Below are 54,030 nucleotides of genomic sequence, written 5' to 3'. Positions count from 1 at the left end.
CCGAGGGGGCTGAGCGCGTCGAGCCGCTCCACCGAGCCGACGGGCAGGAAGGTGAAGCTCGGCCCCGCGCCGTGCCGGCTCGGTCGGTGCCGGCCGAAGCCGATCTCGTTGGCGGCGAGGCCGAGCGAGGCTCCGAGGGCTTCGGCCTCCTCCGGCTCGCCCAGATAGGTCGGCAGGACCGGCAGCTTGAAGCGCGCCCGCCCCCGCCCGGCGCCCGCCTCGACCACGCAGGGCACCACGCCGATCGCCTCCTCCAGGCCGAAGGCGACCGCGTCGGCGACCTCGGCCCTGGCGTCCCGCAGGGCCAGCAGCACGGCGGTGCCGACCGTCGGATGCCCGGCGAAGGGGAGTTCCCGCGCCGGCGTGAAGATGCGCAGCCGCGCCCGGTGGCGAGGCTCGGCGGGGGGTGAGACGAAGACCGTCTCCGACAGGTTGAACTCGCGGGCGATCGCCTGCATCGCCGCCGTGTCGAGCCCCTCCGCGTCGAGCACCACGGCGAGCGGGTTGCCCGCGAGCGGCGTCTCGGTGAACACGTCGAGGGTGGCGAAGCGGCGCGGCATGGGCGGCATCCTTAGATCGTGTGGCGGGGGCGGTCGATAGCGGGACGCAAGGCAGGGACCGTGCCCTGCCGACGCGCTGTTCGACGATACCTCTCCCCCGTCATACCCGGGGTTGTGGAGCGGGATCCGGGATCCAAGCCCACCGACGGATCAGGGCGATGAGCCGCGGTGTTCATGGATGACCGGGCTCGCCTTCGGTGCCCCGGAACGACGGCGGTGAGAACGTGCGGCCGGTGTGCTCTGCGAACCGACTCAGACGGGCGCCACGGGAAACGTCTCGCTCGGGGCGACGAACTCCTCCTGCGCGGCGACCGTGAGGATCTCGCGGGAGCCCGCTTCCGCCGTGCGCTTCAGGAGACCGTAGACGGAGGCGCCGGCCATGCCGAGGGCGAGGGCCGCCGAGCCGGTGCGGGCGTAGTGCACGAAGAACAGCGCGGCGATGCAGTCGCCCGCGCCGTTGACGTCGAGCGTGAGGCGCGGCGTGCGCAGGCACCAGAACTGCCCACCCTCGCCGGCCAGCAGGTCGATGGCGTCGGCCGGGGTCGCCTCGGTCATCAGCGAGGTGACCAGCACCACCCGCGGCCCCTGCGCCTGGAGGGCCCGGACGGCGGCCTTGGCGCCGTCGAGCGTGGCCGTCGCGAGGCCGGTCAGCGCCTCCAGCTCGAACTGGTTCGGCGTCACGATGTCGGCGGCAGGAACGGCCTGCTCGCGCATGAACTCGGGGATGCCGGGCCGGACGTAGACGCCCCGGCCGGTGTCGCCCATCACCGGGTCGCAGCAGTAGAGCGCCGCCGGGTTGGCGGCCCGCGCCGCCTCGACCGCGCGCAGGATCGCCGTGCCGATATCGGCCGAGCCCATGTAGCCCGAGAGCACCCCGTCGCAGGTCCCGAGCACGCCCCGCTCGCCGATGCCCGCCACCAGCTCCTCGATCGCCGGCCCGTCGAAGACGCGGCCGCGCCACGCGCCGTAGCCGGTGTGGTTGGAGAACTGCACGGTGTGGATCGGCCAGACCTCGACGCCGAGGCGCTGCATCGGGAACACCGCCGAGGCGTTGCCGACATGGCCGTAGGCGACGTGGGACTGGATCGACAGGACCTTCACGGGCCGCACACCTCTCTCGCGACGGGACCTGCCTGTTAGCGCCTTTGGGCCGGCGCCGCACCCGCGCGCGGCAGATCTCGAACCGCCGAGCTCGAACCGCGGAGCTTGCGCGGCGGCGATGTCCGCCCCAGATCGCGGCTCACCTTCCCCGCAACGGATGCCCGATGGATCTCGAAGCCCTGCGGACCACGGCCCTCGGCTTCGTGGAGACCCACAAGGCGTGGGCGCCGCTCTTCGCCGGTGTCTGCGCCTTCTGCGAGTCGATCGCGTTCCTGTCGCTGCTCGTGCCGGCCACCGTGATCCTCATCGGTATCGGGGCGATCGTGGGTGCGGCCGACATCCCGCTCTGGCCGGTGGTGCTGGCGGCCGGCACGGGCGCGGGGCTCGGCGACTGGCTCTCCTACGCCTTCGGCCGCCACTACGGCGAGAGCGTGCGCCGGATGTGGCCGATGCGCAACCATCCGGAGATGGTGGCCCGCGGCGAGGCCTTCCTGGCGCGCTGGGGGGCGCTCTCGGTCGCGCTCGGGCGCTTCGTCGGCCCGGCCCGCGCGGTGGTCCCCTTGATCGCCGGGATGTTCGGCGTGCGCCCCCTGCCCTTCCAGGTCGCCAACTGGACCTCCGGCTACATCTGGGCCTTCGTGCTGCTCGCGCCGGGCGCGGGGCTGCTGACGTGGTTCCGGAGCTGAGGCGTCCGCGCGCCGCAGGTGACAGACCGGGCTCCGTCTTGGCAGAGTGTGCCGAAACGGAACAGTGCCGATGCCCGCCCTCGCCGCCCGCAATCCCGACCCTCTCTCCGACCTCGTCCTGCCCGCCGACGGGCGCCAATCGCCGACCGCGCTCCGTCTCCAGCGCGGCGTGCGCCGCCTGTTCTCGGAGATGGGCTGCGTGACGCTCCCAGAGTTCTCGCTGGTCAACGGCCGCCGGGCCGACGTGATCGCGCTGTGCGGGGCGGGCAAGCTCACGATCGTGGAGATCAAGTCGAGCGTGGCCGATTTCCGGGCCGACCGAAAATGGCCGGACTACCGCGATTTCTGCGACCGCTTCTTCTTCGCGATCCCTGACACCGTGCCGGAAGCCCTGATCCCCGAGGAATGCGGCCTCATCGTCGCCGACGCCTTCGGGGCCGGCATCGTGCGCGCGGCGCCGGAGCACGCGCTCAGCGGTGCGCGGCGCAAGGCAGTGACCCTGCGCTTCGCCCATAGCGCCGCCCGCCTGCTGCACGCGCTCGCCGATCCGGGCGCGGTGCGCGAGGGGGCTCTCTAGGACTTCAGGCGCCCGCTGCGCCGGGCAGAGACCCGCGCGAGCGCCGACCAGTCCTTGTCGCCGTCGCCCTGGGCGATCGCCTCGATCAGGCCGTCGCGGACGGCGCTCGCGAAGGGCATCGGCACGCCCGCGGCCTCCGCGGCCTGAAGCGCGAGGCGCACGTCCTTGGCGCCGAGCTTGAGCGCGAAGCCCGCCGGCTCGAAGCGCTGCGCGGCGATCATCGCGCCGTAGTTCTTGTAGGCGGGCGCCGCGAACAGGGTGTTGGTCAGCAGGTCCAGCAGGTCCGCGCCCGCGACGCCGTGCGCCTCCGTGAAGGCGCAGGCCTCGCCCATCGCCTCGATCGCCGAGATCAGCATGAAGTTGCCGGCGAGCTTCACGGCGTTCGCCCGTGCCGGCTCGCTGCCGAAGCGCCAGGTCTTCGCGCCCATCGCGTCGAGGAGCGGCGCGGCGCGCGCGATCTCGGCCTCGGGCCCGGCGGCCACGATGTTGAGCGCGCCCCGCTCGGCCGCGTCCGGCCGGCCGAAGACCGGCGCGGCGATGTAGGGCACGCCCGCCCGCTCGTGGATCGCGGCGAGGTCCCGGGCCAGGGCCACCGAGATCGTGCTCATGCTGAGATGCAGGTCGGGCCGCTCCGGCGCATCGAGCAGGCCGCCCTCCACGATCACGGCGCGCAGGGCCGCATCGTCGGCGAGCATCGTGATCGCGGCGTCCCCCCGGAAGGCCTCGGCCGCGCTCGTCACCGGGGTCGCTCCGTCCAGCCCCTCGGCAGCGCCGGGCGAGCGGTTCCAGACCCGGACATTGTGGCCCGCGGCTACGAGCCTGCCCACCATCGCGCGGCCCATGCGCCCGAGCCCGATGAAGCCGACATCCATGCGGCGGTCCTCCGTGTGTTCGACGCCCCGACAACGCGGGACGGCGGGAAAAGCTCAGGCGGCGCGGCTGATGGGCTCCGGTGCCGGCACGGGCTCGGGCGGCTGCCGTCCGGCGAGCGGCAGCTCGATCGCCGCCGCGAGTCCGCCCTCCGGCCGGTTCTCCAGCACGAGCCGGCCCGCATGCGCCTCCACGATCGCCTGCACGATCGAGAGGCCGAGGCCGAACCCCGTCGCGTCGTTGAGATTGCGGGCTCGATCGCCGCGCACGAAGGGCTGCAGCATGGCCTCGCGCTCGGCTTCGGCGATGCCGGGGCCGGAGTCGCGCACCTCCACCCGCACCCCGCGGGGCGTCGCCTCCATCAGGACGCGGGCCTCGCCCCCGTACTTCACGGCGTTGTCGACGAGGTTGGTGAGGGCGCGCTGGAGGTCGTCGGTGCGGCCCTGGACCAGCACGTGGCGGCTGCGCTCCACCGCCACGCGGGCGCCGATATCCGCGAACCCGTCGCAGACCGTCTGCACCACGGAGGCGAGGTCGACCAGGGTGTGGCTGCCGGTGTCGCGCGCCTGCCCGTCGCGCACGAAGGAGAGCGCCGCCTCCACGAGGCCGTTCATCTGGTCGAGGTCGCGAAGCGTCGCGGCGCGGGCGTGCTCGTCCTCGATGAACTCGGCGCGCAGGCGCAGGCGGGTGATCGGCGTGCGCAGGTCGTGGCTGATCGCGGCGAGCATCTGGGTGCGGTCGTCGATCAGCCGGCGCACGCGGGCGCGCATCCGGTCCAGCGCCCGCGACATCGCCAGCACCTCGCGCGGGCCCGCCTGCGGCAGGGCGGCGTGGTCGTCGCGGGTGCCGAAGGCCTCCGCCGCGGCCTCGAGGCGCGCGAGCGGCGCGGTGAGCGCCCGCGTCGCCCAGACCGAGAGCAGCGCCAGCGTCAGGCCAAGGAACACGAAGGTGAAGATGATGGCGCCCTGGCGCGGCGGAGCGAGCGGATCGTCCGGCACGACGACCTGGAAGCGGGCGCCGGCGGGCGTCTCGATGCCGAGGCGCAGCATGGGCTCGCCGCGGCGGGTCTCGGTGCCGAGATCGGTGATGGTCAGCGCCCGGCCGAAACCGTCGCGGAGCCGACGGATCACCGCGTGGTCGGGCTCAGCCTGGCCGCCCTGTCCGTCCCAGGGCGCGATCTCCAGGGTGGGCAGGCTCCGGGCCGAGGCAGCGACGAGGGCGTCGCGGCTCGCGGGCTCGGAAGCGTCGAGCAGGCGCGCCACGGTGGCGGCGCGCCCCACCATCACGCCGGGCCGGTCGTCCGGCCGCCAGGGCTCGCGCAGGATGACGAAGGCCAGCGTCGCCACGACATGCGCCACCGCGATCGCCGCGACGATCAGCAGGGCGATCTGTCCGGCGATGCTGCGCGGGCGCAGCCGCTTGCGGAGCGCCGAGACTCTCCCTGCGTGCGTCATGACCGGGTGACCTCCGGCGTGAACAGGTAGCCCCCCGAGCGGATGGTGCGGATGATCTCGGGGTTGCGCGTGTCGCGCTCGATCTTCTGGCGGATCCGGCTGATCAGCACGTCGATGCTGCGCTCGAACGGCCCGGCGGCGCGCCCCTGCGTCAGGTCGAGGAGCTGGTCGCGGGAGAGGACGCGGCCGGGGCGCAAGCAGAGGGCGTGGAGCAGGTCGAACTCCGCGCCCGTCACGGCGACGCGCGCGCCCTCGGGGCTCAGCACCTGCCGGAGCGCGACGTCCAGCGTCCAGCCGGCGAAGTGGAGCTTGCGCACGCCGTCGTCGTCCGGCGCGCTCGCCGCACTGCGCCGCAGGATCGCGCGGATCCGGGCGAGGAGCTCTCTCGGGTTGAAGGGCTTGGCGAGGTAGTCGTCGGCGCCGAGTTCGAGGCCGATGATGCGGTCGATCTCCTCGGTCTTGGCGGTGAGCATCAGGATCGGGATCGCCGAGGTGGCGCGCAGGCGTCGGCACAAGGTGAGCCCGTCCTCGCCCGGCAGCATGATGTCGAGCACGATCAGGTCGACCCGGGCATCGCCCAGCGCCCGGTCCATCTCGCGCCCGTCCCCGGCGATCGTCACGCGGCACTCGTTGCCGCGCAGGTAGCGCGCCACGAGGGCGGAGATCTCCCGGTCGTCCTCGACAACGAGGATGTGGGGCGTGGCGGCTGCGGACATGGTCGGGCGTTCGACGGCGAGCATGCCGCTGTTATGCCTGGAGTTTTTTGGATATCGAAGCCGGAGGACGGGTGCAAATTTGTAACCGCGCGTTTCCCCGGGGCCGGCGGATACGTTCGGCAACGCTTCGGAAGCGATTTCTTTAGTCACGACGCCCTCTCTCCCTCGGCGGGGGAGGGAGAATTGCGCGTGTCCTACCCGTTCACCCGCTCCACGCGGCTCACCGCCCGCTTGCCGCGCAGCTCGGCCACGATCGCGTTGAGGTGCTGCAGGTCCCAGACCGAGAGGTCGATGGTGATGTCGGTGAAATCCTGCGTGCGCCGCTTCATCGAGATGTTGTCGATGTTGCCGTCGTGGTCGGCGATGACCTGGGCGATCTGCGCGAAGGTGCCGGGTTCGTTGATCGACTGCAGGGCGATCCGGGCCGGGAAGCGCTCGGTCGCCGGGCCCTCGATGTCCCAGCGCACGTCGATCCAGCGGTCGGGCTCGTTGTCGAAGGCGGCGAGCGCGGCCGACTGGATCGGGTAGATCGTCACCCCCTGCCCCGGCGTCAGGATGCCGACGATGCGGTCGCCCGGCACCGCGCCGCCGTTCGGCGCGAAGCTCACCGGGAGGTCGCCGTCGAGGCCGCGGATCGGAATGGCGTTCGGATCGGCGGCCCCGCCCCCTTCCGGCAGGGTCAGCCGGATGGTCTGGTCCTTCGAGCGGGTGAGCCGGCCCGCCCCGTTCACCGGAAGCTGGGGGGCGCTCGACGCGGCGGCGCGGCGCTCGTCCTTGTAGTCCGGATAGACCGCCCGCACGACGTCGCCCGAGAACATCTCGCCCCGGCCCACCGCCGCGAACACATCCTCGGTCGAGGCGCGGGCGAGTCGCGGCAGCGCTCCGCGCAGCTTGTCCTCGGAGAAACTCTTGCCGGCCCGCTCGAAGGCCCGGTCGAGGATCTGTCGGCCGAGCCCCGCATATTGCCGCCGTACCGCCGAGCGCGTCGCCCGGCGGATCGCCGCCCGCGCCTTGCCGGTGACGACGAGCGATTCCCAGGCGGCCGGCGGCGCCGCCCCGTCCGAGCGGGCGATCTCGACCTCGTCGCCGTTGGTCAGCTCGTGCAGGAGCGGCACGATCCGGCCGTTGATCTTGGCCCCCACGGCCGTGTTGCCGACGTCGGTGTGCACCGCGTAGGCGAAATCGATCGGCGTGGCGCCGCGCGGCAGGGCGATCAGCCGGCCCTTCGGGGTGAAGCAGAAGACCTGGTCCTGGAACAGCTCGAGCTTAGTGTGCTCCAGGAACTCCTCGGGCGAGTCACCTTCCGCGAGCAGCTCGATCGTGCGGCGCAGCCACTGGTAGGCGCCGCTCTCGGTGGCGAGGCGCGGGTGCATCCCGCCCTCCTGCCGCCCGCCCGCCTCCTTGTAGTGCGCGTGCGCGGCGATGCCGTACTCGGCGATCTCGTCCATCGCCTGGGTGCGGATCTGAAGCTCGACGCGCTGTGAGCGCGGACCGATCACCGTGGTGTGGATCGAGCGGTAATCGTTCTGCTTCGGGGTGGAGATGTAGTCCTTGTAGCGCCCCGGCACCATCGGCCAGGCCGTGTGCACCACGCCGAGCGCGGCGTAGCACTCGGGCAGCGTGTCCACGACCACCCGGAAGCCGAAGATGTCCGAGAGCTGCTCGAAGGCGACGGATTTGCGCTCCATCTTCGACCAGATCGAGAACGGCTTCTTCAGCCGTCCGCTGACCGAGGCTTGGATGCCCTGGGCGGCGAGCTTGGCGGTCAGGTCCTGCTCGATCGTCTCGACCATCCGCTCGGATTTCTGCGAGAGCGCGGTCAGCCGCTGGGTGATCGTCTCGTAGACGTCGGGCTTGAGGTTGCGCAGCGAGAGGTCTTCCAGCTCGTCGCGCAGCTCCTGCATGCCCATGCGGCCGGCGAGCGGCGCGTAGATGTCCAGGGTCTCCTGGGCGATGCGGGCGCGCTTCTCGGCCGGCATGTGGCCGAGCGTGCGCATGTTGTGCAGCCGGTCGGCGAGCTTCACGAGGAGCACCCGCACGTCCGCCGCGACCGCCAGCAGCAGCTTGCGGAAGTTCTCGCCCTGCGCCGCCTGCTTCGAGACGAGGTCGAGCCGCTTCAGCTTGGTCAGGCCGTCGACGAGCGCCCCGATCTCCGGCGAGAACAGCTCGCGGATCTCGTCGAGCGTGGCCGCCGTGTCCTCCACGGTGTCGTGGAGGACCGCCGCCACGATGGTGGCGTCGTCGAGCCGCAGGTCGGTGAGGATCGCCGCCACCTCCAGCGGGTGGGCGAAGAACGGGTCCCCGGAGGCGCGCTTCTGCGTGCCGTGGGCGCGCATCGCGTAGACGTAGGCACGGTTGAGCAGGGCTTCGTTCGCGGCCGGGTTGTAGCGCTTCACCCGCTCCACGAGTTCGTACTGGCGCATCATAATGCGGTGAAAGCCCTCGACCCGCGTCCCGGACGGCCGATCCCGTCCCCTGCCCGTCCGGCGAATGTCGTGCATTGCGGCGCGGCGCGCCAGATACCCCGCGTCGCAGCAGGGATGATTCCGGCGTCGCGGCAAAGAAAAAGCCCGGCGTCGCCGCCGGGCCCTGGCATCATCGCGGTGGCGCGGGGCTCACTCGCCGGTGTCTTCCTCGGTCTCGACCGGGGGCGCAAGGTTCTCGAGGCCGCGCAGCAGGTCGTCCTCGCTCATGCGGTCGAACTGCACGGCGCTGTCGTCGGACGAGGACTGGGGCGCCACCGCGGCAGCCGCCGGCGAGCTGGAGAGCAGCGGCACCGTCTCGGCCTCGGGCTCGTCCACCTCGACGTATTTCTGCAGCGAGTGGATCAGCTGCTCCTTCAGGTCGTCGGCGGTGATCGTCTCGTCGCCGATCTCGCGCAGCGCGACGACCGGGTTCTTGTCGCGGTCGCGGTCGATGGTCAGCGGGGCGCCGGCGGCGATCAGGCGGGCCCGGTGGCTCGCCAGCAGAACCAGCTCGAAGCGGTTCTCGACCTTCTCGATGCAGTCTTCAACGGTGACGCGAGCCATGCGGGGCGGCTCCTTTATATGCGTGCGGGATGTCGGATTGTGGGGGGCCTCTTACACCCGATGCGCTCTGCCAACAAGCGCAACGGCTTGGCCGGGGCTTGACGGGCGCGGGTTTTCCCGCCCGGGCCCTGACAGAGGCTCCGGCGTCGCGCCGATTTGCGCACCGCACGATTGACTTGGAGCAGGCGCGGTGCGACTGCGCCGCCCCACCCAAGGCGTTGATTCGACAAGCGGAGCCGCAATCTCAACCATGGCGCGCGCACTCATCTTTCCCGGACAGGGCAGCCAGGCGGTCGGCATGGGCAAGGCGCTGGCCGACGCCTTTCCGCAGGCCCGCGCGGTCTTCGATGAGGTCGACGACGCCTTGGGGCAGAAGCTCTCCGTCCTGATGTTCGAGGGCCCGGCCGACGAACTGACGCTGACCGCCAACGCCCAGCCCGCCCTGATGGCCGCGAGCCTCGCAGGCTTCCGCGTGCTCGAGGCCGAGCGCGACCTCGACCTCGCCCGGGACGTCGCCTGCGTGGCCGGCCACTCGCTCGGCGAGTACGCGGCGCTCGCGGCCGCCGGCAGCCTGACGATCGCGGACGCCGCCCGCCTCCTGCGCATCCGCGGCGAGGCGATGCAGCGCGCGGTCGCCCCGGGCGCGGGCGCCATGGCGGCGCTGATCGGCACCGATCCGGAGACAGCCCAGGCCATCGCCGCGGAGGCCGCGGGCGACGAGGCCTGCGACGTCGCCAACGACAACGGCGGCGGGCAGGTGGTGCTCTCCGGCCACCGGGCCGCGGTGGAGCGCGCGGTGGCTCTGGCGCAATCGCGCGGCATCAAGCGGGCGGTGCTGCTCAACGTCTCGGCACCCTTCCACTGCCGGCTGATGGCGCCCGCCGCCGAGGCCATGCGGACGGCTTTGGCCGAGGTCGCGCTCGACGCGCCCAAGGTGCCGCTCTACGCCAACGTGACGGCCGCGCCCGAATCCGACCCGGACGCGATCCGCCGCAATCTCGTCGCCCAGGTCACCGGCACGGTGCGCTGGCGCGAGAGCGTCGCGGCGATGGCGGCATCCGGCGTCACCCAGTTCCACGAGGTCGGCTCCGGCAAGGTGCTCTCCGGCCTCGTCAAGCGCATCGCGGCGGGGGCTACGGCCTCCGCCATCGGCACGCCCGACGACGTCGCCGCCTTCAGCCTCTAGGGAACCCGAGCATGTTCGATCTCACCGGCCGCAAGGCTCTCGTCACCGGCGCCACGGGCGGCCTCGGTAACGCCATCGCGCGGGCGCTCCACGCGCAAGGAGCGCACGTCGCGCTCTCGGGCACCCGGGCGGAGGCGCTGGAGGCGCTGGCGGGCGAGCTCGGCGAGCGCGCCCACATCGTCCCGGCGAACCTCGCGGATCAGGCCTCCGTCGAGGCGCTGGTGCCGGCGGCGGAAGCCGCGCTCGGCGGGCTCGACATCCTGGTGAACAATGCCGGCATCACCCGCGACAACCTCTCGATGCGGATGAAGGACGAGGAGTGGGATCAGGTCGTCAGCGTGAACCTGACGGCCGCCTTCCGCCTCTCGCGCGCGGCCCTGAAGGGCATGATGCGCCGCCGCGCCGGGCGCATCGTCAACATCGGCTCGGTGGTCGGCACCACGGGCAATCCGGGCCAGGCCAACTACGCGGCGGCCAAGGCCGGCCTCGTCGGCCTCACCAAGGCGCTCGCCGCCGAGGTGGCCTCCCGCAACGTCACGGTGAACTGCGTCAGCCCCGGCTTCATCACCTCGCCGATGACCGACGTGCTCAACGACAAGCAGCGCGAGGGCATCCTCGGCCGCGTGCCCGCGGGCCGGCTCGGCACCGGCCAGGAGATCGGCGCGGCGGTGGTCTACCTCGCCTCCGACGAGGCGGCCTACGTCACGGGGCACAATCTCCACGTCAACGGCGGCATGGCGATGGTGTAAGCGAAGCGCCCCCTCCCCCGCAGAGGGGGGAGGGAGGATCGCGGTGGGTGTGATGCACCCGCGCAACGCCTTGTACCCCTTGTGGATATTGCGGGGATGAACGCCTGCTGAACCGCCCCTCGCCAGGGGGGAAACGCTGTGTTAACACCCCGTCCGCCGGGCATGGGGGGTTGACGGCTCCGCGGGTTAACAGTCCAAGACAGACCCCGTGAGCGACGGGACGGCGCGCGACCGGCTTGGGGCGGTGGCGCAACGCTCGACCGGTTCGGTAGGGTCGGTTACGGCCCGAAACGCCTTCACCAGCAACACGACGATCAGATCAAGAAGACGAGGACCGGAAACGATGAGCGATATCGCTGAGCGCGTGAAGAAGATCGTCGTCGAGCACCTGGGCGTCGAGCCCGAGAAGGTGGTCGAGGGTGCCAACTTCATCGACGACCTCGGCGCCGACAGCCTCGACACCGTCGAGCTGGTCATGGCCTTCGAGGAAGAGTTCAACGTCGAGATCCCGGACGACGCCGCCGAGACCATCCAGACGGTCGGCGACGCGGTGAAGTTCCTGGAGAAGAACTCGGCCGCCTGAGGCGCCGGGCTCGACCCAAAAAACGCGGCGCGGACGGGGCCAAATGCCCCGCGCGCCGTTATTCGTTTCTGAGACTGGCAAACGGGATAGTGCGATGCGGCGGGTGGTCGTCACGGGTCTGGGCATGGTCACGCCGCTGGGCAGCGGTGTCGAGCACGTCTGGAGCCGTCTGATCGCGGGCGACAGCGGGGCGGCCAAGGTCACCTCCTTCGAGACCGAGGATCTCGCCTGCAAGATCGCCTGCCAGATCCCGCTCGGCGACGGCAGCGACGGCACCTTCAACCCCGACGCCTACATGGAGGTGAAGGAGCAGCGGAAGGTCGACCCGTTCATCGTCTACGCGATCGCCGCCGCCCATCAGGCGCTCGACGACGCCGACTGGCACCCGACCTCCCACGAGGACCAGTGCGCCACGGGCGTGCTCGTCGGCTCCGGCATCGGCGGCATCGGCGGCATCTACGACGCCTCGATCACGCTCCACGAGAAGGGCCCGCGCCGGGTCTCCCCCTTCTTCATCCCGGGGCGCATCATCAACCTGGCCTCGGGCCAGATCTCGATCGCCCACGGCCTCAAGGGGCCGAACCACGCGGTCGTCACCGCCTGCTCCACGGGCGCGCACGCCATCGGCGACGCGGCCCGGCTGATCGCCTTCGGCGACGCCGACGTGATGGTGGCGGGCGGTGCCGAATCGCCGGTCAACCGCCTCTCGCTCGCGGGCTTCGCCGCCTGCCGGGCGCTCTCCACCGGCTACAACGACCAGCCCACCAAGGCGTCCCGCCCCTACGACAGCGGCCGCGACGGCTTCGTCATGGGCGAGGGCGCGGGCGTGCTGGTGCTGGAGGAGTACGAGCACGCGCGTGCGCGCGGCGCCAAGATCTACGCCGAGATCATCGGCTACGGCCTCTCGGGCGACGCCTACCACATCACCTCGCCCTCCCCGGACGGCGACGGCGCCTTCCGCTGCATGACCGCCGCGGTGAAGCGGGCCGGCATCGACCCGGCCCAGATCGACTACATCAACGCCCACGGCACCTCGACGCCGATGGGCGACGAGCTGGAGCTGAAGGCCGTCGAGCGCCTGCTGGGCGAGGCGGCCCCCAAGGCCTCGATGTCCTCCACCAAGTCGGCCATCGGCCACCTGCTCGGCGCCGCGGGCGCGGTCGAGGCGATCTTCTCGATCCTCACCATCCGCGACGGCGTGCTCCCGCCGACCCTCAATCTCGACAACCCGAGCGTCGAGACGCAGATCGACCTCGTGCCGCACGAGGCCAAGCGCAAACGAGTGGACGTGGCGCTGTCGAACTCGTTCGGGTTCGGTGGGACGAATGCATCGCTGGTGATGCGGCGTGTGAGCTAAGACCCTTCCTTTTTTGTCTGAGGACTTGCCGTAAAACCGCACTTTCGTTAGATATTCGCTGGTTCGACATGCTGATTGGCCTGTCGCTCAGTTCTTTGACAAAATCTTTGTCAAAGACATGGTGGACGGGATGGTTTCCCATCCCGCCCGGTCCCCCCACGGGGCTGCGAATCGTAACAGGTGTTCGGACCTGAGTACGACCCGGAAGTGAGTCATGGCGGTTTCATTTTCGTCACCTCGCTTTCAACTCATATCACCCGGCGGAACCATTCAATTGGTATCCGCCGGGAACTCATTGTGATCCTCTAGATCTGAACCTTGAGAATCATCTTCAGAATGACGGTCTACGTCAGCGTAGGTGACGTCCTTTAAGCCCCACATAGGGCGCCCGGCAATCCTTAGAGAAATGAATCTTCCATCTCTTGAAAGAGAAGAAGATAAGTTCAGTTCCGGGTTATTCCCGCCAACGATTGCTCCTCGCGCACGCGCCAGAGGAACAAGCTCACTAATCGATAGTACTTCGCCTTTTTCTTTTAATATCGCAAACGCAGCATCGGCTTGGCTAGGCGATCCACCTGATGGCGTCTGTGCTTGGCGAAGACGTGCCCGAACGTTAGAGAAAGAAACATTACTCGCGGTTGACGGACTCGAAGGCATGTCCGCTACCATACCCGCATTGACGATATCGCGAATAGCTCGTTTTACCGCCTGCAATGCGACAAAGTCTGAGTTTAGTTTGAGGCGTTGCTCTATGGCGTCCTCAAGTTTTCGAAGCTCATCAACCGGATCCATAGCCACACCTCATAGTGGCAGCAGGATACGTCAGTCAAGAAACTTGTCAATGTCCCTTTGACGGTGAACATCAGAACAAAAATAGAACATACGAAATTTTTGCTAACTTTGCGCACACATACCAATCAGTCTCGCGTTCTTTGAACGTTCCTATATCGATTGACGAGCATCACCACCCCCGCCGCTCCCCCTCCCCCGGCACCCGCCCCTGAGGCGTGAGGCCGTTGATCACCTCCGGGAGGACCTGGGCGAGTTGGGTGAGCAGCGTGTCTCGGCTCATCCCCGTGGCGCGCTCCAGGGTGCCGACCGTGTCGGGGCCGAGCGCTTCGGCGAGCTGGTTGGGCTGGACGGGGCGGTTCTGGCCGTGGCCGATCCACGATTCGATCACGTCGCCGAGGCCGCCGCGGCGGAACCCGTCGATCAGGCCGTCGAGGCCGCCGAGATCGGGCCTGTCACCGGGCTCGCGGTCGAGATGGGCGTAGGGGCCGGCGCCGGGATCGCGGCCGAGGCCTTCGGCGCCTTGGCCGGGGCCGTCCAGCATGCCGGAGAGGTCGCTGAAATCGCCGGGCGGCAGCGGCGCGTCGCGGCGTCCGCCCTCCTGGTCCCAGCCGCCGGAGCCGCCGGCGCCCTCATCCCGGCCGTAGGGCCCGGCGCCGCCGCTGCGGTCGGCCTCCGGCCCCGGCTCACCCTGATGGCCGCGCCCAAAGATGTCGCCGAAGCCGCCGCTCGCGCCCTTGGCCAGCAGCAGCATCAAGAGCGCCTTCACGATCGGCGACATGGCCGAGCCCATGCCGCCGCCCTGCGGCCCGCCGGATGGCCCGCCCCGGCCGCCGCCGAGCACCTGGCCCAGCACCCCGCCGATCACCGTGTCGAGCAGACCCATGGCGTTCTCCTGTCCGCGTCCGCGTGGCCGCCGCATCCGGGGCTCAGCGCCGCCGGGCTTCGGGCGGGTTAACGGCGCGGTCGGCCGCGCGGTTGCGTGCGGGGCCCGCTCGCGCGGTTTCCCTTCATACTCTCGCTGATCGCACGGGAAGCAGGATCGGCGCGCGACCCCGCGCCGATACGGCGCAGTCTGGAGCGGATCCAACCTGCAAACCCCGCGTTCCCAGCTCGCACGGATTGCAGCGCGCGGGCCCTCACACGCTCCGCGCCGGGACCGGCCCCCGGGGCCGGCGCGGGATGAGTCGCATGACCGACACGAACGAGCACGGCGCGTCCAGGCTGACGCGGCGCACGGCGATGCAGGGCTGCGCGGCGGCCTTCGGCGCGGCGGGTTTCGGGTGGCCGGGCCGCCCGGTGGCGGCGGAGGCGGCGGGCGATCCCGACCCGCAGATGCTGCCGGTGCGCCTCTCGATCAACGGCACGGCGCGCGACCTCACGCTCGACAGCCGCACGACCCTTCTCGACGCGCTGCGCGAGCATCTCGACCTCACCGGCACGAAGAAGGGCTGCGACCACGGCCAGTGCGGCGCCTGCACGGTGCTGGTGAACGGCACGCGCATCAATGCCTGCCTCACCCTCGCGGCGATGCACGAGGGCGATGCCGTCACCACCATCGAGGGGCTGGCGGACGGCGACACGCTCCACCCGCTCCAGGCCGCCTTCCTGGAGCATGACGGCTTCCAGTGCGGCTACTGCACGCCCGGGCAGATCTGCTCGGCGGCGGGCATGCTCGCCGAGGTCAAGGCCGGCTGGCCGAGCCACGCCAGCGCCGACATCACCGCGGCGGCCGAACTCACCGAGGACGAGATCCGCGAGCGGATGAGCGGCAATCTCTGCCGCTGCAGCGCCTATCCGAACATCGTCGCGGCGATCAAGGACGCCGCCGGCCGCAAAGCCTGAGGGGCGCGCCATGAAAGCCTTTTCGTACGAGCGGCCGAAAACGGTGCAGGAGGCCGCCCAACTCGTGGCCGAGCGTCCGGGCGCGAAGTTCATCGCGGGCGGCACCAACCTCCTCGACCTGATGAAGCTGCAGATCGAGACGCCGCGCACGCTCATCGACGTGAACCGCCTGCCCCTCGATCAGGTCGCGGAGACGGAGGGCGGGGGCCTGCGCGTCGGCGCGCTGGTGCGCAACGCCGAGCTCGCGGCCCATCCGCGGGTGCGCCGGGATTACGGCGTGCTGGCCAAGGCCCTGCTGGCGGGCGCCTCGGGCCAGCTGCGCAACAAGGCCACCACCGCAGGCAACCTGCTTCAGCGCACGCGCTGCTACTATTTCTACGACACGACGAAACCCTGCAACAAGCGCGAGCCCGGCTCCGGCTGCTCGGCGATCGGCGGGTTCAACCGGATCATGGCGGTGCTGGGCACCTCCGAATCCTGCATCGCCACCAACCCCTCGGACATGAACGTCGCGCTGCGGGCGCTCGACGCCACCGTCGAGACCCTGGATGCGGGGGGCGCGGCGCGAACCATCCCGATCGCGGAGTTCCACCGGCTGCCCGGCGACCGCCCCGAGATCGAGACCGCGTTGAAGCCCGGCGAGATCATCACCGCGGTGAGCCTGCCGAAGCCCGTCGCCGGGACCCACGTCTACCGCAAGGTGCGCGACCGGGCCTCCTACGCCTTCGCCACCGTGTCGGTCGCCGCCATCATCGCGCGGGGCGAGGACGGCAAGCCGAGAGCCGCGCGCCTCGCCTTCGGGGGCCTCGCCCACAAGCCGTGGCGGGTCGAGGCGGCCGAGACCGCGCTCGTCGAGACCGGCTCGGCGGACGCCTCCGCCGACCGGGTGCTGGAGGGCGCGCGGGGCTACGGCTCCAACGACTTCAAGATCCCGCTGACGCGCCGGACGCTGCGCGCCGTGTTGACCGAGATGGCCTGAGGCTTCCCCATGGAGATGAACCAGCCGGTCGGCACCACGCCGCTCGACGCACGCCCCGACGGGCTCGTCGGCAAGCCCATCGACCGCTACGAGGGCCGCCTCAAGGTCACGGGCCGGGCGCCCTACGCCTACGAGGTGCGCGAGCCGAAGGATCCGGCCTACGGCTTCATCCTGGGCGCGGGCATCGCGAGCGGGCGGATCCGCGCCATGCAGGTCGGCGCGGCCCGGCGCGCGCCGGGCGTCCTCTACGTGATGACGCACGAGACCGTACCGCCCCAGGGTGAGAAGAAGGAGCAGGTCTCGCCCCAGCTTCAGGGCACCGAGATCCGCCATTTCGACCAGCCGATCGCCTTCGTGGTGGCCGAGACCTTCGAGCAGGCCCGCGCCGCGGCGGCGCTGATCACCGTGCAGTACGACACCGCGACCCCGAAGGCCTCGCTGCGCGACGCGCTCCCCGAGACCTTCAAGCCCAAGCCCGCCCAGACCGACCCCGACAGCGCACTCGGCGATTTCGAGGGCGCGTTCGCCGCGGCGCCGGTGAAGCTCGACGTGGAGTACACCACGCCGCCCCAGATCCACGCTCAGATGGAGCCTCATGCCACCATCGCCGAGTGGCGCGGCGACCGGCTCGTGCTCCACACCGCGAACCAGATGCTGAACCGCGGCCAGAAGTCCATCGCCGCCGTGCTGGCGGTCCCCGAGGACAAGGTGCGGCTTGTGAGCCGCTACATCGGCGGCGGCTTCGGCTCGAAGCTCCAGCCGCAGCCCGAGGCGATCCTCGCCGCGCTCGCCGCCCGGGTGGTCAACCGCCCGGTGAAGGTGGCGATGACGCGCCAGCAGGAATTCCACGTCGCCACCCACCGCACCGGCACGATCCAGCGCGTGCGCCTCGGCGCCGACGAGACCGGCCGCCTGACCGCGATCGCGCACGAATCGTGGTCGGACGCGACGCCCGGCGACCAGTTCTTCGAGACCTCGGCCAACGTCACCCGCTCGCTCTACGCGGCCCCGAACCGTATCACCCGCCACCGCATCGCGAACCTCAACGTGCCGGTGACCTCCGCGATGCGCGCGCCCGGCGAGGCGGTGGGCCAGCTCGCCTTCGAGTGCGCGATGGACGAACTCGCCGAGCGGCTGAACCTCGATCCGATCGAGCTGCGCGTGCGCAACGAGCCCGAGCAGGACCCCGAGAAGCAGGTGCCCTTCACGGTGCGCCAGCTCGTGCCCTGCATGCGCGAGGGCGCGCGCCTGTTCGGCTGGGAGAAGCGGCGGGCGGCGGGCACCCGGCGCGAGGGGCGCTGGATGGTCGGGCTCGGCATGTCGGCCGCCGCCCGGCTCAACCCGCTGATGCCCTCGTCCGCGCTGGTGCGGCTGAACCCGGACGGCACGCTCACCGTCCGCATGGCGATGACCGATATCGGCACCGGGACCTACACGATCCTCGCCCAGATCGCGGGCGAGATGATGGGGCTGCCCGTCGAGAAGATCCGCGTCGAGATCGGCGACACGGCCTACCCGGCGGCCGCGGGCTCGGGCGGATCGTGGGGTGCGGGCTCGGCGGGCTCGGCGCTCTACGTCGCCTGCGACAACCTCCGGCAGGCGCTCCTGCAGAAGGCCGGCATGAACCCGGAAGGGGCGGCGTTCCGCGAGGGCCGCGCCGCCTCGGGCAACCGCTCCGAGACGCTGGCCGATCTCGCGGGGCCCGACGGGCTCGAGGCCAAGGGCGAGATCAAGCCGGGCCGCCTGAAGGAGGCCTTCTCGCACTACTCGTTCGGCGCGCATTTCGCCGAGGTCGGCGTCGACCGCGACACCGGCGAGATCCGGCTGCGGCGGATGCTCGGCGTATTCACGGGCGGGCGCATCCTCAACGCCAAGACCGCCCGCTCCCAGGCCATCGGCGGCATGACCTTCGGGGTCGGCGCCGCGCTGATGGAGGACGCGGTGATGGATCCGCGCTCCGGTACCTTCATGAACCGGGATCTCGCCGAGTACCACGTGCCGGTCCACGCCGACATTCCGGCAATCGACGCGGTCTTCCTGCCCGAGCTCGACGACAAGGCGAACCCGCTGAAGAGCAAGGGGCTCGGCGAGCTCGGCATCTGCGGCGCGGGCGCGGCGCTCGCCAACGCGATCCACAACGCCACGGGCCTGCGGATCCGCGATTATCCGATGACCCTCGACAAGGTGCTCAAGGGCCTGGAGGAGCAGGAGCGCGGAATGCGGCGGAGCTGATCCGCCGCGCTTTTAGATTTCAGGCCGCCCGGATCGCGCCGAGGAAGCCGTCGACTTCGTGCTTGACCGCGAGCGACTGGCGCGCGAGTTCCGTGGCCGCGGTCTGGACCTGCGCGGCGGCGCCACCGGTCTCGTCCGCGGAGGCCAGCACGCGGGCGACGTTCTCCGAGACGTCCTGCGTGCCGCGGGCGGCCTCGGCGGCGTTGCGCGAGATCTCGCTGGTGGCGGCCGTCTGCTCAACCACCGTGGCGGCGATCATGCCGCTGATCTCGTTCATCCTCGCGATCGTCTGCCCGATCTGCCGGATGGCGAGGCCCGCACGCTTGGTGCCGGTCTGGATCGCGGCGATCTGGCCGCCGATCTCCTCGGTCGCGCGCCCGGTCTGGGAGGCGAGCTCCTTCACCTCGCTGGCCACAACCGCGAAGCCGCGGCCGGCTTCCCCCGCGCGGGCCGCCTCGATCGTGGCGTTCAGGGCCAGCAGGTTCGTCTGGCTGGCGATGGCCGAGATCGTCGTCACCGCCGCGCCGATCTGGCTCGCGGCGGCGCCCAGGCTCGCCATGGCGCCGTTCGTGGCCTCCGCCTCCCGCACGGCGTGGGCGGCGACCTCCCGCGAGTGGACGACCTGACGCTCGATCTCCTGCAGCGAGGAGACCATCTCCTCCGCGGCCGCCGCGACGGTCTGGACGTTGGCGGAGGTCTGCTCCGCGGCCGCACTCGAGGCGACCGCCTGGCCGTTGGTGGTGCCCGCGACCGCGTTCATCGCGCGGGCCGTGGCATCGAGTTCGGTGGAGGCCGCGGTGACGATCTCGAGCGAGCCCGCCACCCGTTGCTGGAAGCCCCGCACGAGTTCGTCGACCCGGTCGGCGCGGCGCTGCCGGGCGCCCTGCTCGGCCACCTGCTCGGCCTCAAGCTGCTGACGGGTGATCGCGTTCTGCCGGAACACCTCCACGGCCTGCGCCATCCGGCCGATCTCGTCAGTCGCGTCCCGCGACGGGATCGCCACAGCGGTCTCGCCCGCGGCGAGGCGGCTCATCGCCCCGGTCATGCCCGAGATCGGCCGAATGATGCTGCGGGCGATCAGGACGGCCAGCGCCGCGCCGAGGACGAGGATCAGGCCGAGCAGCCCGAATTGGACGTTGCGCGCGGTCCGCATCGTATCGGTGCTGCGGGCGACGATCTCCGCCAGGGATGTCTCGAGGTTCGCACGAGCGACCAGACCCGTCTGGCTGATCGCGGCAGCCTTGACCTTGATGCTGTCCTCGAAGACCGCCTCGCTCTCCACCATCGCGGCCGATGTCGCCTTGAAGCTCGCATTGAGGGTGACCAGGGCCTCCTCGACGGCCCTCACCCCCTGCCGCTGGGCCGTGCTCAGGGGCAGGGCCCGGAGCTTGGCCGCAGCGGCCTCCGCGTTCGTGAAGGCCGTGGCGGAGAGCGCCCGGCCCTTCGGATCCCTGGTGGCGAGGAAGCGCCAGTTCATCACACGGAACAGCAGCACGGTGCGCTCGACCTCAGCCGCGGGGCCGAGAACCGCCTCGTCGCCCCCCGTGCGCAGCTGCGCCGCGAGGGCCGCCGCCGCCCGGGTCAGTTCCTCACCCCCCGTGTAGACGCTCATCCGGTTCTCGCGGATCTGGGTGCCGAGTTCGACGAGCTTCGGCAATTGCCCCGCCAGCTCGTCGGCGTGCGCGCGGATCTGACCGTAGAGCACCCGGCGCTCAGCACTCACCGCCTGCTCGTACAGCCCGTCCGCCAGCGCGCGCATCTCGGAGATACTCACCCGCATGACCGCGGCGGCCTCCTCCCGCGCGCTCACGCGGTACTCGCCGCTCTGCGCGATGAACTGATCGATCAGACCGTTGACGGTGTAGAGCTGGCGCGCGATCCGCTCGATCCGGTCCTTCCCGGTGAACTGCTCGTCCAGGCGGCCGAGTTGTACGTAGGAGAACGCCCCCATGCCGCCGGCCAGAAGCACAAGGGCGGCAAACCCGCCGTAAAGGCGCGCCTTGATTCCAAACTGCATGGATCTCCGCCCTAGGTGCATCGTCTACGTTCTTACCTGAATGCGCAGAGGAAAAATAAGATTCCCTTACGTCTCCGCTATTTCGACACTATACAACTTGCAGTTTTAGTCACGGTACTTCAGTTTTTCTGATTGAAATCAGACTTAATCCGTAGACTGACGAGATCTATGTCCAGAGCAAAGAATCTTCGCACCGCTCCTGGCACGCGGTGCATCGGACGAGGGTTGCGGGCCGGTCGTCAGGATTCGACCGCGCCGTCTTGCCCGAGGGCGATCAGCCAGGCGTGTCGGGCATCCGCGGCAGGGCTTGGCCGTCGCAATCGGCGAGGGCGCCGGACCGGGGCATCGGCGAGCCCGCGTCGCCGCGCGACGAGGCGCTGGAGGATTGCGACGGATCAGGAGAGGCGCGGACCGCGGCGGGATCCCTCGGCTCCGGCGATCGAGGCCAGCCGTCATCGGAGATCGGCCTCGGTCGCGGCGCTGTCCGACCCGACGCCGTGATGATCGGCGGCGGCGCCAAACACCCGTGCGCGGGATCCCCGCATCTGCGCGTCGACGTGTGACGCGCGCCCTGCCAGAGGCCCGCGGGCGCCGAGGTGTCACGGAGCCCGCGACCGGGCCGGACCCAACCTATTGCGTGAGACGCAGTGTGCCGATGCTGCTCGCGATCTGATTGAAGGCGCTGATCAGGCCGCTCGCATCGTTGGCGATGAAGAACTGGTTCGAGGCGGTGGCGCAGCCGCTGAGCAGGTTGAGCCCCTGCTGGTCGATCGGATCCGAGGACACGCTGAAGCCGATCGTGTAGACCGAGACACCCGCGGCCTTGGCGTTGCCGCACGCCTGCGCGGTCAAGGCGTCCAGGGCGTTGCGGGCGCTCGCTCCGCTGGCGATGTTCCGATTCCCCGGAGGCAGCCGTGCGTTCGGCCCGGAGCCGTCCGCGTTCTTGATGTAGCCGGCCGGGAAGTACATGGATTGATTGTAGGGCGAATTGCCGTTCATCGGCCAGCTGTTGGCGCCGTCCGTCATCAGAATGATGATCTTGTTGACTGCACTCGACGTATATGCGGCGGGAGGGTTCGCACCGCTGGCGAAGACGCTCACAGGAGAGAGCGTCCGCCACCCCCACATGAAACCTTCGTAGATGTTGGTGGAGCCCAGGGGCGCCATGGTGCCGATCAGGGACTTCAAGGCCGAAGTGTCGCTGGTCAGCGTCTGGAGCGGCTGCGTCGTGCAACCGAAGTTCGGGCCGTTCGGCACCCCGGTCCAGGCGTTGGCGCTGGTCGGCGCGGCACCGCTCGGTGCGACATACTTGCAGGCTCGGCCCTCGAGCTGTGCGAAACTCATGTTGTTCGTCGAATCGCAGCTCGGCGCCCCAGTCTTGTCGCTGATGTAGCTGTTGAAGCTGCAATTCCCATCGGCACAGGCATAGGTCGAGCTGCCGTCGCCGGGCTCGTCGGGAGCGAACATCGGTACAAAGTAGGAATCGCTCGATGTGGGCGTCATGTCCTGCACGTTGAGCGGGTACGGCAAGGTCTCGAGGCAGCCGGCCCAGCCCCAGCCCGCATAGGCGCTCTGCAGTTTCGCGAAGATCTGGAGGCGGTTGGTGAAGCCGGACGCGCCCGGCGACAGGACGTTGGTCCAGTGATAGGGCGAGTTGCCGGCCAGATCGATCCAGGACGCGGCCCGGTAGCTTGCCGGCATAGCGACGGAGGACGCGAAGGGCACGACGGAGATCCGGGTGCCCGACGAGAACGATTCGTTGCCGTATACGTAGTCGACGAAGTTCGCGGCGGCCGTTTTCAGGGCCTGCATCTTCGTCTGCCCACCGCCCGAGGCGCTCATCGAGCCGGTATTGTCGAGGACGAGCGCGATCTCGAACGTCTTCGGCAACGGGGTCGCGCAGCGCGCGACCGCGCGCGGTCGGATTGTCGCGGTGCCGGTGATCTTGCTGAAGAAGACCGGCGAGGGCGCGTGCGTGGTCAGGGTGATCTGCCGCGGATTGCTCGTCACGGCCAGGCTGTCCACAATCACCGTCGCGCCCATGTAGCCCGCCATCATCGTGCCGGCCTGCACCTGCAGCGCGGGCGTCGTGGTCGTGAGGGGCGTCTGACAGAGAGCGAGGGCCGTCGCGTCGGTGGCGGCCTGCAGCTTCACTTCGAGACGGGTGGCGAGCCCGTAGTCGATCGCCGCCCCGGTGAACCCGAGGAGCGGCAGGCTGAGGAAGGCGAACAGGATCGCCACGTTGCCGCCCTCGCCCCTGCAGAAGCGCGAGAGCGCCGCGCGCGCCATCACTTGCATTCCGCGCCTCCCGGAAGGACCACTTCGGTATAGGGGTTGGCGCCGTACTTCTTCCCGCCTCGGGCCGGCCACGGCATGCTGACCTTGAAGGTGAAGGTCCCTTGCGAATTGCCAAGGAGCTTGACGAGCGCGCTGCCGAGCACCGGCCGGTAATCCATGCTGGCCTCCGTCAGGATGTAGCGCACGCCCGTCGTCTGGAACCCGACCGGCACGGTCAGGTCGTTGGCCGCGCCGAGGCCGCGGGCGGTCGCGTTGGCGCCCGCGATGCTGGAGCAGACTTTCGGGATCAGGTTGAGCTTCGTCAGGTCCACGCCCAGCGCGCTCACGACGATCCTGGCTCCCGCACTGTCGAATGGGCGCAGCACCGCGTTCGAGGAGGCGAGAATGTCGTCCATCAGGGGGCTGCCGATCGGGTTCTGCACGTCGCCCTGGGCGGTCAGATCCGATACAGTGCGGGCGAGCAGCGTCAACTTGCGCCAGTGATCGATCGCGTGCGCGTATTCCGTAACGCCTGCAAAGATCAGCAGCAGAACCGGCAGGATCAGCGCGAACTCGGTGATGGCGCTGCCCGAGCAGCGGCGTGTCGGATCCGACAACAGGGCAGCGGTCAGCTTCAGCTGGCGCATGCCGTGGTTCCTGTCGTCTGATAGGGCTCTGTGCGGAAGACGGCGGTCGACATCAGAAGGTGCGACCCGTCCGAGAAGGTGCGGAAGTTGGCACCGAGCAGGCCGAGGAGCGTCGGCATCTTGACCGCGGCCGTGACGACCACGATGGACCCCGGCTTGGGGCAGACGTATTTCGTGCCGAAATTCGCGTTCCACGTCCCGGTCTGCGGGTCGACAGGTGTCGATGGCGCCGACGCTCCGAAGGTACCGGAGGTGTTGACGTCGATCTTGACCGCCGAACAGTCGAACACCGTGACGAGATTGCCCGATCCGGGACCACACATCCGTGATCGCAGGGCGGTGAGGAGGGTCGCGGCGTCGGTCTGTCCACCGCTGGAGAGCTGGAACTGTCCGGTGAAGAGCGTCCGAACACCCACCTGCACGGACCGATCGAAATTCTGAGCCGCCCAGATCAGGAACGCGACCTGGATGATGCCGGCGCAGAGCGCCAGGAAGGGCACGGCGACGAGCGCGAACTCAACCGCCGCGGCGCCGCCTTGAGCTGTGCGGAAAGCCTTGATACCGCCAGGGCAGGATGGACGACGCATTTCACTGAAAGTTGCAACAGAATTAAGACGCAATCATACGCTGTAAGCACAGGCGATTAACAATGCGTATGCGCGGCACACTACTCGCTGAGGTTGTCGCATCTGAAACGTGGCGCGCTTCAGCTTGCTCTCCGGCCGCATTGCCGCTGCCTGTACTACCGGACTACGTCACTTCGACAGGCTGACACATCGAACCGGACCTTCGAACGGGAGGGGGACGCGAACCCGAACGACGCCCGCGGTCTGCGGGGACTTGAGTTCCTTGCCGCATAACCGACGCGATCGGATCCAGCGCGTCTCGTCGAGCTCCGGCGAGGCGAGATTCGGACCTTGAGCCTGTCGTCCTGCACGGGACGACTTGGCCTCATCCACCTCCAGGGCTCATCGACCTCGACATCGCATCGGTCTTTCCGGATCTCGCAGCGTCCGCACCCTCGGCGCGAGAGAAGGCGGGGCAGCCGATCGCCGACGCGTCGCGTCGGACGGACCGGTATGGGCGGAGCGCCCTTTCGCCGATGCTGCGGCGCCATGCTCTCAAGATCCTGGGGCGCCCACTCCGTTCGGCCGTCCCTGAACCGGGCCGATGACCCATCCCCGTTGACGCCCCCGCGCCCATGTCCGACACCCGGACAAAACACGCGTCCGGGAGAGCGCCCCCTTGTCCGACCGTCACCCCCCTGCCCGCTTCAATGCCGCCCGCTACTGCCTGGGCGCACATGCGGCGGCGCGACCGGACAAGACGGCGCTCGTCATGGTGGGCGGCAATGGTGAGACCACCCGCCTCAGCTACGGCGAGGCCGACCGGGCGGTGCGCGGCATCGCGGCGGGCCTCCTCGAACTCGGGCTCGCGCCCGGCGACCGGGTGATGATCCGCATGGGAAACGAGGCCGACTACGTGCTGGTCTATTTCGGCGCGCTCGCCGCCGGGCTGGTGGCGCTGCCCTCCTCGCCGCAGCTCACCCCCGCCGAGGCCGCCTTCCTGATGGAGAATTCCGGCGCCCGCGCAGTTGCGCTGGCGGGCGACTGCCGGATCGAGCCCGCCGATCGCGGCGACCGCTTGGTGCTCGGACCGGAGGACATCGCCCGGCTCAAGGAGCACCCGCCGCTCGCCGACTACGCCGACACCGCCGCCGACGATCCGGCCACCCTCGTCTACACCTCCGGCACGACGAGCCGGCCGAAGGGCGTGCTGCACGCCCACCGCACCATCTGGGGCCGCCGGCCGATGCTGGCGCACTGGCTCGGCCTCTCCGAGACCGACGTGATGCTGCATGCCGGAACCATGAACTGGACCTACACGCTCGGCGTCGGCATCACCGACCCCTGGGCGGTCGGGGCCACCTCGGTGCTCTATAACGGGCCGCGCGACCCGGCCGTCTGGCCCCGCCTGATCGCCGAACACGGCGCGACGATCTTCGCCGCGGTGCCGAGCCTCTACCGGCAGATCCTGAAATACGGGGACCTGCGAGGCCACGACCTCGGCCGCCTGCGCCACGGCTGCACCGCCGGCGAGGCTCTGCCCACCGACCTGCTCGAGGCGTGGGAGACCGCGACCGGCAAGCCGCTCTACGAGGCGCTCGGGATGAGCGAGGTCTCGACCTACATCTCCAGCGGGCCTACGACGCCCGTGCGGCCGGGCTCGCCGGGACGGCCCCAGCCGGGACGGCAGGTGGCGATCCTGCCCCGCGAAGGCGCGCCAGAGCCGCTTCCGCCAGGCGAGACGGGACTGCTTGCCGTCCACCGCTCCGAGCCGGGACTGATGCTCGGCTACTGGAACCGGCCCGACGAGGAGGCCCAGGTGTTTCGCGGCGACTGGTTCTGCGGCGGCGACCTCGCCCGGCTCGACGAGGCGGGCTACCTCTGGTTCGAGGGCCGGGCCGACGACCTGATGAACGCGATGGGCTACCGGGTCTCCCCGAACGAGGTCGAGGGCGTGCTCGCCGAGCATCCGAGCGTCGCCGAGGTCGGGGTGGCGGAACTGCGCGTGCGGGCCGACGTCTCGGTGGTCTGCGGCTTCGTGGTGCTGCAGCCGGGCACCGCGCCGGACGCCGAGGCGCTGCTGGAATGGTGCCGGGAGCGGCTGGCCGCCTACAAGTGCCCGCGCGAGATCCGCTTCCTCGACACCCTCCCCCGCACCCCGAACGGCAAGGTGCAGCGCAAGCGCCTGCCCGAGGCCGCGGCAGCCTGAGGACCGCCGCGACGGCGCTTGCCCGTCCGCAGGGGCGCCGCTAGGGCGGAGGGCATGCCCGAATCCGCCCCGCTGCCCATCTCCGTCTTCATCATCGCCCAGAACGAGGCCGACCGGATCGGCGCGGTGATCCGAGCGGTGCGCGACCTGACGGACGACCTCGTGGTGGTGGATTCGGGCTCGACGGACGGGACCCAAGGCTTGGCCGAGAGCCTGGGCGCGCGGGTGATCCACAATCCCTGGCCCGGCTACGGCCCGCAGAAGCGCTTCGCCGAGGAACAGTGCCGCCACCCCTGGCTCCTCAACCTCGACGCCGACGAGGTGGTGCCGCGCGAGCTTGCCGCCGAGATCCGGGCGCTCTTCGCGCGGGGCGAGCCGGCACGCTCGGCCTGGCGCTTCGCGATCGCGGAGATCTTCCCGGGCGAGACGAAGCCCCATCGCTGGGCCTACACCCTGACGCCGGTGCGTCTCTATCGGCTGGACGCCGGACGCTACTCCCCCTCCCCCGTCCACGACCGGGTCGAGCTGAAGCCGGGCATCGAGCCGGGACTGCTGCGGGAGCGGGTCCACCACTTCTCGGTGCGCTCGCTCGGCGACCAGTTGATCAAGCTCAACCGTTACTCCGACCAGCAGGCCGACGATCTCGAGGCCCGCGGCGTGACGATCCCGTCCTGGCGGGTCTTCGTCGAGCTGCCGGGCAACTTCCTGAAGGCCTATCTCGGCCGCCGCCATTTCGCGCGCGGCACCTACGGCTTTCTGACGGCGATGAACTACGCGATCTCGCGCCATCTGCGCATCGCCAAACACTACGAGCGCCGCCGCCGCGCCGGTGCGGTTCTCCCACCGCAAGACCCGGGTTGACCGACGGCAAGCGAACCCGTAGAGCCATCAGCGCCGGAGACGTGGCCGAGAGGCTGAAGGCACTCGTTTGCTAAATGAGCATACCCCTAAAAAGGGTATCGAGGGTTCGAATCCCTCCGTCTCCGCCATCTACACACAACCCGAAAAACGCGAGTTTTTTCAACGGGTTGTCGTGCGCGAAAAATCGATTTGTCCCCGATTTGTCCCCGCAGACTGTCGCTGTGGAAAACGGCGACCGGTCCTACCTTCGCATGGGTTTGCCGTGACGACCCCCGAGTCGACCGTCGAGGAACAGCCGCCGGCGCTCAGCCAAGACCTCTTGAAGCTGATGGAGGCGTTCGAGGCGGAGGTCGCCCGGCACCCCGACAGCGGCCTGCCGGCTTGGATCGCGCGGGCGCGTACCGACGAGCTCGCCCGACGGCTCACGTTCCCGACGGGGCTTCTGACAGATACGGCCTCCGCCGAGCTCGGCGCGAGACCTGACCCCCTGGCTTGGCTGCAAGCCCTTTCAAGACCCGAGGCGTACACAGGTACGAACCAGACGCGCCGCGCGCGTGCAATCTTCCATGGTGCCACGGCCAGGGCCGTGAACGACCTCTTGGTCACCATGGGACGGCAATCCCTGTTCGAGGTTGCGCATAACGCCGGCCTCTTCGCCCATCTCTCGTCCACGCTCTGGACCTATCAGGCCCTCGATGCAGGCTCCGACGACGTTTCGGATACGGCCTTGTTCTGGGCTGACCTCGCGTCAGAGAAAGCAGAGCCGGAAATCGGCGGCGACTTCGCCTTCGTGGTTCCCCTGGACGCCGAGACCTGCAAGCTCGCCATCGTGCAGGCGAAACCGGAAAGCGCCGGCGGTCTTTGCGTCGCCAGCCTGTACAGGAAGGTCACGAAGGACCCCGGACAACAATTCGGACTCCTGCTCCAGCATGAAGAGGAGCATCCCGTTAGAGGTGCCGTAAGGAAGGCCGTCTTCGGAAGTTGGTGCTTCTACGCGTTCTGGCATCGCCCCGGGAAACGGGGAGGCGTGCTGTCGCCCGTGGTCCGCGCTGCCTGGGACATCGACGGACGCGAACGCTTCACGAATGGACGCGGCGCCGCCGGCCGGACGCTTTCACGGGTGAGCACCACGGCGAACGGGGTCGAGTTGGCCACCTTCCTCTCTCTTCTCCTTCCAGACCGGAACTCGATGGTGGGCTTGACCTGCTCGCGGAGCGACCTGCCGCGTCTGATCGGGGTCGACCTGCTGAAGCCGCGCTCGGTCATCCTGCTCAACCTCCCCGAACAGACCTGGCCACTTCGATATTGGTCCGATCTCCTGATCGGTCTTCCCGGCTACGTCGACATGACAAGACACAGACTGCCTGGACGACCGCGGCCGCCTTCCGCTCCTCAAACGGCCGCTCCCCAGGCAAGGAGGCCCGTTCGGTGATCACGCGACCGCTCCAAGGTCCGTTTCCCGTCGCGAATCTGTAGAATCCCGCGCAGAAGATAAGCGGGGCCTGAACGCGCATGTCCACGAGCCAGACTTACTTCGCAAATCTGGCGGAGACCGCTTCCCTTGGTCCTTCCCTGGCCGAGGTCAGGTGCCTTGAACGCATCCTGCCGGCCGCGGAGGCCGCCTATCGCATCGTTGAGAAGATCCGGCGCAAGCCAATCGCCGACGCGCAGGTCAGCGCGTCCTGGGACAAGCTATTCGGCGCTGCGGCGGCTCTCGTCGACGTATGCGAATGTGATGCGCTCAGAGTGATGTGTGACGCCTGCGAGGAAGCACCGCTGTCCGTCCGCACCGGCATCATACGTGGCGCGGTCTCGGATGCCGCATTCCTGGCCCTGAACGTCGATACGTCCGATAGCCAGCATCCGGATCACCGCGTGTGGGCCGCCGAGACGCTCCGGACGTCCGAGTTGATCGACCCGGCGGCCTTCCTCGAAGCGGTCGGTTCCGATGCCGCCTTAAGACACCCCAGCGCGGGCGACACCGAGGCATGGATCTCATTTGCCCTCACAGTCCAGGACACGATGCCGAGCCGCCCCTCCTGTCCGAGCGGGACATCAAGGTCGGAAGATCTCACAGGCCACGGCGCTTCCATGATCCCGGCGCGCTTCGCGGAGACCCCTGGCGGCGCCTGTCATGCGGTCGAACAACTCCTGCTCCGAATGGAGGACGACCACCCTCCCTACGAACATGCCCGGACGATGGTCGGTCGTCTGCGCAGCGCCCTTGCCGAAGCCATAGCCGCGCTTGAGGCAGCGGCCTCGGTTAGGAACCTGCCGCCTCCTGGTCCCCCGCCTGCCGCGAGGTTCCCGCGGAGACCCTGACGCGGCGGACGTCACTGGTGATGCGTGCTCGACCGATGTCCTGACGTCGCGATGCTGTTCATTCGCCCCGGGGGCCCAGGGCCCGGTCCGCCGCCTATCGGTCCTCCGGCGAGAACGCTCAGACGCGCTCCGGGGCGGGACCGATGCCGTCGAGCAGGTTCGGAGCCTGACGGGCCTTCCACTTCCGGAAGACCGCCAGGGCGGACTTGTCGGTGATCCCGTGCCGGGCCGGGTTGTTCTCGTCCAGCACGCGGCGCAACCTTTCCGGCACCTCCCGGTGCCAGAACTTGGTGTGGTTGGGCCCGACGTCGCGCCCGAGTTCCTGGTAGGCGCCGTCGCCCGCCCAGCGCAGCCCCTTCGCGCCGAGGAGCACGCCGATCTCGCTGGCGCGGAACCCGAGTTGCCTGCCGATGCTCGCCGCGGTGCAGGTGTAGATCACCGCCGCCTCGGCCGAGACGGTCGGCAGGTCGGGCGACGCGCCGCTGCCGGCGACCCGGGCGAACGCCTCCTCGGCCTTGCCGGTCCTCAACCCGTGCAACTCGGTGACGAGAAGCTCGACCCCCCTGGTGAGGCGCTCGATCATCTCACCCTGGCGCTGCAGGCGCTCGCCCTGTTCCCGGACCCGGGCGTCCTGTTCCTGCCGCTCGGCCCGCAGGATCTCGTTCTGCTCCCGGAAGTGCGCCGCGATGGTCTCCCCCACGTCGCGTGCGAACTCCTCCATCCCGCTGAGGGGCTTCCTCGGCGGGAGGTGATGCAACACGCCCATGGTGGGACGCTCATCAGTCATGCGGCGGCGGCCTCAGGCTCGGCCCGGTGGACGGCGTCGAAGGCCACATCCGCGGCAAGCGCGGCGATGCCATCACGGTCCACGTCCGGGCGATGCGAGAGCTTCTCCCGCAAGGTGGCATGGGCACGCCGGCGGTCGTCGCGCTCGATCTGGGCGAAGACCTCCTCGGCCTCCGGGTTCTTGATCCCGGCGGCGAGCATCTGGCGCCGGGCCAGGTACGGGTCGCTCGCCAGCGCGCGGATGAACCTGTCGGCGACCTTGCTCTGCGGGACCTTGCCGCGCTCCCAGCGCGTCCAGGTCTTCGGGCCGGTCGAGAGGATCAGCTCCATGTCGGTCTGGCGGAGCTTGTACTTCAGCCGGATCGCGCAAAGCTCCTCGGCGGACAGCAGGCCCTCCAACTCGCGCACGGCCGCGGCATGCGCGAGCTCGTGCTGCGAGAGCTGGGAGCCACTATAGCTGACGTTGCCGCAGGCGGCGCACACCATGCGCCGATCCTCGAACGTGACCTTCTTCCCGGACCGCTCGACGACGAACGGCTCGACGCGCTCCGAGACCGAGATTTCCTCGCAGGCCTGGCAGGGCTCAAGTGTCATCGGTCGATATCCTTCTTGAACGACGTGACGACCAGGAACTCGGTGCCGTCGCTGGCGGTGGCGACGAGCAGCTTCAGGAACATCCAGTCGGAGCAGTCATCGACCCAGATCGAGTAGTAGTCCGACACCGTGGTCGGGTGGTGCTTCCGGGTCTGCTCGGACTTGGTGAAGTGGGCCTCCCCGAGCTCGGTCTGGATGATCGCGAAGAGATCATCCGAGTCCAGGTCGCGGCGCCGGAGCTCGTCGAGGACAGGGGTGAAGAGCTGGCATCCCTCCTCCTCGCAAGCCAGGCGCCTGACCTTTTCCAGCGGATTGTGTGGCGCCATCCAGCCTCCAAGAGGTAGCACCATGCTACCCGAACTTCAACCGCGACATAGTGCTGAGGTTTCCGCATTCCCGCCTACGGTTCGCCGATGATGGGCGGGACGCGGAGGATTTTACGCGCCGCGTGTGGCGCGGTTCCCAGCGCCGCACGCGGGTTCGCCGATCATGTAGCGACGCGATTCGGTGCAGCCTCGGCGGTCGGGCCCGCCATCCCGTCAAGACCGGCACCATGGAGGCGGGCGGGGCCCCAGGAACCGCCGGGACGTGTTGATCCAGCGCAAGGCCCGCCGAGCCGTGACGGCCTCATCTCGGAGGTTGGAACGGACGGGAACGGACATGACGACGGCTGCCGTGGACTTGCCCGGGACGAAACGACCGGCGGTCGCGGCATGGCTGCCGGGCCTGCGCGGGTGGTTGGCCGTCCTGCCGCTGGCCGGTCTCTGTGCCGGCGTCGCCGCGCAGGCCTCCGGCCGGACGGACATCGCCGCGGCGGCCTGGACCCTCGCGACGATGGCGGTCCTCGGTGTCCTGATGATCCAGGTCGTGACGAGCCTGGCGAAGGGCGACGTCGGCCTCGACCTCGTCGCCCTGCTCTCGATGGGCGGTGCGCTCGCCCTTTCGCAGCCGCTGGCCGGCGCCGTCATCGCCCTGATGTACGCGGGCGGCCAGTCGCTGGAGGCCTACGCCTCGGGCCGCGCCGGCAGGGCCATGACGGCGCTGATCGCGCGCCAGCCCCGGACCACCATGCGCGAGGACGGCAGCGTTCTGACGGAGGTGCCCCTTGCGGCGTTGGTCCCGGGGGACCGCATCCTGGTGCGCGTCGGCGACGTCGTGCCGGTCGACGGGCGGGTCGCCGCAGGCCGCGCCGTGCTCGACCGTTCGAGCCTGACCGGCGAGGCGCTGCCCGTCACCGCCCTCGCGAACGAGCCTGTGCTGAGCGGGACGGTGAACGCGGGCACGCCGTTCACGCTTGTCGCGGATCGGCCCGCGGCCGAGAGCACGTATGCCGGGATCATCCGTCTCGTCGAGGCGGCGCAGGCCCGGAAGGCGCCGATGGCCCGCTTGGCGGACCGGTACGGGCTCGCCTTCCTCGTGCTCACGCTGCTGCTGGCCGGGGGCGCCTGGCTCGCCACCGGCGACCCGCTGCGGGCGCTGGCCGTGCTGGTCGTCGCCACCCCATGCCCGCTGATCCTGGCGGTCCCTGTCGCCCTCGTCTCCGGCCTCTCGCGCGCGGCCGGCATCGGCGTGCTGATCAAGGGTGGCGGCGCCCTTGAGATGTTGGCCAAGGTCCGCGTGCTGGTGGTCGACAAGACCGGCACGCTCACCCACGGGAACGCCCGGTTGACCTCCGCGCGCATCCTCGGCGCCCGCGACGAAGGCGAGGTCCTGAGGCTCGCGGCGTCCCTCGAACAGGCCTCCGGCCACCCGCTGGCCGGGGCCCTGATCGAGGAGGCGGCCCGGCGCGGCCTGCCACTTGCGCAACCCGAGGGCGTCGAGGAAATGCCCGGGGAAGGCGTGTCCGGCTCGGTGGAGGGGCGCTCGGTTGCCGTCGGGGGGCCGCATCTCATGCAAATGCATGGAATCGGCTTCCCGGCACCGGCCGAGCCAGGAAGCATCTTAGCGGTCACGTCGACGGTGCTGATTGCCATCGACGGCGCCCCGGCCGCCGTGTTGGCGTTCGCCGATCCGCTGCGGGCGGACGGCGGCAACGCGCTCCTGGAACTGCGCGCGTGCGGCATCGAGCGTGTGGTGCTCGCGACCGGGGACCGACAGGCCGTCGCGGAGGCGCTCGTCGCCGGGCTGCCGGTCGACGCGGTCGTCGCCGACCTCGACCCTGTGGCCAAGACCGAGACCGTCGCAGCCGAGCGACGGAACGGACCGGTGATGATGGTCGGCGACGGGGTCAACGACGCGCCCGCCCTGGCGGCCGCCGATCTCGGCGTGGCACTCGGAGCCCGGGGCGCGGCGGCGGCTGCCGAGGCGGCCGACATCGTCCTGCTGGTCGACAGCCTGGCGCCCCTGCCACGGGCCATCCGCATCGCCAAACGGGCCCGCGCCATCGCGCTCCAGAGTGTGTGGGTCGGTCTCGGCCTCTCGCTGGCCGGCATGGTCGCGGCGGCCCTGGGATACCTCTCACCTCTGCAGGGAGCGCTCCTTCAGGAAGCCATCGACGTCGCCGTGATCCTCAACGCCATGCGCGCGCTCGGCGGCACCGGTGACGGGCGCGCGCACGACGCATCGACGGCCCCGGACCTTCCGTAAGGCCCGCGGAGCGGCACCGGCGGGCTTGCGCTGGATCAAGGTCGGTCGATCCGCCCCGGGCCAGGCTTCCCGCGCCGGGACCGGCGCACGGTGGAGGTGGCCATGAACTTCGCGAGCATCCTCGTTTCCGCCGACCTCGGCGACGCGGCACCGGACCGGGTGCGCCTGGCCGCAGGGTTGGCGCGACGCTTCGCGGCGACCCTCACGGGCGCGGCGGCCCATCAGGTTCCGGTTCCCATCCTGGTGCGCGACGTCTACGACGCGGCCAGACAGGAAGAGCGCAACGAGGCGCTGGTCCGCGAGATCCTCGAACAGGCCCACGCCATGTTCGAGCGCAGCGCCGGGGAGGAAATCCGCACGGAGTGGCAGGCCGCGCTCGCCGGGCCGATCACGCATCTCGTCGAACAGGCGCGCGCCGCCGACCTCGTCGTCGTGGGCCGGCGCGGGCGGGGCGACGACGACCCGGGTCCGCTGGGCGTGCCGCCCGGGCCGGTGCTGATGGAGGCGGGACGGCCCGTCCTCGTCGTGCCGCCCCGGCTCGTGCACTTGCATGCGGCCCGCATCGTCGTCGCCTGGAAAGACGGTCCGGAGGCACGGCGGGCGGTTTCGGCGGTGCTTCCCTTCCTCCACGGTGCCGACGAGGTCGCGGTCGTGACGGTCGGAGGCGACGGGCGGCACGAAGGGACGAAGGCCGTGGCCGGTCATCTCGCGCGGCACGGCGCGCACGCGACGACCCACTCCCTACAGGCGACCGACAGCGACGGCGGCGAGATCCTGGACTTCGCCCTGCGGCAGGACGCAGACCTCATCGTCATGGGCGCCTACGGCCATTCGCGCCTGCGGGAATGGATCTTCGGGGGCGTCACGCGCGAGGTCCTCGAACGCGCGCAGGTCTGTTGCCTGATGTGCCACTGATGCGCTGGTCCCTCGCCATCCTCAGGGTATCGGCGCCGATCATCCTGGCCCTCGTCGCGCCGCAGGCCTCGGCGTCCCCGGCGGACCGCGGCCTGGCGTTCGCCCGGGCGCATTGCGGGCGCTGCCACGCGGTCGGCCCGAGGCGGACCAGCCCGATGCGCGAGGCGCCGTCCTTCCGCACCCTCGCCGACCACTTCCCGGTCGGCGACCTCGCCGATGTGCTTGTGGAGGGCGTGGACCGCCGGCATCCGGCCATGCCCGACTTTCGGCTCACCCCCGCCGATGCCGCCGACCTAACGGCCGATCTGGAAGGTCTGCGCCATGGACTGCGCCCATAATCGAGGCCGCCGCGGATGCGGTCCGCGGCGGCCTCGATTACGACGTGCACCTCACTCGACGAAGCCCCAGCCAGCCTCCAACGCGGCGCGCTCCTCCTCGTTCAGCGGGCCCGGCCATTCGATCCTGTTCGGCGCCCGCACCTGGGGTGGTGCCTCATCGGCCTTCGACTGCGCCGCAGCCGGCTCGGACAGGCGAGCGCGTTTCCGCGGCCGCAATGCCCGGTCGGTCGCGACGCTCCGTCGAGGATCTCGCTCGGTCATCGTCAGCCTCCAGGCTTCAGCGGGACAGGAACAGGGGTGCCGGGCTGCCCCTGAGGAATGAGCGCGTCACGCCACCGAAGAAGTATTCGCGGATCGGGGCGTGCCGGTAGGCGCCCATCACGATCATGTCCGCCCGGAACAACCCGGCCTGGGCGCGCAACGTTTCGGCGACGCTCTCTCCCTTCGGCAGGTCGTTGACGCTGACGTTGACCCCATGCCGGGCGAGATGGGGCGCGAACTCGGCGCCCGGCACCGCCTCATGGATCTCCGCCTCGGTGCCGACCGAGACGATCTCGACCGCATCGGCCGAACGCAGGAACGGCATGGCGTCATTGGCCGCCCGCGCGGCCTGCGCGCTGCCGTCCCAGGCGACGATGATCCGCCGCGCCGCGAAGGCGTCGTGTCCCGGCGGTACGGCGATGACCGGCCGGCCGCTGTGGAACAGCGCCTTCTCGATCATCTCACGGTCGAGGTCGTACTTGCGCGGACCGATGTCCAGGACCGTCAGGTCGTGCAGGCGCGCACGGGCGGCGAGACGGTTCACGATCTCCGGATACGGCAGGCTCGGCGCCTCGGTCGTGCAGACGACGCCGGCCTGCGCGGCATCCCCGGCCGAGCGCTCGGCGACGGAGCGGGCTAACGCGTCGAGCCGGCGGTCCATAACCGAGACGCCTTCGTAGTCGAACTCGCCGAGCCAGGCGTCGTCGCCCGAGAGGCGCCACGAGGCCGACTGGACGGTGAGGTGGGCGCCTGCGGCCTTGGCCAAGGTCAGGCCGTAGCCGATGGCCGACGAGGCCTCCTCGCGCTCGCCTTCCACGGCGGTCCCGACGAGGACGTCGCGGATGCCCGCCAGGGGCGAAGGGCTGGGTCTGGACATGGGAGTTCTCCGGGTTGAGCCGACCCAAAGGTTCCTCCCGTCGTGGCGGCACCGCGTTGATCCACCTCAAGCGGCTCGGGCGGCGCGGCATCGGCGACGGCTCGGACCAAAGAACTACTCGGCGTCGGCCGCGAATACGCACCGGCGGCTGTTCCCCGTAGCGGAATCGCAGTAATGACCGGATGCGCGATGCAGACGCCCTACGGGTGGACACAGGCGAGTTCCATGACGGCCGCGCGCAGGACCTTTCCGGGTGCGCTCGATGACGGACCCCGTCGACATGCCCAGCGCCGACCGTTGGCGTGACGCCACGCAGGCGAACGACGAACTTCGTCAGACCCTCGACGAGGTCGGCATCTGCGTCTGGTCGCTGGACATCCCCACCGGACGCGCCACCGTCTCGCCGACCTGCGCGCGCCTGTTCGGGGTGCCGCCCGAGCGGCTGACCACCTTCGCCGCCTCACAGGCCCTCGTGCACCCGGACGACCGGCAGGGCCGGGCGGACGCCATCCAGCGGGCCTTGCGGGATGGCGGAAGCTACGAGGTCGACTACCGCGTCGTGCGCCCCGACGGCCACGTCTGCTGGCTGCGCTCGCGCGGGAGGGTGAGCCTCGACGCGGACGGTCGGCCGGCGCGCCATCGCGGGGTGGTGCTTAGCATCGACGAGCAGAAGCGGGCCGAGGAGGACATCCGGGCGCGAGAGGCGCACCTGCGCTCGATCCTCGACACCGTGCCCGAGGCGATGGTCGTCATCGACGAGGCGGGCCTGATCCACTCGTTCAGCGCCGCCGCCGAGCGCCTGTTCGGCTACGCGGCCGACGAGGCGGTCGGGCGGAACGTCCGCATCCTGATGCCTGAGCCGATGCAGGGCGAGCACGACGGCTACCTCGACCGCTACCGCCGGACCCGGGAACGCCGCATCATCGGCACCAACCGGGTCGTGACCGGCCGGAGGCGGGACGGCTCAACCTTCCCGATGGAGCTCGCCATCGGCGAGATGCGCTCGGGCGAACAGGTCTACTTCACCGGCTTCATCAACGACCTCACCGAGCATCAGCGCACCCAGGCCCGCCTCCAGGAACTTCAGTCCGAGCTCGCCCACGTCTCCCGCCTGAGTGCGATGGGCGAGATGGCCTCCGCGCTCGCGCACGAGCTGAACCAGCCGCTCGGCGCCATCGCGAACTACACCAAGGGCTGCCGCCGCCTGCTGGCACGCCCTGGCCCCGAGGCCATCGCCAAGACGGTGGAGGTTCTCGGCAAGGCCGCCGAGCAGGCGCTGCGGGCCGGCCAGATCATCCGGCGCCTGCGCGAGTTCGTCGCCCGCGGCGAAACCGAAAGGCGGGTCGAGCCGGTCGCGAGGCTGATCGAAGAGGCCAGCGCGCTGGCGCTGGTCGGAGCCCGCGAGCAGGGCATCGTCGCGCGCGTCGTCGTCGACCCGCGGGTCGGCTCCGTCCTCGCCGACCGGGTGCAGGTGCAGCAGGTCTTGGTGAACCTCCTGCGCAACGCCCGCGAGGCCATGCAGCAGGGCGACAGGCGCGAACTGACCGTCGAGGCGAGGCCAATCGGCGGGGAGACGGTCGAGATCGCCGTTTCGGATACCGGGCCCGGCATCGCCGCGGAGGTCGCCGACAGGCTGTTCCAACCGTTCGTCACCACGAAGCGGAGCGGCATGGGCGTCGGGCTCTCGATTTGCCGCACCATCGTCGAGGCGCATGGCGGGCGCCTCGACGTCGAACGCAACGGCACCGGCGGGGCGACCTTCCGGCTGACGCTCCCGGCCGCCCGTGTGGGGGACCTGCCCGATGGCGACTGACGTGGTGCACGTCGTGGACGACGACCCGGCCATGCGGGACTCCCTCGGCTTCCTGCTCGGGACCGAGGGGTTCGAGGTCCGGCTCTACGAGGCCGGGGCGGACCTGCTCGACGGGCTGACCAAGCCGGCCGCGGGATGCGTCCTGACCGACATCCGCATGCCCGGCATCGACGGGCTGGAACTGCTGCGCCGCCTGCGGGCTGCGGGGCACGCCTTGCCGGTGGTGATGATGACGGGGCACGGGGACGTGCCTCTCGCGGTGGAGGCGATGAAGCTCGGCGCCTGCGACTTCATCGAGAAGCCGTTCGACGACGAGGCGCTCATCCAGGCGCTGAGGTCGGCCTTGGAGCGTGGCGGGATCGCCGGAGCGGCCGACCCGACGCTGCGCGAGTTCGTGCGACGCGTCGGAACCTTGAGCGAGCGCGAGCGGCAGGTCCTGGACCACCTCGTCGCCGGCCGCACCAGCAAGGAGATCGGCCGGACGCTCGACATCAGCCCGCGCACCGTCGAGATCTACCGGGCCAAGCTCATGGCCAAGACGCGGGCGGAGAGCCTGCAGGAACTGGTGCGCTGGTCGGTGCTGGGCGGGCTCGCCTGACGCCGGCTTGAGGCAGGTCAAGGCGAGCGCCCGATCCACCCACGCATGATGGCGGCTTCGACCGAGCGCCACACCGAAGGGCGACCGCCATGCCATCGGCCCCTCAGAGCCTCATATACGTCGTGGACGACGACCCCGCCGTCTTGCACTCCACGCGCTTCCTGATCGAGTGCGAAGGCCATCGCGTCGAGACCTTCTCCGACGGTAGCGAACTGCTGGCCGCCTTTCCCGGCCCGCAACCGGCCTTCGTGCTGCTCGACCAGGTCATGGCGGGGATGGACGGCCTTGAGGTGTTCGGCCGTCTGCGCAAGCTCGACGCTCATGTTCCGGTCGTGCTGATCACCGGCCATCCAGACCCGGGCATCCGGACTCGGGCAAGGGCGGCGGGCATTCCCCTGGTCGATAAGCCGCTGGTTTTCGACGCGCTCCTCGGCTTGCTCGCCGAGGATGCCGCCCATGTTTCGGCCCCCCGAGCCTGAGTGGTAGCACCAGCACGGCCCGGCCATGCCCTACGCTCAAGCGGTGCAAAGCAGACTTCTCCTACTCACTCGGAAGCGTCCGAGAAGGGTGGATTGCCGCCGACCGCTCTTGGGTGGGGCTACGCGAGACAGCGGACGAGGTTGCCGCCCATACCTCCGACCCGGCGTAGAGATCCCCTGCGTGCTAATCCTATACAATTCTCGAAGTGCTTCGATGGCATCGATAGGCTACCAGCAGGAATGATTTGGACCCCTTCCTCGCACCTGCCGCTCATACAAGGAGTGGCTCAGGCCATCGTTGACGACATCATCGCCAATGGCGCACCTGCCCTCGACGGTCGGTACACAAGCATAGCCACCGATATATTCGCGGGGTGCCCCCTCGCCGTTTCGGTCGCATTAAAGCCATTGAACGACCTCGAAGCTATCGAGGCATCCGCAGGAAGTAAAAGCATTTCGCTTCGAATCGGAAGTCTTCAACGACCCAGAACCGCACCAGCAGATGTTATTGGATCGGTCGGTGGCGCACTATGTCATGAGTTGGTACATAAAAATCAAAGTGAACGTGATTCAGCATCTTTCATCATGGCAGCAATCGTGCAGAAAGAATGGCATAAGCACGTATCCACGCGGACTTCGCCTGAGGAATGGCTGACGGGATATTATGGCACAGTCTACGAATTTGAGGCGCTTGCCGAGCAGGTTGCCTATGAAATCTGGCTGCATGATACGATTTCGGGCATTTCAGCAAGAAAAAATGTAAGCCTTGCGGCGGTGAGCGGAGGCGAAGCCTTGCGACGAATTAAACTCAGGCTGAACCCGCCCGGAGCAACGAGTTCAGTTATTGCAGCTTGGATGCAGATTTTTGAGTCCAAAGTGAACGAGGCACTATCGTCTTGGTAATTGATAATCTGCATTATTTTTGACATCAAGAACTTGAACGATGTCCTGTGACAGAGCTGATCAGATCGCGGTGGAGCAGGTGAGCCGCTCACGTTACGGAAGTTGCCTGGCGCCAGCTCTTCACCCCAGAGCGAAGTTGCCGGAGAGCTCACGAACGGCAGCTTCAGAGAAACACCGACGGCAGTCCGGACGGCAAGCATGGGTCTGGAGAGAACCCGGGCATGGGACCCAGTCCTCAATATTCGGCTGCTGACACGCCTCGGGCCTGATCCTCATGCCTTTGGTCCTCGTCGGCTTGCGTCAGATCAAGGTCGCTCCGCGGCTCTTGCGCCAAACTGTGAACCAGCCGGAACGGGGAAGGCGCACGCGGTCCCCTCTACGTGGGCCCTGGGCCGTTCCGCGTAAGCCGCCGCGCCCGCGAAGTCCCGCGGCGGGCTGCACGCATGGGCACCATTCTCCGTCGGTATGAGCAGGCGAGGTCCAGGCCCCGGCTTCACGCAGGTCGAGTGGCTACGGGGTGTGACGACGGACGCCCCTCGCGCTCCTTGAGCCACATCAAAGCTTCGATGCGACATTGCCGGATGCTCGGCCTCAGAAGGTGGCAGGCCGTCTGCCGCCAAGGGCCCGGCATTCGGCGTCCCCGGCTCCGGTGCCCCCGTTCCGTAAGGAGGCGACAATGCGGACCATAGAGAACCGGATGGAGGACATGATCCCGAACGCGCTGAACGCGCTGCTGGGCGTCGCGCTCCTCATGGCGCCCTGGTACCTGGGACTCGGGAGCGAGACCGCAGCGGCGCGCAATGCCTTCGTCTGTGGCGGCGCCATCACCGTCGTCGCGGCGCTCGCCCTCGCCAAGTCCTACGACTGGGAGGAATACATCAACCTCGCCGCCGGCCTCTGGGTGTCCATCGCCCCGTGGGCGCTCGGCTTCGCGGACCTGCGGTACCCGGTGTGGCTGCACGTGGGCATCGGGCTCGCAGTGGCCGTCCTCGCCGCGTTCGAACTCTGGCGGCTTTTCGTTTCGCCCCTGGCGCGTTCGGTCTGAGGCATCTTTCATCGCCGGAGGGGCCGCGGAAGCCCATCGCTTGGCCGCGGCCCCTCCCAGGACCATCGGACCAACCGCGTTCCGGAGCGGCGCGATGCCTCTCGACCCCTTGGCGATCCTCGTAGCGTCGTCGTTCACCGCCGGCTGCGTCGCCATTCACGCCCTCAGGCGTCTCGCCGACTCCGTGACGCTGGTTCTGGGCGTCGTCGCCTATGGGCTTGCCACGGCCCTGTGCTCGCTGGCCGCGGGCCGCAACGGCGTCTTCGTGCTGCACGATCCCATACACGCATGGGGCCTCGTGACTGTCGCGCACCCCTGATCGCCGAGCACGCATACGTAATTGCCCTTACGCGGACCTGCTTAAGCGACCGACCGGAATTTTTCAGGACGCCCGGTCCCGGCAATCTCCCGCCATCCGATTTCGGACGAGGAGAGATGCGATGGCCGCCGAGATCACCCTGTCCCCGACTTCGCCCGCGACCGCGAAAGTCACTGTCGGCGGCAAACCCGGTACCGCCCTTTTCGCGGGCTGCCCCGAGCTCATCGGCACCCCGTTCGCCTATGACCGCGAGGAAGAGATCTACGGCGAGGGCGAGGAAGCCGAGTTCGTCTACAAGGTCGTCCGCGGCGCGGTGCGCACCCACAAGGTCCTGAACGACGGGCGGCGCCAGATCACCGGCTTCCACTTGCCCGGCGACCTGTTCGGCCTGGAGCAGGGCGAGACGCATCGGCACACGGCCGAGGCCCTGTCGGACACCCAGGTGGTGATCTTCAAGCGTCGCGGGATCGAACGCGCCGCGGCCCGCAGCGCCGAGGTGGCCTGCCAGCTCTGGACCATGGCGGCGAGCGGCCTTCGCTACGCCCAGGACCACATGCTGCTGCTCGGTCGGCGTTCGGCGGTGGAGCGCGTCGCGACCTTCCTGATGGAGGTCGACGAGCGTCTCGGCGGCACGAGCACCTTCGCGCTGCCGATGACCCGACGCGACATCGCGGATCACCTTGGCCTAACCATCGAGACCGTGTCGCGGACCTTCTCGCAACTGGAGGAGGACGGGGCGCTGCTTCGCGCGGGCGGGCGTCAGGTCAGCCTCCGACGCGCCCGGCTCCGACGCGTTGTCGAGGATTGAAGACAACCCAAGCCGGTATCGGGGAGGAGACCATGGCCACGACATTCGACGAGCGCGAGCGGGCCTACGAGCAACGTTTCGTCCTGGAGGAGGAGGCGCGCTTCCACACCCGCAACAGGCGCAACCGGCTCCTGGCTAGCTGGGCCTGCGAACGGATGGCCCTGAGCGGGCCGGCGGCCGAAGCGTACGTCACCGCCTTCACGGATTGTGCCGTCGTGGCCGACGACGAGACGATGATCACGCGGCTCCAATCGGACCTGGCGGCCGCGGGCATCGGGGCGACACTTCCGCACCTGCGGAAGGAGACGGAGCGCTGCGCCGCACTGGCGAGGGCCGAGCGCCGCGTGGGTGTTGCGCTGGATCAAGGCTCCTCCGTCTAGGCCGGGCAGGATCACCCGGCCGCTGCCCACCACGCCATCCGGCATGAACGGGAGAGAGGCCATGAGGAGAAGCGCCATGACCGACAAGGACCTGCGCCGCGACGTTCTCGACGAGCTCGACTTCGACCCCAGCCTCGACGCGGGCGACATCGGCGTCGCCGTCTCGGACGGCATCGTGACGCTCACCGGCCACGTCGGCAGCTACGCCGAGAAGGTCGAGGCCGAGCGCGCCGTCCGGCGCGTCCGGGGCGTGCGCGCCATCGCCCAAGAGATCCAGGTCCGATACGCGGACGCGAAGAAGGTCGCCGACGACCAGATCGCCGCGCGGGCGCTGGCCATCATCGACTGGTCCGTCCACCTGCCGAAGCGGGCCATCCAGGTGACGGTCGCCGGTGGCTGGGTCACCCTCACCGGCGCGGTTCACTGGCAGTACCAGTCGGCGGGCGCCGAGGCGGCGGTCCGCAAGCTCACCGGTGTGCACGGGGTGACGAACCACATCGAGGTCAGGCCCGAGGCCCGCCCGGATGCGGTCAAGGACAAGATCCTGGAGGCGTTCCGGCGCAGCGTCATGTTCGAGGCGGACGGGATCAAGGTCACCGTCACGGGCGACAAGGTCACGCTGGAGGGGGCGGTGTCGGCCTGGACGGAGCGCGACGCCGCCGAGCGCGCGGCCTGGTCGGTGCCGGGCGTCCGCGCCGTCGAGGACCGCATCGTCGCCCTGAGTTGAGGAGGACCACCATGTCCGTAGAGATGCACGGGTCCGATGCAGTCGCACCGCCGCTCGGGCCGCGGCCCGAGACCGGGGCTGCCCCGGCCGCGATGTTCCGCGTGACCCTGACGCTGGCGCGCTGCCCGGAGCATCCGGATGGCAGCGTAGGGCGGGGCTACCAGATCGTTGCTCCGCTCGGACCGGACGGGCGCCTCGACGCGGCGCTCTGGCGCGAGACCCGGGACCACTGCCGGGTGCGACGGTTCTGGGTCGGCGAGCGCGACCGCCATGGCCGCCTCGTCCACCGCGCCGGCGGAGAGGGCGGGGCGACCTGGCTGATCGACTATGCCGACTGGACGAACGAGGACGACGAGCCCGGTTACCACCTCGGCACACACGCCTTCGTCGAGGGCGAGTACGTCTCGATCCGCGATGCCGGCGACGAGACCTACCGCACCTTCAGGGTCTCCCACGTCAGCCGCGTCGAGGCGGGGGCTTAGGCCATGAGGCAGGCATCGACGACCCTTCCGTCCCACCCTCCGCGCTCGGATTTCGAGCTCGCGGAGAATGCCTTGCTGACGCTGTGGCGCACCTTCTGGCTCGACCTCCCGCTCGCCTGGGCGGGCGAGGTCGACCGGCTCCTGTATCGATGGGCGCAGCCGGTCGATATGGGCGACTGCCTCTTCGGCCTCGACGTCGGTCACGGGGACGGCGAGCGCGAGCGGGCGCCGGGTCGGAGCCCGGACACGGTTTAGGCGCCCTTCCGCCGCCGACCGTCAGGCCGGCCTGCGGGGAATGCCGCCGGACCGGGTTCGGGCCAGGCAGGGCGGACGGTGGTCCGGACCGATTTTTTGATTCACCGCAAAGCGGGGTCGCATCGAGCCGGCAACCTGTCTTCCGTTCCGTGGAACTAGGGGGCGCATCATGTCCATGGCCGACGGGGAGATACGTTCGAGGACGAACCAACCGAATGCCTACGACCGGCGCGAGCCACCTCCCGGCCCGACGTATCCGTCGACGCCGCCGCGAGGGCCGCAACCGGGCAATGGGAAGACCGTTCGCGGTCCGATCCATGCGTCAGGCGTGGACTGGACCTTAACCCTCAGGCGCAAGCTGGATCGGTCCGGTGTTCCGGCCCACGAGGCCGATGCCCTCGCCGCGTCCGTGTCACGGGTCGTCACGGTCGAGGCCGACCGGGAGATCGTGCGCGAGGACGACGAACCGGCCGAATGCCGGCTCCTCCTGGATGGCTGGACCTGCCGGTACATCCCCCTGGAGACCGCCCGGCCCCAGATCCTCGCCCTGCAGCTTCCCGGGGATTTCCTGGACCTGCAGGGCCTCGTCCGTCGGCGGGTGGATCACGTGGTCGCCTCGCTCACGCCCTGTCGCGTCGTGGTCATCCCGCACGATGCCTTGCGGGACCTCATGGAGCGGCATTCCGGCATCGGCCGCATGGTGCATTTCGAAACGGCGGTCGAGCTGGCCACCGCCCGCCGCTGGCTCCTGAACGCAGCCCACCGCCCGGCGTACGAAGGGTTCGCGCACCTGATTTGCGAACTCTTCACGCGGGCGGCGGCCGCCGGCATCGCCGAGGCGTCCCGGTTTCCCATGCCGTTGACGCAGGCGGAATTCGGCAGCGCCATGGGCCTGACGTCGGTCCACGCGAACCGCACCCTGAAGAGGCTTCGCCAGGCCGGGCTAATCTCGTGGCGATGCCGGTGGATGACCATCGAGGATTGGGACGGGCTGGCCGAGGTCGCCGAGTTCGATCCCGCTTACCTGAAGGGCGAACACCCGACGTCCTGACCGGGAAGTCTCGCAGTGGCTTGCCCGGCGACAGGCGCGCTCACGTCAGGGCGAGCGCTTCGGTCACCGACAGGGCGATCTCGCGCTCCTCGTTCGCGGGCACGATGCGGATCGTGACCGCCGAGCCGGGCGCCTCGATCCTCGCCTCGCCGCCGGCATTGGCCACGTCGTCGAGCGCGACGCCCGCGAATGCAAGCCCGCGACAGACCGCGACGCGGACCTGCGCGGCATGCTCGCCGATGCCGCCGGTGAAGACGACGGCGTCGACCCCGCCGAGTGCGGCGATGAGGGAGCCCGCTTCCCGCACGATCCGGTAAGCGAACAGGTCCAGGGCCTCACGCGCGCCCGGCGCGTCGCTCGCCTCCAGGACCCGCACGTCGTCGCTGATACCGGAGACGCCGAGAAGGCCCGACCGCTCGTTCAGGAGCTCGGCCACCGCGTCGGGCGACAGGCCACGCTCCCGGATCAGGTGCAGCACGAGGCCGGGGTCGACCGCCCCGCTGCGGGTGCCCATCATCACCCCATCGAGCGTCGTGAAGCCCATCGTCGTGGCGACGCTGCGCCCGTCCCGGATCGCGCACAGGCTCGCCCCGTGCCCGAGATGGGCGGCCAGTACCCGCCCTGTTGGATAACTTCGGGCGAGATGGGCGTAGGACAGCCCGTGGAAGCCGAAGCGCACGAGCCCCACATCGAGGAGGGCGCGCGGCAGCGGGTAGAGTTGGGCGAGCCGATCCTGCGTCCTGTGGAAGGCCGTATCGAAACAGGCGACCTGCGGCAGGCGCGGCCACGTCTCCCCGACCGCCCGGATGCAGGCCAGGGCCTGCGGCTGGTGCGCCGGTGCCAGCGGCACCAGTCCCTCCAACGTGACCATGACGTCCGCATCGAGGCGGACCGGCGCCGCGTGGCGCAAGCCGCCATGGACGACGCGGTGACCGGCCGCCGTCGGCGCGTAGGGCAGTCGGTCGAACAGCCAGCGGGCGACGGTCGCGTGGTCACCCTGTGGTGGCCGTTCGCCGACCACCGGCTCGCCATCGACCGACAGCTTCGGGTGCGTCCCGGTGCCGGCGACGTGGGTGCGCCAGACCGGTGCGTCGACGCCGGGCCGGAACAGGGCACAGCGCAGGCTGGACGATCCGGCGTTGAGAACGAGGATCATCGTGCGCTCTCAGGTGACGACCGTCCAACCGTCCACGGTGCCCGACCGGCCGGGCTCGTCCGCGTCGGTCGGGCCGCACTGCATGATGTCACCCTCGATCCGGCGGTCGTGGTCCTCGGGCGCGTGCCGTCCCGACCAGGTCCAGTCCCGCACCTCCGGCAGGTCGTCGCCTGTCCGGCGGACGTGCTCGCGATGGGCGGCCAACGCGTCCCGGAGCGCCTCCTCGGCATGCGCGGCGCGGGCGCCCAGTCGTGCCACGGACCGGATTGCGGCCTGGGCGAGGTGGAACCGGTCGAGCCGGTTCAGCACGCACATGTCGAAGGGCGTCGTCGTCGTGCCCTCCTCGATGAAGCCGTGGACGTGGAAGTTTCCGTGGTTCGTACGCTTGTAGGTCAGCCTGTGGATCAGCCACGGATAGCCGTGGTAGGCGAACACCACCGGCCGGTCGCGCGTGAACAGGCTGTCGAAGGTCGGGTCGTCGAGCCCGTGCGGGTGCGTCCCGGGCGCCGGCAGCGTCATCAGGTCGACCACGTTGACGACCCGGACCCGCATCTCCGGGACGTGCCGGCGCAGCCAGTCCACCGCGGCGAGCGTCTCCTGGGTCGGGACGTCGCCAGCGCAGGCCATCACCACGTCGGGCTCCGCCTCGCCCTCGTTCGAGGCCCATTCCCAGGTCCCGACGCCGGCGGCGCAGTGCCGGACGGCCTCGTCCAGGCTCAGCCACTGCAGGGCGGGCTGCTTACCGGCCACGACGACGTTGATGCGGTCGTGGGTCCGCAGGCAGTGGTCCATGGCGCAGAGAAGCGTGTTCGCGTCCGGCGGCAGGTAGATCCGCGCCGTGTCCCCGCGCTTGTTCGCCACGAAGTCGATGAAGCCCGGGTCCTGGTGGCTGAAGCCGTTGTGGTCCTGCCGCCAGACGTGGGACGAGAGTAGGATGTTCAGGGACGGGACCGGCCGGCGCCAGGGCAGGTCGCGCGAGGACTTCAGCCACTTGGCGTGCTGGTTCACCATGGAATCGACGACGTGGGCGAAGGCCTCGTAGGTGGCGAACAGGCCGTGCCGCCCGGTCAGCACGTAACCCTCCAGCCAGCCCTCGCAGAGGTGTTCGCTCAGCACCTCCATGACTCGGCCGTCGCGCCGGAGGTGGTCGTCGCCGGGGACGATCTCCTCCTGCCAGGCCCGGCCGGTCACCTCGAAGACCGCGTCGAGGCGGTTCGAGGCGGTCTCGTCCGGCCCCATCAGGCGGAAGTTCCGGCTCCGCGCGTTCAGCGTCATCACCTCCCGAAGGTAGGTCCCGAGCGCGCGGGTGGCCTCGCCCCTGGTGCGGCCGGGTTCCGGCACGGCAACGGCGACGCGGCCTAGGTCCGGTAGGCGTAGCGGGGCGCTCCCGTGCGCGTTGGCGTGCGGGTTGGCCGATATGCGCCGCGCTCCTTTGGGCGGAAGTGTCGCGAGGTCGGGTACGAGCGAGCCGTCCTCGGCGAACAACTCCTCCGGCCTGTAGGAGCGCAGCCAAGCCTCCAGGATCGCGCGGTGCTCCGCGTCATCCCGCACGGCCGCCACGGGCACTTGGTGCGAGCGCCAGGTGCCCTCGACGGGCTTGCCGTCCACCCGGTCCGGCCCCGTCCAGCCCTTGGGGCTGCGCAGCACGATCATGGGCCACCGCGGACGCCCTGGCTCGCCGCGGACGGCGCGCCTGCGGATCTCCGCGATGGCGTCGAAGGACGCATCGAGGGCGGTGGCCATGGCTTGGTGCATCGGGGCCGGCTCGTCGCCCTCGACGAAGGTCGGCTCGTAGCCGTAGCCGACGAGGAGGCTGCGCAACTCGGCCCCGGGCATGCGCGCGAGGAGCGTCGGGTTGGCGATCTTGTAGCCGTTGAGGTGCAGGATCGGCAGCACGGTGCCGTCCGTCATCGGGTCCAGGAACTTGTTCGAGTGCCAGGAGGCGGCGAGCGGCCCGGTCTCGGCCTCGCCGTCGCCGACCACGCAGGCGACGGTGAGGCCGGGATTGTCGAGGGCTGCCCCGAACGCGTGAGCCAAGGAATAGCCGAGCTCGCCGCCCTCGTGGATGGAGCCCGGCAGCTCCGGCGAGGCGTGGCTCGGGATGCCCCCGGGAAACGAGAACTGCCGGAACAGGCGCGCCAAGCCGTCGAGGTCTCGGGCGACGTCGGGGTAGATCTCGCTGTAGGTGCCCTCTAGGTACGCGTTCGCCACGAGCCCCGGCGCGCCGTGACCCGGTCCCCAGACCGCGATCATGTCGAGATCGCGCTGGCTGATGACCCGGTTCAGGTGCGCGTAGATGAAGTTGAGGCCTGGCGTCGTGCCCCAGTGGCCGAGGAGCCGCGGCTTGACGTGCTCGGGTTGCAGCGGCTCGCGCAGGAGCGGGTTGGCCATGAGGTAGATCTGGCCGACCGACAGGTAGTTCGCGGCCCGCCAGTAGGCGTCGATCCTCCGGAGGCTGTCAGGTCCGAGCGGTCCCGGCACGAACGTCGGCGCACGCCGGTCGCCTCGATGTCCGCCTTCTTGGCGCTCCCTCGTTCCGTGCGTCGCGTCCATGCCGGCCTCCCGGGGGTGTTCATCCCGGCGTAGACCGTGCCGGCGGACCGGACCGGCGGCGTTGAGGTGGATCAAAGCGCGCCCGGCGAGGGCCGGCAGGATGTCCCCCGTCAGGCAAGACGGGAGCGAACGATGACCCTGGTGCTTCGAACCACCCAAATCCGGACGGTACGCCGCGTGCGGGTACCGGTCGGACTGGCGCCGCTGAACGACGCGGGCCGACGGGTCGTCACCGATGGCTACCGCTACCGGAGCATCGGAAGCCTGCAGGCCCTGGCCCTGGCCATTGCGGCGTCGGCGGTGACGCCGGCGCTGCTTTGGCTCGCCCTCTGAACCCCGACGGAGCGAGGAGACCGGCGATGGACGACATCACCGTGCACCGGCACGTGCTCGACGAGTTGGAGTACGCCCCGATGATCGACGCGGCGCAGATCGGCGTCACGGTCGAGAACGGCATCGTGACGCTGACCGGGCATGTCCGGAACTACGCCGAGAAGGGCATCGCCGAACGCGTCACGCTCCGGGTCCGAGGCGTACGCGGCGTGGTAGAGCGGATCACGGTCCGTTACCCTGACGACCCGGCCGTCGGCGACGAGGCCTTGGCCGAACGCTGCGCCCGGGTCATCGAGTGGGACGCGCGCGTCCCCCGGGACTCGGTCACGCTCAAGGTCGAGAAGGGCTGCGTCACGCTGCAGGGATGCGTGCCGTACTACCATCAGAAGGCGGCCGTCGATAAGGCGCTGCGGCGGCTGGCCGGCGTCACCGACATCGTCAACCTCATCGCGGTGAAGCCGCCGGCACGCGCCGCCGAGGTGAAGGACAGGATCCTCGCGGCCCTGCGGCGCAGCGCCCGGGACCCGGACACGATCCGCGTGCACGTCGACGGCGACAAGGTCACCCTCGACGGGTGCGTCGATGTCTGGCGCGAGCGCGAACTCGCCGAGCGGGCCGCGTGGTCGGCCCCGGGGGTCCGGGCCGTCGACGACCGCCTGACGCTCGCCTGCTGAGGTTGGCCTGCTGCCGGTCGCGCTGCTTGAGATGGATCAAGGCCGGCGCCTCGGACCAGGGCCACGCTACCCGAATGGAGCCGGATTTCCGGCGGCGGGAGACGGTCATGAAGATCTCCAACATCATGGTCTCGGTCGACCTCGGGGCCGCGGCGGCGGACCGCGTCCAACTGGCGGCGAGCCTCGCCGAGCGTTGCGAGGCCACGCTGATCGGCGTCGCGGCGCGCCCGGTCCTGGCTCCCATGCCGGTCGGCGACATGATCGAGGTCGAGCGCGTCTGGGCCATCGAGGAGCGCTTGGCGGACGAGCAGATCGCGGCGGCCAAGGCCCTGTTCGAGCGCGAGGCCGGGGCGGCGCACAGGACTGACTGGCGCTCGGCCCCGACCAGCCCCCTGGCCTACCTCGCCGCGCAGGCACGCGCCGCGGACATCGTCATTGTCGGACGGCACGGTCCCGCGGACGGCGACCCGGGTCCGATGGGCGTGCCGGCCGGGGCACTCCTGATGGAGGTCGGGCGTCCGGTCCTGATCGCGCCGCCGGGCGTGGAAAGCCTCGCGGCGAAGCGGGTCGTCGTTGCCTGGAAGGACACGCGCGAGGCGCGCCGGGCCGTCCACGACGCGTTACCGTTCCTGACCCGGGCGGATGAGGTCCACGTGGCGGTCGTGGGCCCCGGGGCCGACGACGAGGGCGCCGAGGACGTCACCGCCTACCTCTCCGGCCATGGCGTCACCGTCACGACGCACCTGCTGCACAAGCCGGAGATCGGCGCCGCGGACGAGATCCTTCGGTTCGCCCGGCGCGAGGACGCCGACCTGATCGTGATGGGCGCCTACGGGCATAGCCGCCTACGCGAGTGGGTCTTCGGGGGGGCCACCCGCGACGTCCTGACGACGACGCCCGTCTGCTGCCTGATGAGCCACTGATGCGCTTGGCAACCACCCTTCCGGCGGGCACCCTGGCGCTGCTCGCCATCCTTCATCCGACTCATGCCGCCTTGGCCTGGGACCGGCAGGTCAAGCAGGGCGAGACGCTCGCCAGGACCAACTGCGCCCGCTGCCACGCCGTCGGGCGGGCCGGCGCGAGCCCCCTGCGGGTAGCGCCGCCCTTCCGCGAGTTGCACACGCGCTACCCCGTCGAGGACCTCGGCGAGGCGCTCGCGGAGGGCATCCGCACGGGCCACCCCAGCATGCCGGAGTTCCGGTTTGACCCGGACGAGGCCGAGGCCCTGATCGCCTACCTCAAAAGCCTCGAACGCTGAGCGAGGAGACCCCGATGTTCCTGCGCTGCCTCCTTGTCCCCACCGCTCCGGGCATCGACCCGACCAAACGGCTCGATGCGGCCCTGAGGCTCGGTCGGCCGCTGCACGCGCATATCGGCGTCAGCTTCATGGCGCCGGGCCCGGAGCACGTGCTCGCCGGGATGGCGGGCCTCGTGCCGATGGATTGCGCGACCATCGAGGCCATCGAGCGGGGCGTGCGGGAGTCCGCGGCCGAGGCTCAGGCGGCCTTGCGCGCGTGGTGCGCCCGCGAGGGGGTGGCATTCGGGATGTCGGGCGGGCGGCTGGACGCCACCTTCGCGACCTGGACCGAACTGTCGGGCGAGGTCGAGCCGCTCCTGACCCTGGCGGGCCGCGTCAGCGACCTCGTCATCGTCGACCGGCCCGACCCGGCACATCCGTTCACCGGGCGGGCGCTCGACACGGCGCTGTTCTCGGTGGGGCGCCCGACGATGATGGTCGGCGAGACCGTCCCGTACGACCTGCTGGACCACGTCATGATCGCCTGGAACGGCAGCCTGGAGGCGACGCGCCTGATCGGGCAGTCCATCACGCTCTTGCACGAGGCCGCCCGGGTCACCGTGGTCCACGCGCGGACTGAGCGCTTCGAGGAGGCGCGGGCGGCGGACCTATGCGGCTACCTGCGCTGGCACGGCATCGTGGCGGAGGCGGCTACCCTCGACGTTGGGGACGGGCCCTCGGTCGGCGCGGCTATACTGGCCGAGGCCGGGCGGGGGGACGCCTCGATGTTGGCGCTGGGGGCCTACACCCATAGCCGCGTGCGCGAGTTCCTGCTTGGCGGCGTCACCCGCCACGTCGTGGAGCACGCCCGCATCCCGGTGCTCATGGCGCACTGAGCCCGGCCTCGTCGTCCGCACCGGCATCCGATGTCTGGAACGGAAAGAGCCGCCCCCGGGTCGGAGGCGGCTCGCGGTCGCGCCGTGGTATGGGCGTGTCAGTGGATGGTCTCGCGGGCCAGCGCCCGTTCGCGCATGACCTGCCGAGCATACGCGGTTGCGATCATCCGGAGCTCGACGTCATCCGGGATCACATGGACGTAGTACCGCTGCGTCAGCTCGATGCTTGTGTGGCCGAGGAACTTCGACACCGCCGCGATGTCGCCGGTCGCCCGGTACATCCGCTCGCCCGCCGTACGGCGCAGGTCGTGCAGGGTCAGGTTCTCGATCCCGGCCTCGCGGCAGATGCGTCTGAACCGGTGCATGGCGGCCGCGTAACCGATGGGTGCACGCCGTCCAGACAACTCCCCGCATTGCCGGGTGTACTGCCAGACGAACTCGCGGTGTCGGCCCGCTGCCGCCTCGGCGTCGAGGAGGGCTCGGATCTCCGCGGTGATGACCACCTCGTGGTCCCTGCCGCCCTTCATCTTGACCCTGATGACGTTGGCCTCGTAGTCGACCTGGCTCCAGCGGATGAGCGCGTCCCTCCGGCGCAGTCCGGAGAGCAGGATGAACAGGACGAGCGGCCAGAAGTCGCCGGCGACCTTTTCGAACGCCAATTCCTCCGCCACCGTCATCGTCCTCACCCGGCGCTGGCCTGGCGTCAGGTGAGACTTCCACCTGGGCTCGGCGGGCAACGGCACCTTCCAGTTCTTCCTGGCCCGGCCGAGGAGCGCACTCAGGCGCTTGACGACGCGGAGGTTGACGGTGGCCTTCGAGATGAAACCGTTCTCGGGGCGGCCGAACCTGTGCTCACCGAGCCGGAGGGCGACGAGCCTCGCGACCATGTCGTCGTCGATCTCGGCCAGCGGGGTGTGCGGCCCGATCTTGTCGATCAGCCAGTCGAAGCCGATGTCGTAGTCCTCGGCCTTCACGTAGCTGTCCCCGACCTCCCGCATGAAGCGGGTGACGGCATCGATGAGCGTCATGCTCACTGCACCGTCGGCGGCCGCCTTCTTGATCTTCTCGACCTCGCTCTCCTTCCACCGACGGGCGAATGAGATGGCTTCCTTCTTGGAGGCCAGCTTCGTCGAACCGTTGAAGCGGTTGCCCGCGACGGTGAAGGAGCAGTAGTAGAACTTGGAGTTTTGCGGATTCCAGACGCCATGGCTCTCTGACATGTCTTCGTCCTCTCTTTTCCTGGATTGATGGGTTTCGGGTTTGCTGACGCGAATGACTTTGGGAATTGAGGGTTTGGCTGTGGGGGCTGGAGGCCCCCGGGCGAACGGCCGGAAATCCCGGGGCATGGCTCAGGGCTTCCTGCGGGCCAGCCGGGCGGCGCGCCGCTGGGCGTAGTCGGGGTTTGCCGGGAGGGGCTTCGGTCGTCCGGCCAGCGCATTCGGGAACGGTGCCGCCTTGGCCACCGCGGTCCGTCGCCGCTTCACGAAGCCTTCCAGGTCGTCGGTCAGCACCCGCAGGCTGCGACGGTCGCCGCCCCGTCCGACGTCGATGGCTACGAGGCTGCCGTCGTCGACGTGTCCCTGGACGTGTCGCAGGCTGATGCCGAGCCGCTCGGCAACCTCCTGCAAGGTGAGCGCGCCCTGCAGCAACAGCGCGATCTCCCCGGCTTCGGCCGGTCCGTCTTCATGGTCGTGGATACGCAACATCACGTCCTCTTTCGAAGCTGCGGAAAGGTCTCGGAGGGGGCGGATCGGCCGACACGAGGCATGGGTGTCCGGCCGGGCTACCGGGGGTAGCCGCGCCTCTTCGACGTTCCTGGTTGGGGGTTGGGTCTCAGGCCGGTCGGGAGTGGTGACCCGGCCTACGAGGCGGCGTCGGCCAGCCTCGGCTCAGTCGTTCGGTTTGGTCCCCGCGGACCGGATACGCGCGGCATGGACGGCACGGTCGATCATGTCGGCCTCGTCCGTGGGGAACAGCGTCGTTCCGGCGTCGGGCCGCGTGATCTCCACCAGAACCAAGGCGAACTCGTCCGTCGGGTTGAGACCGTCGACCGTCACCGCCGCCGACGCGCCGGCATCCACGACGCCCTGCATCAGCCGTCGGATGAGGGCCAGCCGCGCCGGGCTCGACGCATTTCGGTCGCCCCCTCCTGTGGATCCCGGGGATCCGATGCCCCCCGCGCTGGAAGCGCGTTGCCTTACGTGCCTGCTCATCTTACCGAGTCCTTCTCTCTGCTGGTTTCGACCCGGACGTCATGCCGGATCGACTTCTCTGCGGGTGGTGACCCGGGCGTAACGGACCCGGGGTTGAAGTGTTTGCTGACGTCGCCCGGGCTTAGAGCCTCTAACAAAA

57 protein-coding genes and 1 tRNA gene (1 of these 58 only partly in view) are annotated in these 54,030 nt (G+C 69.8%); 35 read left to right on the top strand and 23 right to left on the bottom strand.

Features of this window, described 5'->3' with window-relative positions; translation table 11 throughout:
• Positions 1-560, bottom strand: the 5' portion of a protein-coding gene (locus MFF54_RS03225; RefSeq protein WP_238301208.1) for a PhzF family phenazine biosynthesis protein. Its footprint begins 328 nt before the window's first position; the window shows 560 of its 888 coding nt (coding positions 1-560); it begins with the start codon at positions 558-560; its stop codon lies beyond the left edge, outside the window.
• A gap of 252 nt (positions 561-812) precedes the next feature.
• Positions 813-1,661 carry a pyridoxal kinase PdxY gene (gene pdxY / locus MFF54_RS03220; RefSeq protein ID WP_238301225.1) on the bottom strand — a complete coding sequence of 283 codons (849 nt, stop codon included), beginning with the start codon at positions 1,659-1,661 and terminating at the stop codon, positions 813-815.
• 164 nt (positions 1,662-1,825) lie between these two features.
• Here pdxY and MFF54_RS03215 point away from each other — a divergent pair, with 164 nt between their 5' ends.
• Both MFF54_RS03215 and MFF54_RS03210 read left to right on the top strand, forming a co-directional pair.
• A complete protein-coding gene (locus MFF54_RS03215) occupies positions 1,826-2,347 on the top strand; it encodes a DedA family protein (RefSeq protein WP_238301207.1) in 522 nt (173 codons plus the stop codon).
• 70 nt (positions 2,348-2,417) lie between these two features.
• Positions 2,418-2,924, top strand: coding sequence for an MmcB family DNA repair protein (locus MFF54_RS03210; RefSeq protein WP_238301206.1), 507 nt, complete (start codon positions 2,418-2,420; stop codon positions 2,922-2,924).
• Here the strand turns inward: MFF54_RS03210 and MFF54_RS03205 are convergent.
• From MFF54_RS03205 to rpoZ, 5 genes are all read right to left on the bottom strand, one after another.
• Positions 2,921-3,796 carry an NAD(P)-dependent oxidoreductase gene (locus MFF54_RS03205; protein WP_238301205.1) on the bottom strand — a complete coding sequence of 292 codons (876 nt, stop codon included), beginning with the start codon at positions 3,794-3,796 and terminating at the stop codon, positions 2,921-2,923. The genes MFF54_RS03210 and MFF54_RS03205 overlap by 4 nt on opposite strands.
• Before the next feature lie 54 nt (positions 3,797-3,850).
• Entirely contained in the window at positions 3,851-5,248 is a 1,398-nt protein-coding gene (locus tag MFF54_RS03200) for an ATP-binding protein (RefSeq protein WP_238301204.1), read from the bottom strand.
• Positions 5,245-5,964, bottom strand: coding sequence for a response regulator (locus MFF54_RS03195; protein WP_238301203.1), 720 nt, complete (start codon positions 5,962-5,964; stop codon positions 5,245-5,247). The genes MFF54_RS03200 and MFF54_RS03195 overlap by 4 nt, the downstream gene beginning before the upstream one ends.
• A 194-nt stretch (positions 5,965-6,158) precedes the next feature.
• Positions 6,159-8,390, bottom strand: coding sequence for a RelA/SpoT family protein (locus MFF54_RS03190; RefSeq protein ID WP_238301202.1), 2,232 nt, complete (start codon positions 8,388-8,390; stop codon positions 6,159-6,161).
• A 189-nt stretch (positions 8,391-8,579) separates the two neighbouring features.
• A complete protein-coding gene (gene rpoZ / locus MFF54_RS03185) occupies positions 8,580-8,993 on the bottom strand; it encodes a DNA-directed RNA polymerase subunit omega (protein ID WP_066926230.1) in 414 nt (137 codons plus the stop codon).
• A gap of 250 nt (positions 8,994-9,243) precedes the next feature.
• Between rpoZ and fabD the strand changes: the two genes are divergently transcribed.
• The 4 genes from fabD (at position 9,244) to fabF (ending at position 12,868) form a co-directional block, all read left to right on the top strand.
• A complete protein-coding gene (gene fabD, locus MFF54_RS03180) occupies positions 9,244-10,179 on the top strand; it encodes an ACP S-malonyltransferase (RefSeq protein ID WP_238301201.1) in 936 nt (311 codons plus the stop codon).
• Between the two features lie 11 nt (positions 10,180-10,190).
• Entirely contained in the window at positions 10,191-10,928 is a 738-nt protein-coding gene (gene fabG, locus MFF54_RS03175) for a 3-oxoacyl-[acyl-carrier-protein] reductase (RefSeq protein ID WP_238301200.1), read from the top strand.
• 343 nt (positions 10,929-11,271) lie between these two features.
• Positions 11,272-11,511 (top strand): acyl carrier protein, encoded by a 240-nt coding sequence (locus MFF54_RS03170; RefSeq protein ID WP_066926221.1) that lies wholly within the window; start codon positions 11,272-11,274, stop codon positions 11,509-11,511.
• Between the two features lie 94 nt (positions 11,512-11,605).
• Positions 11,606-12,868 carry a beta-ketoacyl-ACP synthase II gene (gene fabF / locus MFF54_RS03165; protein WP_238301199.1) on the top strand — a complete coding sequence of 421 codons (1,263 nt, stop codon included), beginning with the start codon at positions 11,606-11,608 and terminating at the stop codon, positions 12,866-12,868.
• A gap of 270 nt (positions 12,869-13,138) precedes the next feature.
• Here the strand turns inward: fabF and MFF54_RS03160 are convergent, their stop codons facing one another.
• Together MFF54_RS03160 and MFF54_RS03155 are read right to left on the bottom strand one after the other, a co-directional pair.
• Positions 13,139-13,660, bottom strand: a complete 522-nt coding sequence (locus tag MFF54_RS03160) for a winged helix-turn-helix domain-containing protein (RefSeq protein ID WP_238301198.1) — start codon at positions 13,658-13,660, stop codon at positions 13,139-13,141.
• Positions 13,661-13,829: 169 nt separating this feature from the next.
• On the bottom strand, positions 13,830-14,543 hold the full coding sequence (locus tag MFF54_RS03155) for a YidB family protein (RefSeq protein ID WP_238301197.1): 714 nt from the start codon (positions 14,541-14,543) through the stop codon (positions 13,830-13,832).
• A 305-nt stretch (positions 14,544-14,848) separates the two neighbouring features.
• Between MFF54_RS03155 and MFF54_RS03150 the strand changes: the two genes are divergently transcribed.
• The 3 genes from MFF54_RS03150 to MFF54_RS03140 are packed head-to-tail and all read left to right on the top strand — an operon-like array spanning position 14,849 to position 18,713.
• Positions 14,849-15,502: a 2Fe-2S iron-sulfur cluster-binding protein gene (locus MFF54_RS03150; RefSeq protein ID WP_370880319.1), complete on the top strand. Its 654-nt coding sequence runs from the start codon at positions 14,849-14,851 to the stop codon at positions 15,500-15,502.
• 10 nt (positions 15,503-15,512) lie between these two features.
• Positions 15,513-16,481 (top strand): FAD binding domain-containing protein, encoded by a 969-nt coding sequence (locus MFF54_RS03145; RefSeq protein ID WP_238301196.1) that lies wholly within the window; start codon positions 15,513-15,515, stop codon positions 16,479-16,481.
• A 9-nt stretch (positions 16,482-16,490) separates the two neighbouring features.
• Positions 16,491-18,713, top strand: coding sequence for a xanthine dehydrogenase family protein molybdopterin-binding subunit (locus MFF54_RS03140; RefSeq protein WP_238301195.1), 2,223 nt, complete (start codon positions 16,491-16,493; stop codon positions 18,711-18,713).
• Between the two features lie 19 nt (positions 18,714-18,732).
• On the opposite strand, the gene MFF54_RS03135 is transcribed toward MFF54_RS03140, so the two are convergent.
• Positions 18,733-20,730, bottom strand: coding sequence for a methyl-accepting chemotaxis protein (locus MFF54_RS03135; protein WP_238301194.1), 1,998 nt, complete (start codon positions 20,728-20,730; stop codon positions 18,733-18,735).
• 260 nt (positions 20,731-20,990) lie between these two features.
• On the opposite strand from MFF54_RS03135, the gene MFF54_RS03130 reads away from it, so the two are divergent.
• A complete protein-coding gene (locus MFF54_RS03130; protein ID WP_238301193.1) occupies positions 20,991-21,293 on the top strand; it encodes a hypothetical protein in 303 nt (100 codons plus the stop codon).
• 67 nt (positions 21,294-21,360) lie between these two features.
• Here the strand turns inward: MFF54_RS03130 and MFF54_RS03125 are convergent, their stop codons facing one another.
• From MFF54_RS03125 to MFF54_RS03115, 3 genes are read right to left on the bottom strand one after another with little or no spacing between them, the layout of a single operon-like run.
• Positions 21,361-23,019, bottom strand: a complete 1,659-nt coding sequence (locus MFF54_RS03125) for a pilus assembly protein TadG-related protein (RefSeq protein ID WP_238301192.1) — start codon at positions 23,017-23,019, stop codon at positions 21,361-21,363.
• Complete coding sequence (locus MFF54_RS03120; protein WP_238301191.1) at positions 23,019-23,654, bottom strand: TadE/TadG family type IV pilus assembly protein; 636 nt, start codon at positions 23,652-23,654, stop codon at positions 23,019-23,021. The genes MFF54_RS03125 and MFF54_RS03120 overlap by 1 nt, the downstream gene beginning before the upstream one ends.
• A complete protein-coding gene (locus MFF54_RS03115) occupies positions 23,642-24,241 on the bottom strand; it encodes a TadE/TadG family type IV pilus assembly protein (RefSeq protein ID WP_238301190.1) in 600 nt (199 codons plus the stop codon). Before MFF54_RS03115 ends, MFF54_RS03120 begins: the two co-directional genes overlap by 13 nt.
• 658 nt (positions 24,242-24,899) lie before the next feature.
• On the opposite strand from MFF54_RS03115, the gene MFF54_RS03110 reads away from it, so the two are divergent.
• The 5 genes from MFF54_RS03110 (at position 24,900) to MFF54_RS03090 (ending at position 29,612) form a co-directional block, all read left to right on the top strand.
• Positions 24,900-26,429: a class I adenylate-forming enzyme family protein gene (locus MFF54_RS03110; protein ID WP_238301189.1), complete on the top strand. Its 1,530-nt coding sequence runs from the start codon at positions 24,900-24,902 to the stop codon at positions 26,427-26,429.
• 54 nt (positions 26,430-26,483) lie between these two features.
• Positions 26,484-27,290, top strand: a complete 807-nt coding sequence (locus MFF54_RS03105; RefSeq protein ID WP_238301188.1) for a glycosyltransferase family 2 protein — start codon at positions 26,484-26,486, stop codon at positions 27,288-27,290.
• A 35-nt stretch (positions 27,291-27,325) separates the two neighbouring features.
• A tRNA-Ser gene (locus MFF54_RS03100) sits at positions 27,326-27,418 on the top strand.
• 134 nt (positions 27,419-27,552) lie between these two features.
• Positions 27,553-28,722 (top strand): hypothetical protein, encoded by a 1,170-nt coding sequence (locus MFF54_RS03095; RefSeq protein ID WP_238301187.1) that lies wholly within the window; start codon positions 27,553-27,555, stop codon positions 28,720-28,722.
• A gap of 80 nt (positions 28,723-28,802) precedes the next feature.
• The gene (locus tag MFF54_RS03090; RefSeq protein WP_238301186.1) at positions 28,803-29,612 is read left to right on the top strand and encodes a hypothetical protein; all 810 of its coding nucleotides are present in this window, start codon (positions 28,803-28,805) and stop codon (positions 29,610-29,612) included.
• A 118-nt stretch (positions 29,613-29,730) separates the two neighbouring features.
• Here the strand turns inward: MFF54_RS03090 and MFF54_RS03085 are convergent, their stop codons facing one another.
• The 3 genes from MFF54_RS03085 to MFF54_RS03075 all read right to left on the bottom strand — a co-directional run bounded on the left by MFF54_RS03085 (position 29,731) and on the right by MFF54_RS03075 (position 31,318).
• On the bottom strand, positions 29,731-30,333 hold the full coding sequence (locus MFF54_RS03085; RefSeq protein WP_238301185.1) for a hypothetical protein: 603 nt from the start codon (positions 30,331-30,333) through the stop codon (positions 29,731-29,733).
• 62 nt (positions 30,334-30,395) lie between these two features.
• Positions 30,396-30,992, bottom strand: a complete 597-nt coding sequence (locus tag MFF54_RS03080) for a type II TA system antitoxin MqsA family protein (protein ID WP_238301184.1) — start codon at positions 30,990-30,992, stop codon at positions 30,396-30,398.
• Entirely contained in the window at positions 30,989-31,318 is a 330-nt protein-coding gene (locus tag MFF54_RS03075) for a type II toxin-antitoxin system MqsR family toxin (protein WP_238301183.1), read from the bottom strand. The genes MFF54_RS03080 and MFF54_RS03075 overlap by 4 nt, the downstream gene beginning before the upstream one ends.
• A gap of 334 nt (positions 31,319-31,652) precedes the next feature.
• Here MFF54_RS03075 and MFF54_RS03070 point away from each other — a divergent pair, with 334 nt between their 5' ends.
• The 3 genes from MFF54_RS03070 to MFF54_RS03060 all read left to right on the top strand — a co-directional run bounded on the left by MFF54_RS03070 (position 31,653) and on the right by MFF54_RS03060 (position 34,831).
• Positions 31,653-33,578, top strand: a complete 1,926-nt coding sequence (locus MFF54_RS03070) for a heavy metal translocating P-type ATPase (RefSeq protein WP_238301182.1) — start codon at positions 31,653-31,655, stop codon at positions 33,576-33,578.
• Positions 33,579-33,680: 102 nt separating this feature from the next.
• Positions 33,681-34,493, top strand: a complete 813-nt coding sequence (locus tag MFF54_RS03065) for a universal stress protein (protein WP_238301181.1) — start codon at positions 33,681-33,683, stop codon at positions 34,491-34,493.
• Positions 34,493-34,831, top strand: coding sequence for a c-type cytochrome (locus MFF54_RS03060; RefSeq protein WP_238301180.1), 339 nt, complete (start codon positions 34,493-34,495; stop codon positions 34,829-34,831). The genes MFF54_RS03065 and MFF54_RS03060 overlap by 1 nt, the downstream gene beginning before the upstream one ends.
• Positions 34,832-34,882: 51 nt before the next feature.
• Here the strand turns inward: MFF54_RS03060 and MFF54_RS03055 are convergent, their stop codons facing one another.
• Both MFF54_RS03055 and MFF54_RS03050 read right to left on the bottom strand, forming a co-directional pair.
• Positions 34,883-35,092, bottom strand: a complete 210-nt coding sequence (locus tag MFF54_RS03055; RefSeq protein WP_238301179.1) for a hypothetical protein — start codon at positions 35,090-35,092, stop codon at positions 34,883-34,885.
• Positions 35,093-35,108: 16 nt separating this feature from the next.
• A complete protein-coding gene (locus tag MFF54_RS03050; protein ID WP_238301178.1) occupies positions 35,109-35,969 on the bottom strand; it encodes a universal stress protein in 861 nt (286 codons plus the stop codon).
• Positions 35,970-36,231: 262 nt separating this feature from the next.
• Between MFF54_RS03050 and MFF54_RS03045 the strand changes: the two genes are divergently transcribed.
• The 12 genes from MFF54_RS03045 to MFF54_RS02990 all read left to right on the top strand — a co-directional run bounded on the left by MFF54_RS03045 (position 36,232) and on the right by MFF54_RS02990 (position 44,829).
• Positions 36,232-37,782, top strand: a complete 1,551-nt coding sequence (locus MFF54_RS03045; RefSeq protein ID WP_238301177.1) for a PAS domain-containing sensor histidine kinase — start codon at positions 36,232-36,234, stop codon at positions 37,780-37,782.
• Positions 37,772-38,380, top strand: coding sequence for a response regulator FixJ (gene fixJ / locus MFF54_RS03040; RefSeq protein WP_238301176.1), 609 nt, complete (start codon positions 37,772-37,774; stop codon positions 38,378-38,380). The genes MFF54_RS03045 and fixJ overlap by 11 nt, the downstream gene beginning before the upstream one ends.
• A gap of 89 nt (positions 38,381-38,469) precedes the next feature.
• Positions 38,470-38,859: a response regulator transcription factor gene (locus MFF54_RS03035; RefSeq protein ID WP_238301175.1), complete on the top strand. Its 390-nt coding sequence runs from the start codon at positions 38,470-38,472 to the stop codon at positions 38,857-38,859.
• Between the two features lie 240 nt (positions 38,860-39,099).
• The gene (locus MFF54_RS03030; protein ID WP_238301174.1) at positions 39,100-39,762 is read left to right on the top strand and encodes a hypothetical protein; all 663 of its coding nucleotides are present in this window, start codon (positions 39,100-39,102) and stop codon (positions 39,760-39,762) included.
• Between the two features lie 697 nt (positions 39,763-40,459).
• Complete coding sequence (locus MFF54_RS03025) at positions 40,460-40,807, top strand: SPW repeat protein (RefSeq protein ID WP_370880318.1); 348 nt, start codon at positions 40,460-40,462, stop codon at positions 40,805-40,807.
• Positions 40,808-40,901: 94 nt separating this feature from the next.
• Positions 40,902-41,126 (top strand): hypothetical protein, encoded by a 225-nt coding sequence (locus tag MFF54_RS03020; protein WP_238301172.1) that lies wholly within the window; start codon positions 40,902-40,904, stop codon positions 41,124-41,126.
• Between the two features lie 121 nt (positions 41,127-41,247).
• A complete protein-coding gene (locus MFF54_RS03015) occupies positions 41,248-41,934 on the top strand; it encodes a helix-turn-helix domain-containing protein (protein WP_238301171.1) in 687 nt (228 codons plus the stop codon).
• Between the two features lie 32 nt (positions 41,935-41,966).
• On the top strand, positions 41,967-42,314 hold the full coding sequence (locus MFF54_RS03010) for a DUF1476 domain-containing protein (protein WP_238301170.1): 348 nt from the start codon (positions 41,967-41,969) through the stop codon (positions 42,312-42,314).
• A 76-nt stretch (positions 42,315-42,390) separates the two neighbouring features.
• Positions 42,391-43,041, top strand: a complete 651-nt coding sequence (locus MFF54_RS03005) for a BON domain-containing protein (protein ID WP_238301169.1) — start codon at positions 42,391-42,393, stop codon at positions 43,039-43,041.
• Positions 43,042-43,052: 11 nt separating this feature from the next.
• Positions 43,053-43,523 (top strand): hypothetical protein, encoded by a 471-nt coding sequence (locus tag MFF54_RS03000; protein WP_238301168.1) that lies wholly within the window; start codon positions 43,053-43,055, stop codon positions 43,521-43,523.
• A 72-nt stretch (positions 43,524-43,595) separates the two neighbouring features.
• Positions 43,596-43,778, top strand: coding sequence for a hypothetical protein (locus MFF54_RS02995; RefSeq protein WP_238301167.1), 183 nt, complete (start codon positions 43,596-43,598; stop codon positions 43,776-43,778).
• 328 nt (positions 43,779-44,106) lie between these two features.
• Positions 44,107-44,829: a Crp/Fnr family transcriptional regulator gene (locus MFF54_RS02990; protein ID WP_238301166.1), complete on the top strand. Its 723-nt coding sequence runs from the start codon at positions 44,107-44,109 to the stop codon at positions 44,827-44,829.
• A 40-nt stretch (positions 44,830-44,869) separates the two neighbouring features.
• Here MFF54_RS02990 and MFF54_RS02985 read toward each other — a convergent pair whose 3' ends face one another.
• Both MFF54_RS02985 and MFF54_RS02980 read right to left on the bottom strand, forming a co-directional pair.
• Positions 44,870-45,985 (bottom strand): acetate/propionate family kinase, encoded by a 1,116-nt coding sequence (locus MFF54_RS02985; RefSeq protein WP_238301165.1) that lies wholly within the window; start codon positions 45,983-45,985, stop codon positions 44,870-44,872.
• A gap of 9 nt (positions 45,986-45,994) precedes the next feature.
• Positions 45,995-48,538 (bottom strand): phosphoketolase family protein, encoded by a 2,544-nt coding sequence (locus MFF54_RS02980; RefSeq protein WP_238301164.1) that lies wholly within the window; start codon positions 48,536-48,538, stop codon positions 45,995-45,997.
• Positions 48,539-48,670: 132 nt separating this feature from the next.
• On the opposite strand from MFF54_RS02980, the gene MFF54_RS02975 reads away from it, so the two are divergent.
• The 5 genes from MFF54_RS02975 to MFF54_RS02955 all read left to right on the top strand — a co-directional run bounded on the left by MFF54_RS02975 (position 48,671) and on the right by MFF54_RS02955 (position 51,678).
• Positions 48,671-48,871, top strand: coding sequence for a hypothetical protein (locus tag MFF54_RS02975; RefSeq protein ID WP_238301163.1), 201 nt, complete (start codon positions 48,671-48,673; stop codon positions 48,869-48,871).
• A gap of 26 nt (positions 48,872-48,897) precedes the next feature.
• Positions 48,898-49,545: a BON domain-containing protein gene (locus tag MFF54_RS02970; RefSeq protein WP_238301162.1), complete on the top strand. Its 648-nt coding sequence runs from the start codon at positions 48,898-48,900 to the stop codon at positions 49,543-49,545.
• Positions 49,546-49,652: 107 nt separating this feature from the next.
• A complete protein-coding gene (locus tag MFF54_RS02965) occupies positions 49,653-50,468 on the top strand; it encodes a universal stress protein (protein ID WP_238301161.1) in 816 nt (271 codons plus the stop codon).
• A complete protein-coding gene (locus tag MFF54_RS02960; RefSeq protein ID WP_238301160.1) occupies positions 50,468-50,803 on the top strand; it encodes a c-type cytochrome in 336 nt (111 codons plus the stop codon). The genes MFF54_RS02965 and MFF54_RS02960 overlap by 1 nt, the downstream gene beginning before the upstream one ends.
• Positions 50,804-50,817: 14 nt before the next feature.
• Complete coding sequence (locus MFF54_RS02955) at positions 50,818-51,678, top strand: universal stress protein (protein WP_238301159.1); 861 nt, start codon at positions 50,818-50,820, stop codon at positions 51,676-51,678.
• 98 nt (positions 51,679-51,776) lie between these two features.
• On the opposite strand, the gene MFF54_RS02950 is transcribed toward MFF54_RS02955, so the two are convergent.
• From MFF54_RS02950 to MFF54_RS02940, 3 genes are all read right to left on the bottom strand, one after another.
• Positions 51,777-53,024, bottom strand: a complete 1,248-nt coding sequence (locus MFF54_RS02950; RefSeq protein WP_238301158.1) for a tyrosine-type recombinase/integrase — start codon at positions 53,022-53,024, stop codon at positions 51,777-51,779.
• A 3-nt stretch (positions 53,025-53,027) separates the two neighbouring features.
• Positions 53,028-53,384: a helix-turn-helix domain-containing protein gene (locus tag MFF54_RS02945; protein ID WP_238301157.1), complete on the bottom strand. Its 357-nt coding sequence runs from the start codon at positions 53,382-53,384 to the stop codon at positions 53,028-53,030.
• A gap of 183 nt (positions 53,385-53,567) precedes the next feature.
• Positions 53,568-53,771 carry a hypothetical protein gene (locus MFF54_RS02940; protein ID WP_238301156.1) on the bottom strand — a complete coding sequence of 68 codons (204 nt, stop codon included), beginning with the start codon at positions 53,769-53,771 and terminating at the stop codon, positions 53,568-53,570.
• Positions 53,772-54,030 lie beyond the last annotated feature (259 nt).

The organism is Methylobacterium gregans (assembly GCF_022179245.1).
In the GTDB taxonomy this organism is placed as follows: domain Bacteria; phylum Pseudomonadota; class Alphaproteobacteria; order Rhizobiales; family Beijerinckiaceae; genus Methylobacterium; species Methylobacterium gregans.
The sequence above is the reverse complement of the archived record's forward strand: the minus strand, read 5'-3'. Positions and strand labels throughout refer to the sequence as shown.

Bases quoted from the DNA above. Each gene is read 5' to 3' on its own strand.
- MFF54_RS03055 (WP_238301179.1), bottom strand. From the start codon at position 35,092: ATGACCGAGCGAGATCCTCGACGGAGCGTCGCGACCGACCGGGCATTG.
- MFF54_RS03115 (WP_238301190.1), bottom strand. From the start codon at position 24,241: ATGCGTCGTCCATCCTGCCCTGGCGGTATCAAGGCTTTCCGCACAGCT.
- MFF54_RS02955 (WP_238301159.1), top strand. From the start codon at position 50,818: ATGTTCCTGCGCTGCCTCCTTGTCCCCACCGCTCCGGGCATCGACCCG.
- fabG (WP_238301200.1), top strand. From the start codon at position 10,191: ATGTTCGATCTCACCGGCCGCAAGGCTCTCGTCACCGGCGCCACGGGC.
- MFF54_RS03075 (WP_238301183.1), bottom strand. From the start codon at position 31,318: ATGGCGCCACACAATCCGCTGGAAAAGGTCAGGCGCCTGGCTTGCGAG.
- MFF54_RS03195 (WP_238301203.1), bottom strand. From the start codon at position 5,964: ATGTCCGCAGCCGCCACGCCCCACATCCTCGTTGTCGAGGACGACCGG.
- MFF54_RS03125 (WP_238301192.1), bottom strand. From the start codon at position 23,019: ATGGCGCGCGCGGCGCTCTCGCGCTTCTGCAGGGGCGAGGGCGGCAAC.
- MFF54_RS02970 (WP_238301162.1), top strand. From the start codon at position 48,898: ATGGACGACATCACCGTGCACCGGCACGTGCTCGACGAGTTGGAGTAC.
- MFF54_RS02975 (WP_238301163.1), top strand. From the start codon at position 48,671: ATGACCCTGGTGCTTCGAACCACCCAAATCCGGACGGTACGCCGCGTG.
- MFF54_RS03155 (WP_238301197.1), bottom strand. From the start codon at position 14,543: ATGGGTCTGCTCGACACGGTGATCGGCGGGGTGCTGGGCCAGGTGCTC.
- fabF (WP_238301199.1), top strand. From the start codon at position 11,606: ATGCGGCGGGTGGTCGTCACGGGTCTGGGCATGGTCACGCCGCTGGGC.
- MFF54_RS03190 (WP_238301202.1), bottom strand. From the start codon at position 8,390: ATGATGCGCCAGTACGAACTCGTGGAGCGGGTGAAGCGCTACAACCCG.
- MFF54_RS03035 (WP_238301175.1), top strand. From the start codon at position 38,470: ATGCCATCGGCCCCTCAGAGCCTCATATACGTCGTGGACGACGACCCC.
- MFF54_RS03060 (WP_238301180.1), top strand. From the start codon at position 34,493: ATGCGCTGGTCCCTCGCCATCCTCAGGGTATCGGCGCCGATCATCCTG.
- MFF54_RS03030 (WP_238301174.1), top strand. From the start codon at position 39,100: ATGATTTGGACCCCTTCCTCGCACCTGCCGCTCATACAAGGAGTGGCT.
- MFF54_RS03080 (WP_238301184.1), bottom strand. From the start codon at position 30,992: ATGACACTTGAGCCCTGCCAGGCCTGCGAGGAAATCTCGGTCTCGGAG.
- MFF54_RS03120 (WP_238301191.1), bottom strand. From the start codon at position 23,654: ATGCGCCAGCTGAAGCTGACCGCTGCCCTGTTGTCGGATCCGACACGC.
- fabD (WP_238301201.1), top strand. From the start codon at position 9,244: ATGGCGCGCGCACTCATCTTTCCCGGACAGGGCAGCCAGGCGGTCGGC.
- MFF54_RS03025 (WP_370880318.1), top strand. From the start codon at position 40,460: ATGGAGGACATGATCCCGAACGCGCTGAACGCGCTGCTGGGCGTCGCG.
- MFF54_RS03105 (WP_238301188.1), top strand. From the start codon at position 26,484: ATGCCCGAATCCGCCCCGCTGCCCATCTCCGTCTTCATCATCGCCCAG.
- MFF54_RS03015 (WP_238301171.1), top strand. From the start codon at position 41,248: ATGGCCGCCGAGATCACCCTGTCCCCGACTTCGCCCGCGACCGCGAAA.
- MFF54_RS03160 (WP_238301198.1), bottom strand. From the start codon at position 13,660: ATGGATCCGGTTGATGAGCTTCGAAAACTTGAGGACGCCATAGAGCAA.
- MFF54_RS03215 (WP_238301207.1), top strand. From the start codon at position 1,826: ATGGATCTCGAAGCCCTGCGGACCACGGCCCTCGGCTTCGTGGAGACC.
- MFF54_RS02960 (WP_238301160.1), top strand. From the start codon at position 50,468: ATGCGCTTGGCAACCACCCTTCCGGCGGGCACCCTGGCGCTGCTCGCC.
- MFF54_RS03210 (WP_238301206.1), top strand. From the start codon at position 2,418: ATGCCCGCCCTCGCCGCCCGCAATCCCGACCCTCTCTCCGACCTCGTC.
- MFF54_RS03145 (WP_238301196.1), top strand. From the start codon at position 15,513: ATGAAAGCCTTTTCGTACGAGCGGCCGAAAACGGTGCAGGAGGCCGCC.
- MFF54_RS03045 (WP_238301177.1), top strand. From the start codon at position 36,232: ATGACGGACCCCGTCGACATGCCCAGCGCCGACCGTTGGCGTGACGCC.
- rpoZ (WP_066926230.1), bottom strand. From the start codon at position 8,993: ATGGCTCGCGTCACCGTTGAAGACTGCATCGAGAAGGTCGAGAACCGC.
- MFF54_RS02965 (WP_238301161.1), top strand. From the start codon at position 49,653: ATGAAGATCTCCAACATCATGGTCTCGGTCGACCTCGGGGCCGCGGCG.
- MFF54_RS02940 (WP_238301156.1), bottom strand. From the start codon at position 53,771: ATGCAGGGCGTCGTGGATGCCGGCGCGTCGGCGGCGGTGACGGTCGAC.
- MFF54_RS02980 (WP_238301164.1), bottom strand. From the start codon at position 48,538: ATGGACGCGACGCACGGAACGAGGGAGCGCCAAGAAGGCGGACATCGA.
- MFF54_RS03140 (WP_238301195.1), top strand. From the start codon at position 16,491: ATGGAGATGAACCAGCCGGTCGGCACCACGCCGCTCGACGCACGCCCC.
- MFF54_RS03010 (WP_238301170.1), top strand. From the start codon at position 41,967: ATGGCCACGACATTCGACGAGCGCGAGCGGGCCTACGAGCAACGTTTC.
- MFF54_RS03150 (WP_370880319.1), top strand. From the start codon at position 14,849: ATGACCGACACGAACGAGCACGGCGCGTCCAGGCTGACGCGGCGCACG.
- MFF54_RS03070 (WP_238301182.1), top strand. From the start codon at position 31,653: ATGACGACGGCTGCCGTGGACTTGCCCGGGACGAAACGACCGGCGGTC.
- MFF54_RS03065 (WP_238301181.1), top strand. From the start codon at position 33,681: ATGAACTTCGCGAGCATCCTCGTTTCCGCCGACCTCGGCGACGCGGCA.
- MFF54_RS02945 (WP_238301157.1), bottom strand. From the start codon at position 53,384: ATGTTGCGTATCCACGACCATGAAGACGGACCGGCCGAAGCCGGGGAG.
- MFF54_RS03000 (WP_238301168.1), top strand. From the start codon at position 43,053: ATGTCCGTAGAGATGCACGGGTCCGATGCAGTCGCACCGCCGCTCGGG.
- MFF54_RS03200 (WP_238301204.1), bottom strand. From the start codon at position 5,248: ATGACGCACGCAGGGAGAGTCTCGGCGCTCCGCAAGCGGCTGCGCCCG.
- fixJ (WP_238301176.1), top strand. From the start codon at position 37,772: ATGGCGACTGACGTGGTGCACGTCGTGGACGACGACCCGGCCATGCGG.
- MFF54_RS03170 (WP_066926221.1), top strand. From the start codon at position 11,272: ATGAGCGATATCGCTGAGCGCGTGAAGAAGATCGTCGTCGAGCACCTG.
- MFF54_RS02950 (WP_238301158.1), bottom strand. From the start codon at position 53,024: ATGCCCCGGGATTTCCGGCCGTTCGCCCGGGGGCCTCCAGCCCCCACA.
- MFF54_RS03205 (WP_238301205.1), bottom strand. From the start codon at position 3,796: ATGGATGTCGGCTTCATCGGGCTCGGGCGCATGGGCCGCGCGATGGTG.
- MFF54_RS03005 (WP_238301169.1), top strand. From the start codon at position 42,391: ATGACCGACAAGGACCTGCGCCGCGACGTTCTCGACGAGCTCGACTTC.
- MFF54_RS03085 (WP_238301185.1), bottom strand. From the start codon at position 30,333: ATGGAGGAGTTCGCACGCGACGTGGGGGAGACCATCGCGGCGCACTTC.
- MFF54_RS03020 (WP_238301172.1), top strand. From the start codon at position 40,902: ATGCCTCTCGACCCCTTGGCGATCCTCGTAGCGTCGTCGTTCACCGCC.
- MFF54_RS03135 (WP_238301194.1), bottom strand. From the start codon at position 20,730: ATGCAGTTTGGAATCAAGGCGCGCCTTTACGGCGGGTTTGCCGCCCTT.
- MFF54_RS03050 (WP_238301178.1), bottom strand. From the start codon at position 35,969: ATGTCCAGACCCAGCCCTTCGCCCCTGGCGGGCATCCGCGACGTCCTC.
- MFF54_RS03090 (WP_238301186.1), top strand. From the start codon at position 28,803: ATGTCCACGAGCCAGACTTACTTCGCAAATCTGGCGGAGACCGCTTCC.
- MFF54_RS02985 (WP_238301165.1), bottom strand. From the start codon at position 45,985: ATGATCCTCGTTCTCAACGCCGGATCGTCCAGCCTGCGCTGTGCCCTG.